This window comes from Collinsella sp. LCP19S3_B7 (assembly GCF_052121795.1).
Taxonomy (GTDB): domain Bacteria; phylum Actinomycetota; class Coriobacteriia; order Coriobacteriales; family Coriobacteriaceae; genus Collinsella.
The window spans coordinates 1-57671 of sequence record NZ_JBQKDO010000011.1 but is presented as its reverse complement, the minus strand read 5'-3'; the positions used below and the strand labels follow the sequence as shown (position 1 = coordinate 57671).

Sequence of the window (57671 nt, the reverse complement as noted above, 5' to 3'; positions counted from 1 at the left end):
CCCAGGAAGAGGCCCGGCGCGAGCGTGAGGAGCTGGCCGCCCTGCGTGCCGAGCATGCGAAGGCCGAGGAGGCCGCTGCCAAGGCCGCATCCGAGCCTGCGCCCGCCGAGCCCAAGCCTCAGCCTAAAAAAGCCGCTCGTCCCAAGCCCGTCGATTCCAAGCCGAGCCGTGACGAGATGACGTTTGCCCAGCGCATGGTCACTTCCAAGGAGCCCACGGCCGAGGGCGAGATCCCCGGTATGGCTCCGGCTCAAAAGATCATCATCGCGCTCGCCTTGGTCGCGTTTGTCGTCTTTATGGGCTACACGATCATGACCAGCATGGGCCTGCTCTAACCGATTTGCATCGGGCGTCATGTCCGCATGCTCTGCTCTCGTCCAACCCTCAACCTCTGCACAACGCATCCGAAAGGTCGCCCCATGGCTTTGACCGACATCTCGCATCCCACCGACATCGCAATGCTCACCGATCTGTACGAGCTCACTATGGCCCAGGGCCTGTGGGAGAGCGGCAAGGCCAATGAGCAGGGCTGTTTTACGGCGTTTTACCGTGACCATCCGTTTGGCAGCGCCTATGCCGTCATGTGCGGCACCGCCGAGCTGCCCGAGCTGGTCGAGAACCTGCGCTTTACGCCCGAGGACATCGACTACCTCGCATCGCTCCAGGCCCCGGCCGGCGGCGCGATGTTCAAGCCCGAATTCCTCGACTACCTGCGCGATTTTCGTGCGCATGTAAACATCGACGCCGTCCCCGAGGGCGAGCTCGTCTTTCCGCGCGAGCCCATGGTGCGCGTCACCGGCCCCGCGCTTGAGTGCCAGCTGCTCGAGACGGCGCTGCTCAACATCGTCGGCTTCCAGACGCTTGTCGCCACCAAGACGGCGCGCGTGGTGTTGGCGGCGGACGGCCGTCCCGTGGCCGAGTTTGGCCTGCGCCGCGCCCAGGGTCCCGATGGCGGTCTGGCCGTCGCGCGCGCGAGCTACGTTGCCGGCTGCTCCTCTACGTCCAATGTGCTCGCCGGTCGCCGCTACGGTATTCCCGTCTTTGGCACGCATGCCCACAGCTGGGTGATGAGCTTCGATTCCGAGCTCGAGGCTTTCCGTGCCTTTGCCAAGTCGAGCCCCAAGAACTGCACGCTGCTCATTGACACTTACGATGTGCGCGAGGGCTGCGAGCATGCCATTACGGTTGCCAAGGAGATGGAGGCGGTGGGCGAGCGTCTGTCGGCCATTCGCATCGATTCCGGCGACCTCGCCAAGCTGTCCAAGTATGTCCGCGGCCGTTTTGATGCCGAGGGCCTGCCCTATGTGGGGATCTCGGTTTCCAACGATCTGGATGAATACACGATTCAGTCGCTGCTTGACCAGGGTGCGCCCATCGATAGCTTTGGCGTGGGCACCAAGCTCGCGACCTGCTACGACCAACCGGCGCTGGGCGGCGTGTACAAGCTTTCCGCCCGCCGTGCGAGCGAGGCGGACCCGTGGACGCCGGTGGTCAAGCTCTCCGAGCAGCCCTACAAGCGCACGATTCCGGGCGTGCAGCGCGTGCGCCGCTATTACGACGGCTTTGGCGGCCCGGTCTGCGACATGATCTATGACGAGGACCATCTGGCGGGGGAGGGCGCCGCGCGCGGCAATACCCTCGTGGCCGTGAACGATGCCGCCCTGGTGACCGACGTGTCCGAGCTTGAGTATCGCGAGCTGCTGGCGCCGATCGTGCGCGATGGCAGTGCTGTTGCCCCGCGCGAGAGCATCGAGGCCGCACGCGAGCGTTGCGCTTGGGCGCTGGACCATCTGGATCCGGTCTACAAGCGCTTCCTGTACCCGCAGACCTATGTGGTGGGCATGGAGCAGGGCCTGGCGCAGGTGCGTGACGAGCTCGTGCGCAAGAACATGGCCGCGGCTTCTGCCTTCCCCTGGGCTCGCTAATTTTCTTGGGTGTAGGGCGGAATTACGTTCCCTCGGCCGTCAGCTCGCCCGAACCCTCAACAGTTGATTGGTTTGACGTATGACGACTTCTTATAAAACGATGGTGGTAAAGATCGGTTCGTCCACGGTGGTGGGCGCCGATGGCAAGGTCAACCGCGCCTTTATCGGCGGGCTCGCCGATCAGGCTGCTGCCCTGCGCAAGCTCGGCTGGCGTCTGGTCGTGGTGAGTTCGGGCGCCATTGCCTGTGGCTATCCCGTGCTGGGCTTTGACCGCAAACCGGTCGGTGACCTGCCGAGCCTGCAGGCCTGCGCCTCGGCCGGTCAGTGCATCATCTCGTCGGCCTACGACGAGGAGTTCCATGCGCGCGACCTGCTTACCTCGCTCGTGCTGCTCACGCGTCACGACACGGCCCGTCGCACGTCCTATCTGCACGCGCGCGACGCGCTGCTGCGCCTGGTGGAACTGGGCGTGGTGCCGGTCGTCAACGAGAACGACACCGTTACCGTCGACGAAATCAAGTTTGGCGACAACGACACGCTGGCGGCGCTTGTGGGCTGCCTGGTTTCTGCCGACCTGTGCGTGACGCTCTCGGACATCGATGGCCTCTATACCGCCAATCCGCACGAGGACCCCACGGCCGAGTTCGTTCCGGTCGTGCATAAGATCGATGCCAAGATTATCGCCTCGGCGGGCGATTCTTCCACATCGGTTGGCACAGGCGGCATGATTACCAAGATCCGCGCGAGCCGCATCCTGATGACGGCGGGCATTCAGAGCGTGATTTGCTCGGGCGAGGAGCCCGATGCGCTCGTGCGCCTTGCCCGCGGCGAGAGCGTGGGTACGCTGTTCGATCCGCCGGCGGAGCGCCTGGACATTGCGCCTCGCAAGCTGTGGATTGCACTGGGCGACAAGGCGCATGGCTCGGTGACGGTCGATGACGGCGCCGCGAAGGCGCTGGTCAGCCGCGGTTCTTCCCTGCTTGCGGTGGGTATTCGCAAGGTCGATGGCACGTTTGCCGAGGGCGATGTGCTCGACGTGTGCGACCTGAGCGGCATGGTCGTCGCCCGCGGTATCGCCGAGGCCGATTCGGACGTGCTGGAGCTTGCAGCCGGACGCCGCCAGGACCAGATTGCCGGCAACCGCTTGCTGGCAGACCTGGCCGAGAAGCCCGCGATCCACCGAGACAACTTGATCGTCTTTGCATAAAGAAAGACAGCGCTGCGGATCGTTTCCCGCAGCGCTGTCTTTCTCGTGCCGGCACTTGGGGACGTTTCTTATGTGCCGGCAGGTGGGGACACTCCTTTGCTAGAAGATTCGACGCAGGTCTCCGCGGTTGAGGGCCTCGTCGAAGAGGTGCTTGAACACTATGCTGCCGTGCAGGCCGTCGTGCTCGAACTCGTTCGTCACCCAGGCATGTGAGTTGCCCACGCGGCTGAGCGTGTCGAGCTGCAGGCCCGAATCCACGTACATGTCGTCGAAATATACCGCGGCTTGGAGCGGCACCTCGTTGCAGGCCAGGCGCTGCGGGTCGTAGATCTTGTCCCAGCTGGTGTCTTCCATCAGCAGGTCCATGGCGGGCTTGAAGGGCTTGAGCTCGGGCATCTGCTCAAACATCCACGGGAACATGGCCTCGCCGGTAAACATGAGTGGGCGCGCGAGGGTGTCGAACTCGGCACGATGAGCCTTTTCCTCGGCGGCTGCCCAGCCAATGGGCATCGTGTCGCCATCGGCGTAGATGAACTCCTGTAGCGTCCAGTACAGCGGATTCGTGCGCGTGTTGGTGCGCTCGAAGGCGCGCATCAAAAAGCTGTCGGATACCGAGGAGCCGCAGCTCAACGTGCCGTCGCCATGAACAAACGCGTGGTCGATAATCCAGTGCATACGCTCAAAGCTCGGCTTCATGCCAAAGTCGCTGCCCATGAGCTGCAGGCGCTCGACCGTCATCGGCGAGCCGTCGGGCAGTACGGGCTTTTGCTCCTCGAGGGCATCTGCCAGGGCCGCCACGCGCTCGACGTCGGCGGGGTAGCGGTCGTAATACTGCTGAGTCTTGGCCGCCATACGCGGGAAGGTGTGCGCGTAGACCTCGCTGGCACTCGCCGGCACGTGCGGAATGCCGCCGCAGGTAAAGCTCGCCGCCACGCCCTCGGGGAAGAGCGACAGATAGCTCAACGTCAAAAAGCCGCCGTAGCTCTGGCCGAGTGTGACCCAGGGCTTGCCGCCAAAGCCCACCAGGCGCAGGTACTCAAAGTCGCGCACGATGGAGCTGGCGAGGTGGCGCTTGAGGAAGTCCGCCTGCGAGCGGGCCGCATCGGAGCCTGCCGCCTCGGCGCGCTCGCCCAGTGCGGCAATCGTGCGCCCGTCTACACAGCTGCTGCGCCCGGTACCGCGCTGGTCGGGCAGGACGACGCGGAAGTGCTTGACGGCCTCCTCAATCCAGCCGTCGCTTGTGGGCGACAGCGGACGCGGGCTCTCGCCGCCAGGGCCGCCCTGCAAAAAGAGGAGGAGTGGCAGGTCGTCGTTGATACGGTCGGGAGCGCAAACCACGCGGTAGAAAAGCTTGATGCTCTCGGGTGCGCCGGCGATGGGCGCCGGCATGGCGCCGCGGCGCATGGTGCTGCCGAAGGCCAAAAGCATCGGCTCCAGGCCGCGCCAATCCAAGGGGACGTCGATGCTGTGGTCCTCGACATAGAGGCCGGGGACGTGGTACGAAGTGATGAGGGCCATGCGGTACTTCCGTTCGTTGCGGTGTTTCGGGTTGACCAATTCTACCGCCATGCGCGAGGGCATGCACAAATCGGCTACCATGGTTGGCAAACTACTAAGAGAAAGGGCCGTCCATGTCGGTCGATATAGCCACGTATGTCCACGATCTTGCCGTTGCCGCCAAGGCAGCGTCGGCCTCGCTTGCCACGGCGAGCGACGAGCAACGCCAGGAGGCCGTGCGCGCCATGGCCGCGGCGCTGCGCGATGGCGTCGATTCCATCGTCGCCGCCAACGAGCTCGATATGTCCGCTGCGCGCGATGCGGGGACCTCGGCGGGGCTCCTCGACCGTCTGCTGCTGACGCCCGAGCGCGTCGAGGGCATGGCCGCCGGCCTGGAGAAGCTCGCTGAGCTGCCCGATCCTGTCGGCCGCGTGCTCGACCACCGTGTACTTGCAAGTGGTGTGGACCTCACCCGCGTGAGCGTGCCGCTGGGCCTGGTCGCCATGGTCTATGAGGCGCGTCCCAACGTGACGGCCGATGCCGCGGGCATCTGCATCCGCACCGGCAACGCCTGCATTCTGCGCGGCGGTTCGCTGGCCTATCACTCGTGCGCCATGATTGCCGAACTGCTGGCCGATGCGCTCGAGGCCAAGGGTTTCCCGCGCGAGGCTATCTCGATGATCGAGTCCACCGATCGCGAGGCCACCGGCGAGCTCATGAAGCTTCGCGGCATCGTCGACGTGCTTATTCCGCGTGGCGGTGCGGGCCTGATCCAGCGCTGCGTGCGCGAGTCGCTTGTGCCGGTGATCGAGACGGGCACGGGAAACTGCCACATCTACGTGCATGAGTCGGCAGACTTTGATAAAGCGCTCAACATTATCGTTAATGCTAAGACCCAGCGCGTGGGTGTGTGCAACGCCGCCGAGTCGCTGCTTGTGGACCGCGCCGTGGCAGATTCGTTTTTGCCGGCGGTCGTGGCCGTGCTGCACGACCACGGCGTGCTGATTCACGGCGACGGGGCCGCGTGTGCCGCATGCGCCGCCGCCGGTCTTGCCGAGGGCGACGACTACGTGGCCGCGACCGAGGAGGACTGGGGCCGCGAGTACCTGGCGCTCGAGATGAGCGTAAAGGTCGTGGCGAACGAGGACGAGGCCATCGCGCACATCAACCGCTATGGCACTATGCATTCCGAGGCCATCATCGCCGAGGACGCGGACGCCTGCGAGCGCTTTTTGGATGAGATCGATGCCTCGGCCGTGTATGCCAACGCCAGCACGCGCTTTACCGACGGCGGCGAGTTTGGCCTGGGCGCCGAGATCGGCATTTCGACCCAAAAGCTCCACGCCCGCGGCCCCTTTGCCGCCGAGGCCCTCACCACCTACAAATACAAGCTCCGCGGCACCGGCCAGGTCCGCCCCTAAACCTACCAAAAAGGGACAGGTTTATTTTGGCAGGTTTTATCTGCGGTTTTGCCGGGCGACGCGTTCGCCCGGCTTTTTTCTCCGCATGCCTTTTCTGCCTTTCGGCTTGAGCCGCGGCGATATACGATAGTGACACCGTGTCCTAGCACCGACTCACCTGGAGGTATTACCATGTCCCAGACGCTTTCCGCCGGAATCACCCGCGACCGTGCGTTCGAATTGCTCAACGAGCACAACAAGGATCCGTTCCACATCACCCATGGTGAGACGGTCGAGGGCACCATGCGCTACTTTGCGCGCGAGTTCGACCCCGAGAACGAGGAGTTTTGGGGCATCGTCGGACTGCTGCACGACCTGGATTGGGAGGAGCATGAGGACGACCCCGTGAACCACACCATCTATGCGGCCGAGATTCTGGAGGGCGAGGGTGCATCGCCCGAGCTCATCCGCGCCATCCAGACGCATACCTCGGACTTCAACACCTCGCTGCCCAAGCCCGAGCTGCAGATGGAAAAGATCCTGTTTGCCTGCGACGAACTTACCGGCCTGATTGGGGCTGCCGTGATCATGCGTCCGAGCAAGAGCGTCATGGACTTTACGACCAAGTCGCTCAAGAAGAAGTTCAAGGACAAGCGCTTTGCCGCCGGCTGCTCGCGCGACGTGATTACGCAGGGCGCCGAGATGCTGGGCTGGGAGCTCCCCGAGCTTTTCGACCGCACCATCGCGGCCATGCAGTCCTTCGCGCCCGACCGCGACACCTTCCAGGCCTAACCTGCCAAAAAGGGACAGGTTTATTTTGGTAGGTTTTATCTGGGAAGACGCTTCCGTTGGACGTTATTCAGCGGAAGCGTTTTCTGTTTAACATGGTGGCGCTTGCGAATGGCGGCGCCTCGCGGCAGGCAGCTGCGCTTCGCCGTATCCGTAACTCGGTAAACGCGATGCTAGGACGCGTTCTTGATAATCCATGTTCCGAGTCCGGTCAACAGCTGAACCTGCTTAACGGTTAGCCCTTGTTTTCGAAGCGCGAGAATCGCCTCATTGCGAAGTGGCTTGGAGACGGATTTGAGTTCCGTCGGAGCACATCCTGCGACACTCTGCACGATTGCCGTGCCAAATGAATATGGTTTCCCATAAGGCACCAAGCGATAAGCTCGATATTGTGTTTGGGGAGGATTGCATCGAGGATCTGAAGTATGGCGATTCGGTGCTCGGCATCGTCAAACAGCAATTGCCCTCCGTTTCCACGCAACGTGACGTGGAAATAACCGGTTGGTGACTTTGAACGAGGTTTTCTCGGCATGGCCCCTCCTTTAGCTTGGATGGGCTGAAGATACCTCATTCGGAGGCTTCGGTTGTCGAGATTCAGTTTACCGACTATAGCTGCTACCTGCCGAAATGTTATTGCGTTTTCAAATTGATGCTTTTTAATGGTAATTGAGCAAGACGGGCGCGCTTGCTGTGGATGCGGGCGTTGGTTGCGTCGATCTGGACGGCCCTCGCGTGATGTCATCACAAATGGGCTTCACGCATTTTCGCGGCGATAGAAAAATGGCCGGGGCTTACAAACAAAACGGAGCACCCGACCATTTACCAATTGTTTGCTGACGTTTCCCCAGATAAAACCTGCCAAAATAAACCTGTCCCTTTTTGGCAGGTTAGTTGAGGGCGGCTTGGGCTAGGCGGGCTTCGGCGTCTTCCTCGGTGACGCCCAAGGCCACGGCAATCTCCTCGATGGAGCGGCGCTTGGCTTCCTTGAGTACGCGCATGTAGTAGGAGCTGGGCTTTTTATCTGCTTCCTCGGCCTGGCGAATACGGTGCATCATTGTTTTTGCCACGCGGACCGTCTCGGGCGCACCCAGCTTGAGCTGCTGCTTAAAGTGCGTCTCCTCGAGCGAGCTGTTGCGCTCGGTAAAGGTGTCGCACTCCAGCTCGTCGTAATGGCTCAGTAGGTGCTCGGCATCTTGCTGGGAGATGGCGGCATGTAGACGGTCGGCCTGCGCCACGGGGTACATGAGGATCGTCTGCGCATGTCCCTGCTTGGTCTCGAGCAACAGCATGGGCTGCGGTGTGTCTTCCCTAAAACCGACGACGGTGCAGACTCCCTGACCCGGATGAATGACGTGTTGACCGATTGAGAACATGCTACCTCCAACTTATACGAATTAACGTATGTCTAGAATACCACGCTGACGTGCGCAAACCCTTACTTTATGCAGGAAAAGCACACAAATCCGATAGGTAAGAGTATTCGATACTCTGTCTGGCTCATGCACATGTTTATGCATTTTCGGCGGGTGCACAATCAGCAGGCAGACCGCCATCTTTGAATGGCCTTGCGACAACTGTAGTCAATTTTGTGCATATGCAATATCGATTGACTTTACCCTGCGACAGTAGTTACCGCTTGTGATAGAGTGCTGCAAACTCTGGCTTTTGCCCTACGAGTGACCAAGAGCTCGGGGGCTTTAACACAAGGAGGATCTATGCCCGAGAAGATTGAAGAGCTGGTACGCGCTGCGCTTGCTGCGGCCCAGGAGGCCGGCGACCTTTCCGCATTTGAACTTGACGATTGCGCTATCGAGCGACCGGCTGACACTTCTCATGGCGAGTGGACCTCCACCATGGCCCTGAAGTCCGCCAAGCTGGCTCACTGCGCCCCGCGCAAGATCGCCGAGGCCGTCGTTGCCCATATGCCCGAAGATCCCGCGATCGAGAAGGTCGAGATCGCCGGCCCTGGCTTCATCAACTTCTACCTCTCCGTCGCCGTCAAGAACGCTATCTTCGGTGAGGCCCGCGAGAAGGGCATGGACTTCGCTAAGTCCAACGTCGGCGGCGGCCTGAAGACCCAGGTCGAGTTTGTCTCCGCCAACCCCGTCGGCCCCATGCATATTGGCCATGGCCGTTGGGCCGCTCTGGGCGACTCCCTCTGCCGTGTTATGGACCATGCCGGTTACGATATCCAGCGTGAGTTCTATATCAACGATCACGGCTCTCAGATGAACACCTTCGGCAACTCCATCAGCACGCGCTATATGCAGCTTGCCGACATCATCGCCAAGCAGGGCGTGGATATCGACGAGGCTCACAAGCTGCTGATTGCCGACCGCGATGCCTTTGTTGCCGACGAGAACGACGAGCATCCCGAGACCCATCCGTATCAGGACAACTTTGCCGAGACTCTGGGCAAGGACTCCTACGGCGGCGACTACATCATCGACGAGGCCGCCGAGTTCTGGCGCACCGACGGTGATAAGTGGGTCGACGCCGATCCGCAGGAGCGTATGGAGAGCTTCCGCGAGCGCGGCTACGTAAAGATGGTCGACAACATGCGCGACCTTTGCCACGCCGTCAACTGCGACTTCGATCGTTGGTTCTCCGAGCGCTCGCTGTACGTGAAGGACACCGAGGGCGAGACCGCCGGCACCTCCGCTGTCGACCGCGCTTTCGAGAAGCTCGACAAGATGGGCTACCTCTACACCAAGGACGGCGCTCTGTGGTTCCGCTCCACCGACCTGGGCGACGACAAGGACCGCGTTCTGATCAAGTCCGACGGCGAGTACACCTACTTCGCCTCCGACGTCGCCTATCACTGGGATAAGTTCCAGCGCGTCGACCACGTCATCGACATCTGGGGCGCCGACCACCATGGCTACATCGACCGCGTCCGCTGTGTCTGCGACGCTCTTGGCTATCCCGGCAAGTTCGAGGTTCTGCTGGGCCAGCTCGTCAACCTGCTGCGCAACGGCAAGCCCGTCCGTATGTCCAAGCGCAAGGGCACCATGGTGACCCTGCAGGAGCTCGTCGACGAGGTCGGTTCCGACGCCGCCCGTTACACGCTCATCTCCAAGAGCTCCAACCAGATGGTCGACTTCGACATCGAGGCCGTTAAGAAGCGCGATAACTCCAACCCGGTCTACTACGTGCAGTACGCTCACGCTCGTGTGTGCTCCATTCTGCGCCGTGCCGCTGACGTTACGCCCGAGCAGGCTGACGAGATGGGCATGAAGGCCGTCGCCGCCAAGGCCATCGGCGAGAACGTCGATTACTCGCTGCTGACCGACCCCACCGAGCTTGCCCTTTCGCGTAAGCTCAACGAGCTCACCGACCTCATCGTCAGCTGCGCTCGCGACCGCGCCCCGTTCCGTCTGACGCACTTTGCCGAGGAGCTCGCCGGCGACTTCCACAGCTTCTACGCTGCCTGCCAGGTGCTTCCGAGCGAGGGCCGTCCCGTCGACCCCGAGCTTTCGCGCGCCCGTCTGGCCGCTTGCGACGCCGTCCGCGTGACGCTCGCCCTGGTGCTCACTCTGGTTGGCGTTTCTGCACCCGAGCAGATGTAATCTACGGGTCGTTTGACCGTGTAGGTTTGGCTTTGCTGAGCCCTATAAGCCCGATCTCCCATGCGGAGGTCGGGCTTTTTGCGTTTGGCGGGGCTTTTTGGCGTGTTGGAAAATGCTACAAAAACGCAACTATACCGGTTTACGGGGCTGAATCGCTGCCTGGCGACCATAGCAACAGCAGCGAAAATAAAATCGCAGGTAGACGGCTTGCCGAATATTAAAAATGCAGGGTATGGTTGGCTTACGCCGTTCTTGCACCGTAATCCGCGATCGTTTTGAAAACGACCCCTTGGGGACGGAGGAAAACGGATCATTTTTGTCCGGTGGGAGAGAGGTGCGAAACCGTCCGCCACGAATCGGGCTTATCTACTACGTTTAGTCGCATACCCCGAACCATGCCGAAAAGTACGATATTAAAACCGCAGGTAGCGGGCTTGCGATTTTAGGAAGATCGAGGGGATGGTCAGGGGTCGCGGGTCAAACGTAGTAGATAGGCGCGTTTCGTGGCGCGGCTATTCCGGATGCCACGGCTTCACTCCTCTGGTGCGACAGAGGAAGCGCTTTTGAGGGAGAGTGTCCCTTTTGACCAGTTGTATAAGAACGTCTAATGACTAAGTTGCAGGTGGTGGCGGTTGTGTTACACTAACGCTGCGTATTTGACGCAATCATCTCGATACAGATCAATGATGCCCGTTGTGTTTTGAACGGAGCTAGACTGTTTAGCCGCCCTGAAGGTTTATGCAGGGAGCATGTGATCACAGGGCTTTAAAAGAAAGTTGAGCAAACACTGTGTCTGATCAACAGCAAGAAAATGAAATAAGCACGGCACAAACCACTCCCACTGCACCGGTTGCGTTGGACCAGATCGCGAAACCCGCACCGTCGCAGGCGTCGGTCCCCGAGACACACCAGAACGCTGCCTCGGCTTTGAGTGAGAAGCCTGTTCCCGTCGCACCTGCTACCGGGGAGGAGGCTACGCCCGTGAAGCCCAAGCGCACGCGTCGTGTGGCCAAGCCCGCTGCGGATGGCGATGAGGCTGCAAAGCCCAAACGCCGCACCACGCGCACGACGCGTGCCAAGCGTCCGGTTTCCGCCGAGGTTTCGGCGCCGCTTTCAGATGAGGTTGCGCAGGCCCGCGCGCTTGCGCAGATCAGCGAAGCCCAGGTTGTTCGTGCTCGCCGTCGTGCCGCCGAGCGCGATGCCGCGGCTCTGACCGAACTCGCGGCTCCGTCCGCCCCCGAGGCGCCTTCGGCTCCGGCTCCCGAGCAGGTAGCAGAAAAGCCGGCTCCGCGCACGCGCCGTCGCACGGCGGCCAAGGTCCAGCAGGCTTCGTCCGATGCCGCCGAGACCCCGGTTCGCTCTGCGGCGGTGGAGGACGCTTCCTCTGCTGAGTCTGTCGTGCCTGCCGAGGCCGGCGGTGCATTTGTCGTCGATCCTGCTTTGCGCCCGCATCGCCGCGGCCGCAAGCCCAAGGCATTTGTCGAGGCGGAGAAGGCGGCCGCTGCCGCGGCTTCTGTCCAAGATGCCCCGGCGTTCGTCGAGCCTACAGCGGCTGCCGTGGTTTCGGCCGTGGGTGCTGATGTTCCTGAGGTCGCTGTTTCTGCCGCTGCCGAGTCTGCCGACGTTCGTCCCGGGCGCAGCCGTCACACCGCAGCCAAACGCCCAGCTAGGGCAGAGGCGAAGTCCGGCGCCGAATCTGCGGCAGCTGAGTCTACCGAGGCGAGTGTCGACACGACTCCCGAGACGGAGGGCGCCGATCGGTCGGCAGGCGAGAAGCCCAAGCGCACGCGCAAGAAGTCTTCCAAGACCAAGTCTGCCGAACAGCAGGGGGATGCTGAGCAACAGCCCGAGTCCGATGCTAAGTCGGACGGCGAGACCCCGGTGACCGCCGATGCGCCCACGACGCCTGCCGTCGAGAGCGCTGAGGCCGAAGAGGGTTCCCGCCCCAACCGCCGTCAGCACAAGCGCAACGATGAGCGCAGCGAGCGCAAGGATGATCGTAACAACGACCGCCGCAGCCGTCAGCGCGACCGCAAACAGCGCAACAAGGAGCGCAACGCAGCTCCGACCGAGCCAACGCTTTCGCGCGAGGAGCTCGCGGCCATGAAGGTCGCCGAGCTGCGCGAGAAGGCCAAGGAGTTCGAGATTGAGACGACCGGCAAGAAGAAGGCTGAGCTCGTCGAAGAGATCTACACGACCGCCGCGAAGGCCGAGGGCTTCCGCGATATTAAGGGCATCCTGCAGATTCGCCCAGACAGCTCCGGCATCATCCATGCCCACGGCTACATGAAGTCCAATGACGACGCCTTCGTGCCCGCCTACCTCATCCGCTCCGCGCGTCTGCGCACGGGCGACGTGATCGAGGGTTCGCTTCGTCCCTCGCGCGGCGGCGACAAGCGTGCCGGTCTCGCCAAAATTACGACCGTCAACGGTCTTGATCCTGAGCAGGCCCGTAACCGCCCCAAGTTCGGCGATCTCACGCCGGTCTACCCCAATGAGCCGCTGCGCATGGAGCATGGCAAGGATTCCATTACCGGTCGCGCCATCGATATCGTGTCGCCGATCGGCAAGGGCCAGCGTGGCCTGATCGTGTCACCGCCCAAGGCCGGTAAGACCACGATTCTCAAGAAGATCTGCCAGTCTATCTCGATCAACAACCCCGAGGTGCACCTCATCTGCCTGCTCGTCGACGAGCGCCCCGAAGAGGTCACCGATATGCAGCGCTCCATTGAGGGCGAGGTCGTGGCCTCCACCTTCGATATGCCCGCCGACAACCATACCCGCGTGGCCGAGCTCGTCATCGAGCGCGCCAAGCGCATCGTGGAGCTGGGCGGCGACGTCGTGGTGGTTCTCGACTCCATCACGCGTCTTGCCCGTGCGTACAACCTGGCGGCGCCCGCCTCGGGCCGCATCCTTTCGGGCGGCGTCGATTCGGCGGCCCTGTATCCGCCTAAACGCTTCCTGGGTGCTGCTCGCAATATCGAAAACGGCGGCTCACTCACCATCCTTGCTTCCGCCCTTATCGATACCGGCTCCAAGATGGACGAGGTCATCTTTGAGGAGTTCAAGGGCACCGGCAACATGGAGCTCAAGCTCGACCGTGACCTGGCCGACCGCCGCATCTTCCCGGCCATCGACCCCGTTGCCTCGGGCACGCGCAACGAGGACCTGCTGGTCGACGAGCAAATGCGTCCGTTTGTCTTTGGCCTGCGCCGCATCCTCGCCGGCATGAACAATACCGAGCGCGCGGCCGCGTCGTTTATCAAGGGCCTCAAGGGCACCAATACCAACCAGGAGTTCCTGGTGCGTTCGGCCAAAAAGCACAGCGATTACGAGCAGATGTTCTAGTCCGTCCGCTGCACGCGACGGCAACCATAGACATGCCAGAAGGGCCGGGGTTTAGATCCTGGCCCTTTTCGTATAGCCGCTCGCCAACGATTATTGACCTCACGACCGGCAAGCAGCGATTTTCCCGTTTCAATTCCGCTTCGTCGCTTGCAATCCCCAAGGGGGTTTCGCATAATAGCAGTTAAGCTTCGCGACGGAAAACGCAGATGAAACGAACCTTATACCGTTGCTTTGGGGCATAGCCCCGCTTCATCTTCTCTCGCGCAGCCAACTGAATGATGCGATTTGGGTGCTGGAAGATGGGGAGAGCTCATGGCTTCTTCTGATGCAACACAACGAGCAGTCCTTGCCGGACTTTCCTGCGGGATCGGCCTTGCCGCACCCGTGGTCGTGTATGCCGCTACACTGCCGTTTTCGTCAATCAACGAGACGGTCGTCGCGGGTGCTGTTCCCTTTGCCGTGGGCGCAGTGGCCGGCGTGGGTATCTATGCCGCCTCGCTGGGTATCTCTGAGTATCATGCGGAGCACGATGGCCGCCTGTTTGAGCCCGATGCCGTGGGCGGCGCCGCTCAGTTTAGTCGGACCTACAACGAGTTCAAGACCGCCTCTATTCCCGCTCAGCACGAGGAAGCCGCTCCCCGGGCTGCTGCTCCTGTCACTTTGGACGAGCAGGGACAATCCTCTTCGCTTCTCTCCGGTCTGACCGGCGCGTTTCAGCGCCGTCACGCCGATGATGGCGTTCCGACCATCGCCCGTGCCGCCAATGCCATGGACGAGGCCGATGCCTGGGCTATGATCGATAGCATGCTCGACGACGATTCGCCGGTTAGCTGCGATCCCGCTCGCTCGCGCGATGTCTACCAGGTCGCAATTGACGAGCTCACAAACGGTGAAAAGACTGGCTCCTATAACCGCGATGACATCGCTGCTGCCGCACGTGCCGTCTCGGGCTCTCATGCCGCCCCTGCGGGCAGCACTGCAGCTTTCGTGGCGCTTGTGGCCAACGCTGCCAACAATGCCGCCTATAACGGTGCTTCGTCGGCTGCGTACGCCTCTGCCGCGACGGCCGCTTCGACCGGCCAGCAGGGCGCAGCTCAGCCGGCTCCTGTCGCCGACCCCTTTGCCGATGAGCCCCTGGTTGTCGACGAGGAGACCATCGCCGCTCGTCGTGCTGCCGAAAGCTCGCTTTGGGGCGCTTCGGCCCAAATGCAGGCCGCGGAGGCGGTGCCGTACAACGCCAAGCTCGCCAGCATGCCCATCATTTCCGATGCCAAGGGTGTGGATCTCACCGATTTGGACGAGCCCGCCGCCATCACTGCCTCTATCGATGCCCAGAATCGCGTGGATACCGACAGTCTCCCCGATGCCTCCCTCGAGGAAGATATCCCCATGGCCGATTATTCGGGCCACGAGAACATGTGGGCCGCCGCTATGGCGATCATGGCCGAGGTCGCCGAGCCCGCTCCCGCGCCGATACCCACGCCTGCGGCCTCACCTGTCTCGGTTGCTCCCGTCTATGTCGGCCGCCACAGCTCCGTGTTTCCCGAGGATACCGCGCGTATCTCGCGCGAGGGTATCGAGCGCGCCGAGGCTATCGCCGCCGGCGTTATGGAAAACCGTCGCCACGAGCGCGTCAATCAGATCCTCGAGGAAGAGATCGAGCGCCTGCAGTCCTCTACCGCCAAGCGTACGGGCCGTGCCTATTTGAGTGTTATCGAGGGCGGTACCGCCAGTTTTACGCCGCTTCGTGCCGAGGCCTAGTTCTGCATGATTAAGATCGATCGTAAGTGGGCGGTTGCAGCCTGCGCCATGGTGTTGCTGATCTGGGGCAATTCACTGGTTCCCGGCACGGGGTCCGGCTCACTGAGCTTGGCGATCATGGAGGACGTCCGCGGGTTTTTGCATAGCTTGAGCCTGCCGTATGAATGGGTAACCAACTTTGTCGTCCGCAAGTGCGCACACTTTACCGAGTATATGGTGCTCGGTGTTTTGGTGACACATGCCTTTGATATCGAGGGTCGACGCACTTTTGACAGACTGCTTCCCACGGTGGTTTTACTGCTGCTGGTCCCCTCAATCGACGAGACGATTCAGTTATTTGTGCCGGGGCGCGCCGGTATGATTACCGACGTGATGATTGACTGCTGCGGAGCGGCTACCGGCGTCGTGCTCCGATATCTCCTCCGATCGCTTGTATGCACCAAAAAGGCCGCCTAGGACGTTTTGCTTGGTCCTAGACGGCCTTGTGCGTTTGGGGGCCCTGCAGGACGCGATAGCGTTGTCTGCGCGTTATACGAGCCCGGTAATACCGTGTGTCGTTGGTGCACCCTTTACCGGAGCGCCTGTGCGCCAAGGGCCAGACAGCCCATGCCGTGCACGAGCTGGCCGCCCGAGAGCACGCCGGCGCCCACACCGGTGCCGATGGTCAGATACACCACGTCGGTAAGGCCCTGCGCGCAACCAAAGCTGACCTCGCCCAGGCAGGCGACGTTGACGTCGGTATCGTAGCCACAGGGAATATTGAGCTCGTTTTGGATGGTGCCCAGCAGGTCAAAGTAGCGCCATGCCGTCTTGGGCGTCTCCAAGATCTTGCCGTATTGGGGCGAGGCAGGGTTGACTGCGGTGGGGCCAAAGGCGCCGATGCCCAGCGCGGCGATGCCCTTGTTTGCAAACCATGCGTTGACGGCCTCAACGGTCTCCTGCGGGGCCGTAGTTGCGATCTGCTCACGCTCCAGAACCGTACCGTCTGCATAGCCCGTGGCACAGACCATCTTGGTGCCGCCGGCCTCGAGCGCTCCGATAAGCTGCTGCTCTGCCATAGTATTCCTCCCCCTGGGACGAGTTGTTCCGTGGCTAAAGTATAGCGCTTTAAACAAATTAAGAAAGCGCTATAAAAAGAAGCCCCACAACGCGCGTGCGGTGCGGGACTTCTTTGGGTGCTTCAGTTGCCGGGCCGTCCTTACCCGCGCGGTTTGATTTTATCGCGTAGCGACTTGAGGTTCTCCAGCGCCGCGTTAATCGTCTCGTCTCGCTTGGCAAAGTGGAGGCGAATCAGATGGTTGACGGGCTCACGGAAGAAGCTCGAGCCGGGCACGGCGCCCACGCCCACCTTAGACGCGAGGTCCTCGCAGAAGTCGAGGTCGCTGTCATAGCCAAACTCAGAGATGTCCATCATGACGTAGTAGGCGCCCTGCGGCACGTTATGCTCAAGACCAATGCTATCGAGCCCCTGGCAGAACAGATCGCGCTTGGCTGTGTAGAGATCGAGGACCTCCTGGTAATAGCTGTCGTCGAAGTTGAGGGCGGTAACGACGGCTTCCTGCAAGGGAGCGGCGGCACCTACAGTGAGGAAGTCGTGGACCTTCTTGATGCGCTCGGTAATCTGGGCCGGGGCGATGGTGTAGCCCAGACGCCAGCCGGTGATGGAGTACGTCTTGGACAGCGAACTGCAGCTGATGGTGCGCTCGAACATGCCGGGCAGCGTGGCCATATAGACGTGCTCGTGGGGCGCGTAGACGATGTGCTCGTACACCTCGTCGGTGATGCAGTAGGCGTCGTACTTTTTGCAGAGATCGGCGATAAAGGTGAGCTCTTCGCGCGTAAAGACCTTGCCGCAGGGATTGGAAGGGTTGCACAGGACGATGGCCTTGGGGTCGTTGTCGCGGAAGGCCGCCTCGAGTGTCTCGCGGTCAAAGTCGAATGTGGGCGGGTTGAGCGGCACGTAGATGGGCTCGGCACCCGAAAGGATTGTGTCGGCGCCGTAGTTCTCGTAGAACGGCGAGAAGATGACGACCTTGTCGCCGGGGTTGGTGACCGTCATCATGGCAGCCATCATGGCCTCGGTGGAGCCGCAAGTGACCACGATGTTCTGGTTGGGGTCGATCGGCATGCCCATAAAGTGCTCCTGTTTGGCGGCAAGCGCCTCGCGCATGGCCTGGGAGCCCCAGGTGATGGAGTACTGGTGGTAGAGCGGTTTGGGATCGGTGGCGATGGTGCTCAGGCTCTTGAGCAGCTGCGCTGGGGGATCAAAGTCGGGGAAGCCCTGCGAGAGGTTGACGGCGCCGTACATATCGGAGATGCGCGTCATGCGGCGGATGACCGAATCGGTAAACGTTGCCGTGCGATTGGAGAGTTCTTTCATGCTTGTCCTTTCGAACATCGGGGTGGGGCAAGTTTACTCCTGTGGAACCGGTGGGATTTGCTCGAAATGGATCCGAAAAACTCTTTTCAAAATTCTTGAAAATTGGGGCTTGCGTCGCGTGGCGTTCCTTGCAATAATAGTCGAGCGCGAAGCGCACAGGACACGGTGGGTGTAGCTCAGTTGGCTAGAGCGACGGGTTGTGGTCCCGTAGGTCGAGGGTTCGAGTCCCTTTACCCACCCCAGTTTTTGCTTCGTGTTGATATCGGGTCGTTAGCTCAGTTGGTAGAGCAGGGGACTCTTAATCCCAAGGTCCAGGGTTCGACCCCCTGACGGCCCACCACACGATATCTCCTCTAAAGTCCGCTACTACGGACTTTAGCTTTGGGTCGTTAGCTCAGTTGGTAGAGCAGGGGACTCTTAATCCCAAGGTCCAGGGTTCGACCCCCTGACGGCCCACCAAAGCATGTTAAAGCGACTGGCTTAGGCTGGTCGCTTTTTTGTTGACCTCGCATGGGGTCGAACCCGAAAGGGCGCGGAGCTGAGGAAATGCGTGAGCATTTACCAGCGCAGCGCGCAAGGCGCGAAGCGCCGCAGCGGCCGCCTGCGCAGCAGGCTGACCCCCTGACGGCCACCAAAGCACGTTAAGACGGTCAGCGAAAGTTGGCCGTCTTTTTTGTTGACCTCGCATGGGGTCGAACCCGAAAGGGCACAGACGCTTTACAAGTCGAGCCTGCCCTGGGGGTCGGTGAATCCGTCTGTGCCCCCCTTGAGTTTTTTCTCGTCTGCTTTCACGCGACGTTCGAGCTTCTTTGTATCCTCGGCAGGCGGTAGATTCTCGGGGACAATTCCACGGTCGATGAGGCTGCCACGTACGCTTGTGTTATTCTCGACGTGCTCTTGCTTGATCTGGTCCAGACCGTACAGGTTGTGTTCCTCGGCGTTGAAGGCCATCATCGAGTTCGTAAGGTCCTTTGCTTTGATGAGGACATCGGCTAATCTGTCCGCCAATGCCGCGCTCTTGGGTACACCGAGCTGCTGCTTCATTTCCGCCGTGCTTCTGCCGCCGAATAACGCTTCATCGCCCTTCGACTTGATGATCGCGAATCCTTTGGAGTCCACGCCGCGTTTGAACGCAATACCCGAGAGCTGTTTCTCTGAATCGGATAGCGAGTGGCGCGCCTGCAAGTGCTGAATCTCTGCGAAGCGCTGTTCTATGAGCTCTTGGCGGCGCGTCTGCACGGCAAAGTATGCCTGGGCGAGCGCGATCTCTGGCTTGTTTGAATCTCCGTTCTGGGCGATTAAATAGCATGCATAGCGAGTAAGTTTGTAGTCTTTAACCGCGCGAGCGGCGACACCGGCTGTTACCATTTTCGTGGTATCACGAAAATGGGAATCAACTGGAGTTTTGTTTGTTTCGCACGAGACTTTTGCCCTCTTAACAACTTCGGCGAAGTTCTCCTATCGAGTGTACCCCATGGGTTCCATTAAATCGCGTGCGAGCCAATACTCAACGCCGTCTTCCACATTGGCGTAGCTATCAAGTTTGACACGCCACTTCTCGATATCACGACTGTCCATATCTCCTCCCCGCTGGTCTATTGTCTGTGCGGGCTTTGCCTGCTCTGTATTCAGAATAAGGATACGCTGCCGTGCGGACACGAATGGGCCCCGTGCCACCTCGAGCTCACGGGGCCCATAGATATCGATTGGTTGTGTTCTGCTTTAGATGAGTGTCCAGTTTAGTCCGCTCGATAGTGCGATCCGAGGCTTTCGGTTCGCTTGCGCATGGCTTTGACCATTTCCTGTGCTAGTTGAATCTGCGATTGCAGGCGGGCGAGGGCTGCGATTTCGCTGTCCTGAGCTTTCTGTGTGCTCAAGGTCGTTGCCTTCGTCTTCAAGCCCTCAAGCTCGTGTAGTGCCTTGGATAGGCCCCCTTCGGTGCGGTTGATCATGCAATAGGTACTCATCGTGTGCTTAAGGCCGCGGGTCAGGCGCTCGGCGTCTGTTGTGGCAATGCCATGCTGGGGGAGGGCGACATCCGCCTTTGGGGCCATCTCAGGTGCATTCTGTGCTGCTTGGGCTGCCGAGGCGCCCGCGATGCGCCCAAACACGATGCCGTTGGCGCTTGACAGGCCACCAATGCGATCGGCCCCGTGCATGCCGCCTGTCGCCTCGCCGCAGGCGTAGAGGCTCTCAACGCCCGTGTACGCGGTCTTGTCGATTTTGATGCCGCCATTGGCGGCGTGGGCATACATCGCCACACGCATCTCGTCGGTCGGCGCGATGCCGTGCTCGTCTTGTAGCCAGGTGGCAAAGGTCTGCACAAACTCGGGGACGTCCTCGCGGGGGAAATCGTAGTGGAGCGCCAGACCTTCGGCACCCGCTTGATCGATGACAAGATCGATGGCGCGGGAGGTCAAGCGCGAGGTGAAGGGACCATATCCGGAGCGTTGCTCAAGTAGATCGTCCAGCTTGTCGTCGGCGATATCGACCGGCTGGTCTACATGTACGTAGCGCCAGGTCTTCTCGTTAAAGACAAGGTTGCGCTTGGGCTCGATGAAGCCCGGCATCATCTGCATGAACTCTATATTAGTGAGCGTTGCGCCGTGTGCCAGCGCGATGGCCTGCGAGGAGCTGAGCACGTCGGCGGAAGTGAGGCTTCGCTCGAACAGGCCACCCGTGCCGCCCGCAGCGATGATGGTGGCCTTGGCTGCCATAGGTACGAGATGCTTGTTTGTGCGGTCGTAGAGTACGGCGCCGATAATCTTTCCGGTCGTGTCCTCAACAAGGTCTATGAGCTCGTGGCGGGGGAGCAGGCGAATGCCGAGAGACTCGATCTGGGCCGTACACGCGTCCTCAAGGGGCTTGCGGGTGAGGCCGCGCCAATTGCGTGCCTTATGGTCGAAGCAGGGGATAAATTGCTTTTGCTGGGCGCTCTCAGCGCTTTGCGGACGCTGGAGCTCAACACCTAGATCCTGCTCGAGCCATTGGATGGCCTGGGGAATACCGTGGACGAACGTCTGGACGAGCGTAGGGTCGGCGACGCCGCCGCCGACGGCTTGGATGGTGTCGATGAGGTCCTGTTCGTCGTCTTCGTCGATGGGGCCAATAAGGCCAAGGCCCCAGGTGCCCGGGAAGAAGCTCGATCCGCTCATGGTCTTGCCGGCGCTTGCGACGGCAACGGTCGCGCCCGTGCGCGCCGCTTCTATGGCGGCACAAAGGCCCGCAATGCCAGATCCTATTACCAGTACATCAGTCGATTCCATCGGATTCCTTTCTCGTCCGGCGCATTTTCGCATGGGTGATCGGCAATGAGGCCGAAAAGACTCGGCAAATCGGTAAAGGGCAAATATGGCAGATGGGCGTTATGGACGCTCTGACGCTCCATCTCATCACATCTCGTATTTCGTCCCAACTGATATATCGGCATTAGCAACCCTGCGGCAGTGCAAACAAAAAGAGCCGCTACCCGGGTGGATAGCGGCTCCGAAGCTCAACTATATGAGCATCGCGCGGGCGCGATTAGGCCTTGAGGGCCTCCTCGACGGCGACAGCGCAGGCGACGGTGGCACCGACCATGGGGTTGTTGCCCATGCCGATGAGACCCATCATGTCGACGTGCGCAGGCACGGAGGAAGAACCGGCGAACTGGGCGTCGGAGTGCATACGGCCCATGGTGTCGGTCATGCCGTAAGAGGCAGGGCCGGCGCCCATGTTGTCCGGGTGCAGGGTACGGCCAGTGCCGCCACCAGAGGCGACGGAGAAGTACTTCTTGCCAGCCTCGATGCGCTCCTTCTTGTAGGTGCCAGCGACGGGGTGCTGGAAGCGCGTGGGGTTGGTGGAGTTACCGGTGATCGAGATGTCGACGTTCTCGTGCCACATGATGGCAACGCCCTCGCGGACGTCGTCGGAGCCGTAGCAGTTAACGGCAGCACGGGGGCCATCGGAGTAGGGGATGGTCTCGACAACCTTGAGCTCGCCCGTGTAGTAGTCGAACTGGGTCTTCACGTAGGTGAAGCCGTTGATGCGGGCGATGATCTGGGCGGCGTCCTTGCCCAGGCCGTTGAGGATAACGCGCAGCGGCTTCTTACGAGCCTTGTTGGCGTTCAGAGCCAGGCCGATAGCGCCCTCAGCGGCAGCGAAGGACTCGTGGCCGGCCAGGAAGGCGAAGCACTCGGTGTCGTCGGAGAGCAGCATAGCGCCCAGGTTGCCGTGGCCCAGACCGACCTTGCGGTCCTCGGCGACGGAGCCGGGAACGGTGAAGGCCTGGATGCCCTCGCCGATGATGGCGGCAGCCTCAGAAGCGTTCTTGGCGCCACGCTTGACAGCGAGAGCGCAGCCGAGGGTGTAGGCCCACTCGGCGTTCTGGAAGGCGATGGACTGGGTGTTGTTGACGATCTCACGCGGGTTGAAGCCCTTGTCGGTGCAGATCTGCAGAGCTTCCTCGAGGGAGGCGATGCCGTTGTCGGCGAGGCACTTGTTGATCTTGTCAGCGCGGCGCTCGTAACCTTCGAACGTAACAGTCATAGTTATTTCCCTCCCTTTCTACTCGTGAACCGGGAACACGCTGGCGACGGAGTGAGTCTCCTCGTCGGTGCGCGGGTCGATGTACTTGGCGGCGTTCTCCCACTGACCATAGTGGCCCATGGCGCCAGCGATGGCCTCCTCGGGGGTCTTGCCGGCCTTGACGGCGTCGGTGAACTTGCCGAGGTTCAGGAACTCGAACGCGATGATCTCGTTCTTGTCGTTGAGAGCCATGCGGGTGACGTAGCCCTGAGCGAGCTCGAGGTAACGAGCGCCCTTGGCCTTGGTGCCGAACATGGTGCCGACCTGAGAGCGAAGGCCCTTGCCGAGGTCGTCGAGGGAGGCGCCCACGGGCAGGCCGCCCTCGGAGAACGCGGTCTGGCTGCGGCCGTAAACGATCTGCAGGAAGATCTCGCGCATAGCAACGTTGATGGCGTCGCAGACGAGGTCGGTGTTGAGGGCCTCGAGGATGGTCTTGCCGGGAAGGATCTCGGAAGCCATGGCAGCAGAGTGGGTCATGCCCGAGCAGCCGATGGTCTCAACGAGGGCCTCCTCGATGATGCCGTCCTTGACGTTCAGCGTGAGCTTGCAGGCGCCCTGCTGAGGTGCGCACCAACCCACACCGTGCGTAAGACCGGAGATGTCGGAAATCTCCTTAGCCTGGACCCACTTGCCCTCCTCGGGGATGGGTGCGGGGCCGTGGTATGCACCCTTGGCAACGGGGCACATGTTCTCCACTTCCTGTGAGTACTGCATGCCTCTCCTCTCTATCGTATTGGCGTCCCGTCTGGAGGTCGTGGCTGGTGATTGCCGGGCGACCCTTCGAAAGGGACATGACATGCAACCCCTATAATACCGCGAAATGCACGGAATATTCGGCGAACGGCGCAGTTTTCGTAACGAGAAGCGCGGAACTTTCAATTGAAACGATTTAACAAGCTTGGTTGCGGTTATGCGATACGTTTTAGGGGGTCAGTTCTGGTCAAGTTATTGGTTAGTTCTTGCCCCTGTTGCGGTGTCTAGCCTGTGGTTATGATGCCATTCGCCGTTGGTTTGCCGCCTTTTACCGTCGACGGGTGCCATTTTGCGTGAATGTTTTGATGGCACGTTTCAATCGTGATGTATTGGACGGTAAGCAGATCCCGGCGAAGGGAGCGCCATGCAGCGTGTTTGGAAAACGATCACCGGTTTTTACCATGTCTGTGCCCGCGGTATGGGCAGTCAGCGGATCTTTGAGAGCGACGAGGACCGGTGGGAGTTTTTGGAGCTGATGCGCGACTGCTGCCGCGATGCCCAGGTAACGATTGTGGCGTGGTGCCTCATGGGCGACCATGTTGATCTGGTACTTTTGGATTATGAGGACAACATGAGTGCAGCCATGCAACGCCTGCTGTTGACGTATGCTCGTCGGTTCAATAAGCGTACCGGGCGTTCGGGCTGCCTGTTTCGGGAACGTTTTGAGCGCTGTTCGCTCGATACCGACCGGCAGGTGATGGAGGCTGTTCGCTCCGTTCACGCCGATCCGCAGGATGCGGGCATCAACCTAATTGAGCGTTATCCCTGGAGCAGCTTTGCGGAGCATCTGCGCGTTTACGACGGTGACGAGGCAGATGCTACGAGGGTATTTTCCGATCCTTCTTGCGTGCTTGAGCTTTTTGGTTCGGCTAAGGCCTTTATTGCCTATTCGCTTTCGACGTCCGACGGCGGCGATCCGGCGATGCGCGATTTGGTAGAGATGGAGTTGGAGCGGCGCATCTTTGCCGACGAGTTGGCGAAGGGATTCGGGGTTGCGCTCCAGAGGGTTAAAGCGGCGCCGCCGGCGCAGCGCAATATCGTTATTCTTGGCTTGCACGATGCTGGTTTTACGGTGCGCCAGATTGAGCGGTATACGGGGATAAGCAAAAGTACCGCTTCTCGTATTGTGCGTGCCCGTGCTCGAACGGCGGTGCTGACTGATGACGGCCTGGGATAGGGCTGTCTGCCCACTGGGACCATCATTCTAAATGCTTGGACGTTAGCTACACTTCTAAAAATGCATAGAATGATTGTCGTCTTGCATAAAACAATAGCTCAGTCCGGTTTTGCCTGTGCCTACCCCCGTCCACGCCGTGCAAAAAGCGGAGTTTTCAGCATCGTAGTGCTGTCGGAACTGCTATAACCTTGCAACTTGCGGGCCCCGAGACAATTATTTGTCTGCCAATACGCCCCGAAGCACGCGTTTGCGTCCCCGTAGACCGTAATGCCTGTTCTAAAACGCAATATATACGCGCCCGAAGGCGCTAATTGATGCTCGTGATTTGTATGCACATAGCTTGGCGTGCTGAAAACTCGCAAAAATGCACGCCGCACCCTATGGGACCCGTCTGCGGCAGGCAGGAGGCGAGCCGGAGCCTAGTAGGACGGTGCCTGGCGCTTTGCTCGGCGTGCCCCGTGGCCCTGTGGCAAGCCTTTGGTACTGTGAAAAACGCTTGTGTTTGCGGTTGGCCGTGCGATAAATGACAGATTGGGTGCCGGAAGCGTGGCTGCGCGTGCGCTCGTTATGAAAAAGCCGAGCCGCCCGTATCGGGCGGCTCGGCAATCAAAAACCTTGGATTCGGGGCATCCGTTACTGGTTAGCCTGACCCTCGAGCATGCCGTCGAGAGTTCGCCATGCGAGCTCAGCGCATTTGACGCGGGCGGGCATGTGCGAGATGTCCTGGAGCTGAGCGGCCTCGTCTAAGTCTTCCAAGTCTTCCTCGGAGAGCTCCTCGCCACGGATCATGGCGAGGAAAAGCCCTGCCAGACGACGAGCCTCCTCGACCGTTTCGCCCGTGATGAGGTCGGCCATGATGTCGGCGCTGGCCTGGCTGATGGCGCAGCCGTGCCCGGTAAAGGAAGCCTCCTCGATTACATCGTTCTCGACACGCAGCTGCAGGGTGAGCTCATCGCCGCAGCTGGGGTTGATGCCGTCGTGTTCGTGCGTGGGGGCATCCATCTCGTACTTGTAGTCGGGGTGCGAGTTGTGCTCCATAAACGTGGTGGAGGTGTACAGATTACCCATTGAACGTGCTCCAAACGTGATACAGGCCGGCGATGAACTTATCGATATCGGCCTTGTCGTTGTAGAAGGCCACGCTGGCGCGGCAGCAGGCAAGGTTCTCGACGCCCAGCCAGGTGAGTAGCGGCTGCGCACAGTGGTGACCGGCACGGATGCAGACGCCGTCCATGTCCATGATGCTCGCGACGTCGTGAGGGTGGACGCCCTTGACGTTAAAGCTCACGACCCCGTGGTGGTTGTCCCAATAGATGGATCCGATGATCTGGACAAAGTCGAGCTGCATGAGCTCGCCCATCAGGTAGTGGACGAGTGCCTGCTCTCGTGCCTGGATGTTTTCGTAGCCCACCGTATTGACCAGGTAATCAAGCGCCGCGCCCGTGGCGAAGATGCCGGCGGCGTCCTGCGTGCCGGCCTCGAACTTCTCGGGGACGGGCGCCCAGACGGCGTCCTGCTCGGTGACCGAATCGATCATCTCGCCACCGGTAAGCATGGGCGGCATGGCGTTGAGCAGATCCATCTTGCCCCACAGCACGCCGATGCCCATGGGGCCCATGGCCTTGTGCGCGCTAAAGGCAAAGAAGTCGGCGCCCAGATCGGCCACGTTGACCGGCATGTGCGGCAGCGACTGCGCGCCGTCGACGACCAGATAGCCGCCGTACTTGTGCACGAGCTTACCGAGATTCTTAACCGGGTTCTCGACGCCCAGCACGTTAGAGACCTGACCCACGGCCAAGATTTTGGTCTTGGGGCCCACCTTGGATAGAACCTCCTCGGTCGTGAGCTGACCGGTCTTGGTGGGGTAGAGATAGACGAGCTTGGCGCCGGTCTCGCGGCAGACCTGCTGCCACGGAATCAGGTTGGAGTGGTGCTCCATGATGGTGATGACGACCTCGTCACCGGGTTCGAGCACCGTGGGCGCAAAGCTCTTGGCGACCAGGTTGAGCGACTCGCTCGTGTTGCGGGTGAAGACGATCTCGTTGGCCTGGGAGGCGCCGATGAGATCGGCGATCTGCTGGCGCACCTTCGCGATGGCATCGGTGGCCTCGACGGACAGCGAGTACAGGCCGCGCAGGGGGTTGGCGTTCATACGCTGGTAGAAGTCACGCTCGGCGTCGAGCACGCAGGCGGGGCGCTGCGCGGTGGCGGCGCTATCGAGGAAGGCGATCTCGGGGTGCTGTTGGAACAGCGGGAACTGCGCCTTGTAGGGGTTGGTCTCGATGTCGACGGTAGGCCAGCCGCGCGATGCCTCGTCGCTGGCGTCGAACTCCATGGGCTCGGGGGCAGTACAGGTATCGCATTTAACGTGCTCGGTGTCGATCATGCGAGCTCCTCCTCAAAGTTATCGATCAGGTTGTTGCCCAGGCGGACGACGGCGGCGCGGGTGCGCTCGTCGGTCGCGGAAAGTGCGGCGTCCTCCAGCTTGGCACGGATGAACAGGTCCTCGGCGGCATTTTGGTCAAGGCCGCGGCAGGCGAGGTAGAACAGCTGCTCGTCGCGGACGTGGCCGATGGTGGCGCCGTGGTTGCCGGCGACGTCGTCCTCGTCGCAGAGGATGACGGGAACGGTCTTGTTGTCGACGCCCTTGTTGGCCAAGAGCACCGTCTCGCGCTCGGTGCCGACGGCACCCTTGCAGCCGTGCACGAGGTCGATGGTGCCGCGGTAGACCTTCTTGGACGTGCCGGTCAGTACACCGTTGGCGTCGATCTCGCACTCGGTCTTGCGACCGCGGTGGCGCAGCTCGTAGTTAAAGTCGCGCACTTGTTTGCGAGCACCCAGGTAATCGGTGTCAATCGTCACCTTGGCGGTGTCGCCCAGCAGGTCGCCGGCAAGGCCGGTGGCGCTGGCGCCAGCACCCAGTACGGTGTGCTGCACGTTGACGCGCGTGCCCTCGTCCAGGAACAGGCCGGTGTCGTCGAGCGCGATCCAGCTGTCGTCGAGCGTCTGCGTACAGGCAACGTTGACGGTGGCGTACTCGTGGGCACACACACGCAGCACGGAGCTCACGACGCCCTCGCCGGTAACGGGGGAGTCCAGGGCGATCTGCAGGTCGAGCGTTGCCTGCGGGCGGGCGACGACATCGATGGCGGCAATCGCAGCCGCGGCGTCGACGCCGCTCACGCGCACGGTAACCGTGGCGTGCTGGTATGCGGGCACGTCGATGACGATACGCTTGGTGGCGTGGCCGGCCAGGTAGGCGTAGGCAGCCTCGCCCATGCCGGTCTCGAAGGCCTCGGCGGGGGAGAACTCCTCCTCGAGCTTGATGGCACCGGCCTGGTAGACAGAGGTGGCGGGCACGTCGAGCTCGGTCTCGGGCGTGATGCGGGCGCGGTCGGCGGCGTCGCCGGGGGCTGAGGCGCGGCGCTCGGGGAAGCGCTCGGCCATGGCCTCCATGGCGGCGTCGAAGGCGTCGGCCGCACCATGGATCTGCTCGTCCAGGCCTTCGACCTCAACGGCCTCGGCGGGAGCGGCGGCAAGTTCGTCCGAAAGCTCGAGCTTGGTCTGGTTCATCTTGAGCCAACCCCATGTGGCGGCCGGCATCGCATTGACGCCCCCGATCTCCTGCAGCACGCCGTCTCGGGGCTCCGACCCTCCTCGCGTACCTTTAGTACGCGTCGTCGGGCTCGTCGCTCCCGATACGTCGCACTGCAGAAGCTCGGATGACGTAAATGCGTTCGGCGTGTTGGTGGTCTGTTTCATTATCCGATCGCTCCTTCCATCTCGAGCTTGATCAGGTTGTTCATCTCGACGGCGTACTCCAGCGGCAGCTCCTTGGAGACCGGGTTGGCAAAGCCGTTGACGATCATGGTGCGGGCCTCTTCCTCCGAGATGCCGCGGCTCATCAGATAGAACACCTTGTCGTCGCCAATGCGGCCGATGGTGGCCTCGTGGCCGATGTCGACGTTCTTGGCGCGGATGTCCATGGCGGGGATGGTATCGGAGCGGCTCTGGTCGTCGAGCATCAGCGACTGGCAGCTCACGGTTGCCTTGGAGCCCTCGGCCTTGGGCGTGGCCACGATGGAGCTGCGGAAGGTCTGGATGCCGCCGCTCTTGGAGATGCCCTTGGTCTCGACGGTCGCCGAGGTCTCGGGCGCGTTGAGCACGACTTTGCAGCCGGTATCGAGGTTCTGGCCGGCGCCGGCAAAGGTGATGCCGGTAAAGCTCGAGCGGGCGCGGCGGCCGTTGAGCACGCTCATGGGGTAGAGGTAGCCCACGTGGCTGCCGAAGGAGCCGCTGATCCACTCGATGTCGCCGTCCTCATCCACGCGCGCACGCTTGGTGTTGAGGTTGTACATGTTCTTGGACCAGTTCTCGATGGTCGAGTAGCGCAGGTGTGCGCGCTTGCCCACAAAGAGCTCCACAGCACCGGCGTGGAGGTTGGCCACGTTGTACTTGGGTGCGGAGCAACCTTCAATGAAGTGCAGGTCGGCATCGTCCTCGACGATGATGAGCGTGTGCTCAAACTGGCCGGCGCCCTTGGCGTTGAGGCGGAAGTAGCTCTGCAGCGGAAAATCGAGCTTGGTGCCCTTGGGCACGTAGACAAACGAGCCGCCCGACCACACGGCGCCGTGCAGGGCCGCAAACTTGTGGTCGGTGGGCGGGATGAGCGTCATAAACTTCTCGTGGATGAGCGGCTCCCACTGCGGGTCGTGCAGGGCCTCCTCGATGCCGGAGTAGACGATGCCCATCTTGGACGCGGTGTCCTGCATGTTGTGGTAGACGAGCTCGGAGTCGTACTGCGCGCCGACGCCCGCCAGGTAGCTGCGCTCGGCCTCGGGGATGCCCAGGCGCTCAAAGGTGTTCTTGATGTCGTCGGGCACCGACTCCCAGTCGTGCTTTTGGTCGGTGTTGGGCTTGACGTAGGTGACGATGTTGTCCATGTCCAGACCCTCGATGGAGGGGCCCCACGTCGGGTCGGGAAAACGGTTGAAGATCTCGAGGGACTTGAGGCGCAGGTCGAGCATCCACTGCGGCTCGTCCTTTTTGGCGCTGATCTCGCGCACGATGTCGGGCGTGATGCCGGCGTCGAGGCGCTCGAATCCCTCCTCGCCATAGGTGAAGTCGTAGAGGCTGCGGTCGATGTCCGCGACCTCGGTGCGGTTCTTGGTCATTGCGTCGCCCCTTTACGCCTGCTGCTCGGCAGCGACGGCCTCGGCCTGGGCGCGCTGCTCGGCGGCCTCGCGCTCGAAGGCCTCAAAGCCGTTCTTGTCGATCCAGGGGATCAGCGAGGCGTCGTCCTCGCGCACGATGTGGCCCTTGACCATAACGTGGACGCGGTCGACATCCAGGTGCTCCAGGATGCGCGTGTTGTGCGTGATGATGAGCATGGAACCGTCGCAGCTCTTGCGGTAGGCGTCCATGCCGTGGCTGACGGTGGACAGGGCGTCGACGTCCAGGCCGGAGTCGGTCTCGTCCAGGATGGCGAGTTTGGGCTGCAGCAGCAGGAGCTGGAGCATCTCGACCTTCTTTTTCTCGCCGCCCGAGAAGCCTACGCCCAGCTCGCGGTTGAGGTAAGCGGTATCCATGTTGAGCTCGGCCGCGAGCTCCTTGACGCGACGGCGGAATTCCTTGCCCTTCATCTCCAGGCCTGGGCGGCCGGCGATGCTGGCGCGCAAAAAGCTCGACAGCGGCACCCCCGGGATCTCGACCGGGGCCTGGAAGCTCAGGAACAGGCCGGCGTGCGAACGCTTGTCGGTGGTGAGCTCGGTGATGTCCTGGCCGTCAAAGACGATGCGGCCGTTCTGCACGGTATAGACGGGGTCGCCCATGACCAGGTGGCCGAGGGTGGACTTGCCGGCGCCGTTGGGCCCCATCAGCACATGGGTCTCGCCGGCGGCGACGTTGAGGTTGACGTTGTGGAGGATGGTCTTCTCGTCCACGGAGGCGGTCAGACCTTCGATGGAAAGCAGCGGATTTGCGCTCATGCTGTCCCTCTCTGTTTATGGTGTACTCATAGGTGTACTAAACCCTAGGAATCTTCTCGGAATAAAGTTACTATGGGTTCGGCGTTAGTCAAGGGAAAACCCGACTAATCCACTCGACTTTTCAGATGTGGGACATAATAGTCGGGATTGTCTGTCCCACACGCTTGGCATCTGGGGCAAACTCTGCTGATGATTTTTTCTCAAGCGCACCGGGAGGGTAGGTATGCTCATTTCTTCTAAGGGCCGCTATGCCCTCCGTTTGATGATTTATATCGCGGCGCTCGGTGACGCCGAGGGCAAAATCGCCCTGCGCGAGATTGCCGACCGCGAGCATATTTCGCAAAAGTATTTGGAGCAGCTGGTCCGTCCGCTTATGAAGGCGGGCCTGCTCAAGAGTGTGCGCGGCAAGGGCGGCGGCTACATGATGGCCGTGGACCCGGCCGAGGTGCGAGCCGGCGATATACTGCGCGCCGTCGAGGGCAGCACGGCGCCCGTCGCATGCGATGGCATCGATAACAACTGCACTCGCAGCGATCTGTGCTCTACTGTGAAGTTCTGGCGCGGTCTGGACGACGTGATTGAAAAGTACGTCGACGGCGTGACATTGGCCGACTTGGCGGCCGTGCCCGAGATTAACTTCGATATCAAGCTGTAACTCGAGCGCAATTCCTCAAGATTTCGCGGAGGGCGTTACCGTCTGTCGAGTTGTTATTGTACGACATCGGTCTTGCTGCGATACTTAAATCTATCTTTGCAAACTGCACTTTAACTACACCAATGCAAGGAGGATCTTATGCAGCCCAAGCATTCTGCGATTGTTGCCGGATTGACGCTGGCTCTTTCGTTTGGCGCCGTTGCCGCGCCCGCGCCCGCTGCTGCGGATGAGCCCACGCCGGGCGTTGCCTCGGATGCCACCGATATCGATAAGGGCCTTTATACCCAGCAGTCTTTCTCGGGCGTGCTGAGGTCGGTCCAAGGCGTCTCGTTTGTCAATGTGACCAGCGAGATGAAGTACTTTACCAAGTATGAGAGCCACGGCAACTATAACCAGGGCTTTTCGTACGGCGATGGTTACAACGCTCTCGGTTACTACCAGTTTGACCGACGCTGGTCGCTCGTCCCGTTTATGAAGCAGGTCTATAACTACAATCCTGCCAAGTACGGCATGCTTAAGTCTGCAATTGACCGCGGAGGCGATATCTCCAACGCAAGCAACCCCATGCATTCGAACGGTCAGCTGACGGATCTGGGCCGCATTGCACAGGAGGCCTTCCAGGGCGCCTATAACGCCGATCCGGCTGAGTTCTCGGCGCTGCAAGATTCATATGCATACAACTCCTATTACGCGGTGACCGAGGCCTGGCTCAAGAGCGCGCTTGGTATTGATATCTCTGGCCGCGCCGATTGCGTCAAGGGTATGGTGTGGAGCATCACCAACATGTGCGGCACCTATGGCTGCCAGGACTTTTTCCGCTGGGCAAATCTTACAAACGATATGACCGACCGTGAATTTGTGACGGCGCTTTCCAGCAGCGTGGTCAATAACGTTGCCCGTAAGTACTCGAGCCAGCCGCAATATCACGAGGGCTGGAAGAACCGTTACAAGAACGAGCTTAAGGATTGTCTGGTCTATATTATCGAGGACGAGGCCGCGGCGACGCCGCCGGTCGAGCCTGAGCCTGAGCCTGAGCCCGAGCCCGTGACTCAGGCGCCCGCCGCTCCCGTTGCTCCCTCTGGGTCTAGTGCCGATACCAATGGTGCTGACAAGGATACCGTCGATGCTCCTTCGAACGATGCCGGAGCAAGCGATGGAAATGGCGATGTCGGTTCGGCCGGCAGCGCGGGGTCTGCCTCGCCTTCGAATTCCGCAGATGCTGCGGCAGGGTCTGGTTCTCCCGCCGGCGGATCGACTGCCGGCTCGAGCGACTCGTCGACGAATGACAAACCCTCTGCGAGCGAACAGCTTGGCTCCATGTTTGGCTCCTCGCTGATGTCTGGCATCAACAACGGCTCGTCTTCCAAGAAGGATGGCTCCGACCAGGGCGCTACGGAAAAGACCGAGGAAGCTAAGGACGATTCGAAGGACGAGGGTTCTAAGGAGTCCGATTCCGACCAAGGCGCGGAATCAGACGGTGCGGAATCGAAGGATCCCCGCCTTGGTAAGGATGGCAAGCACGCGGACGACAATGGGTCCAAGGGCCTGGCTGATGATGGCGCCGACCAGAACCAGGGTAAGACCAAGGTTGTGACTGCCTCAGCCACGACGACTGAGTCCTCTAAGGGCAGCATGCCCAAGACGGGTGACTTGATTTTGATGGCGAGCCTTGCCAGCGCGAGCTTGGCCACATTGGGCGCTACGTCTATTGTGAGCGGTAAGCATAAACTTGATCAGCAAAACAAAGACGCTGCGGAGAAAGACGCCCAAAAGTAGGCTCTCAGCGAGCGTTTTGCCTTAGCGATTCAAATAGGGGCCCGATGCGATAGCACTGGGCCCCTATTTGTTGCGAATCGTTTTGTTATGCCCCCCTTATGGAGTCATTTCTACCGTTACCCGAATCATTTGTTGAACAATAAAATTGTTACCAAGATGGTCGCTAAAATGGCATCGTTATTCTAAAAGGGGAGATAAAACGGTGTCTGAACAGGCAATGTATGATATTGATAACACCTTTGACGTAAAGTTGCTCAATCCCGGCGGAAATGCTGTTCTGCCGATTGATATTCATGATTTTGCCGACGCCGCCGATCATTGTGTTTTAGTTGATAAGACCATGTTTATTGCCGATATCTTAGATTGCGAATCGACTGTGGCGCTCTGTTGTCGGCCTCATGGTTTTGGCAAGAGTATGAACCTCTCCATGCTCAAATGTTATCTGGAGCGTCCTGTGCCCGGCTCGTCGAGCGTGAATCTGTTCATCGGTAGCCAAATATGGGACGCAGAAGATGGCGTCTATCGTGATGAGTATGCACGCTATCCGGTCATTGCTTTGGATTTTTCCACTTCCTCCTATCGAGGCGCCGATTTCGAGGCCGCCTTGCGCGATGCCGTCGCTCGTGAGTGCGCTCGTCTGTTGCCGCTGCTGGACGTTCCCGATTTAGCGCGCGGCGACGTGCGCCATATCGAGCGCGTAGCGCGCGGTGTTGCCGGTTCTGATGAAATCGATTCGGCTCTTGGCGTGTTAATCGAGCTCCTCCGTATGGCATGTGATGAACAGGTTGTGCTGCTGGTTGATGGGTATGACGCGGCGTTTTCGAATCGTATGCAGGTGCAGGCCGCCTATGGCTCGTGCTTTGTCGAGTTGCTTGACCGCCTGCTCTTTGACGTCATTGTCTCCTCGATCGATTCTTTGCGGCTGGTTTGCTTGATGGGGGAGCGACCCAGCCCCGCACAGGCGGCATTTGCGCATCGCAACTGCCCGTATTGTTTGGCTTCGCCCTTGTCGAGCTGGTGCGATTGCTGGTTTGGTTTTTCGGATGCCGAAAACAGGGCGCTGCTAGATTGCGCTGGTCAGAGCGACAGACTGGCTTGCGCGCGCGAATGGTTCGAAGGCTACCGGTTTGGCGGGTTCTATTGTTCGAACCCGGCTCGTGTGGTTGAGTTCTTGGCTCGGGGCTGCCTGCCGCCAACGCGCTTTGATGTATGTTGCTATGCCGATTGTCTGAACGAGACTGTGGGCGCCTGGGATTTGAGATGGCTTGCGGCAATGTTTGATTTGCTTGATCCGTATGGCTGTGTTGAGGCGCCGCTGTGCATAGACGCCGTGAAGCCTGATGCCGGGACAGCGGAAGGCATTTGGACCGATTTGTATCTGAGTGGACTCCTGACGACAGATGCGACCGATCACCAGACGGACGGCAGTCTGCCCCGCGCCCTGCGCCTTCCCAATAACGAGCTCCGGCATGCGCTGCGTCTTGTGATTATCGAATGGTTCGAGTGCGCTGCCGAGAGTGCCGAGGCTATCGATGATTTCCAAGAGGGTCTTTGCCGCGGAGACGAGCATGCAGTTAGGCGAGCTTTGGGCGTAATTATTAATGATTTGGGCGTCGATGGAGACGAGTCGGATTTGCTGCTGGCTTTTCGTTTGGCACTGCAGGGTCTTTGTTTTGGGTTGCCTGGGTATGCCGACCCCGTTACAAAACGAGCGCACGGTTCGGAGTTTGGGGGTTTCCAAGTATTTCCAACCGCCAATACCTTTGATGCGGTAAATACACTTGGCATATTGGATAGCCGCCCGCTTATCTCGGTCAGCATGCTGTACGACCCCGATGTCGATGCGTTGGGCCTAGAGCTTCTGTCGGTACAGGCATTGCTCGATATCGAGCGGAGCGGTCTCGACGACATTCGCGTGCCACGTCCTGCTGTGGGCCGCATGCGCTGGGGGTTTGGCTTTGATGGGCAACGAGTTGCCGTCGCATGTCAGAGGTTATAGGAGGGCCGGCTTTACTCGGCTTCCTTCATGGGCGGCATGGGCTTCCAGTTGGGGTCGCGTACGATCTTGCGGGCATCCTTCATGCCACGGCGCAGTGCCGGAATGCCGGTCTTAAAGCACTTGTCGACAGCGGCAAGGCGGATAAACTCCTTGCAGAAGGTCGCCACATTGCCCAAACGGAACAAAATGGGGTGGTAATCACCGTAGATCTGCATGTAGCGGGCCAAGTAGCCGCGGTTACGCATGATGTAGTAGCGATTGGTGTCACTGGTGGAATTGAGCTGACGCTTACCGGCGATATCCCAGTTGGAGACGGCGCGGGCGCGCTTAAGCACCACATCGGCGACTACGACGGCAGGGAAGTGTTGGCTGGCGACATAGCCATAGCAGGCATCGTCGCCATAGATAAAGAAACGAGCGTCGGGCAGGCCGATCTTGTCGACAACACGGCGTGAGAACAGGCCGCCCTCAAAGCACAACTGGTTCATGGCGCGATAGCCCTCGGGGCCCAGGTCCCACTTAGCGATGGGGTTGGGGATGCCAAGCGAAAGGATGAGCTGGTACTGCCAAAAGAAGGCGCCGCCGTCAAAGTCCAGGCGCGAACCCTGGATGACGTCGTAGCGGTCGGTCCACTTGGCCAGGCGTTCGATGCCCTCCGGGATGACGAGCACGTCGTCGTCCATCACCCAAAACCATTGGGCGCCCAGATCGTAGGCGCACTTGGTGCCGGCGGAAAATCCGCCCGCACCGCCGCCGTTTTTGAGCTGCGGCGCGTAGATGACACGGTCGGTGCCACCCTGCGCGTCGGGCTGATCGGTGTCGACGCCCCACAGGTTGGCCAGGCGCTCGTTGAACGCCGCGCACATGGCCTTGGTCTCGCGCGAATTCTCGTTGTCGACGATTACGATACGCCACGGCGCGGCCGTGAGCTCGGTCATGGAGTCGAACAGGTTGGCCAGAAGTTCCTGGCGCTTGTACGTGACGACGACGATGGCGAGCTTGTCGATGGGGGCGGGGAGGGTAGAAGTCATGGGGAATATATCCTTTCACGCGCGGCGGGCGAGCGCTGCGCGGAAGCTATCGAATGCGTCCGCTGGACGGCACCTATTGTAAAGGGTCGCTGCGCCATGTTGGCAAGGTTTGAATAAAACGCAGGAACCTGCCATGGGCGTGGCGGCTTTAGCGTCTGACGGCAGCGTGTCTATTGCCGCTTGAGCCGGCGAGCGATAAGGCTTCTAGCTGCATCGATGATGAGAATCGTCAGCGCAAAGACGATGCTAATGACAGTACCCGTGACGATACATATAGCTGCCGGGCTGTTTTGGCTGACCAGTATGTTTGCGAGCAACGTATTGAAGATTGGACGCCACAGGCTACTGGTGAGCGACTGCATCACATAGAAACCGAGCGTGGCGGTCGATAGGGTGACGATGACATTCGCGGCGCGAGGATTACTCGATTTATTGTCGCGGGTTGCCGCAAAGAGCAAGGAGGCGGCAGCGAGGGCAAACGAGACGACCGAGGTCGACTTATAGGAAAGCATTGCCATTGCCGACAGATTACCGGTTGCGGAGAGTGCGGCTTCCAGGGCGATCGTGATGATCAAAACTGCTGCAAGCAATCGTTTGGCGACGGTGCGCGCTTTGCGCGGAGTTGTCGTCCCGGTATAGTCGCGGAGCAGCCCTCCCATCAAAAAGGCGACGACGTAGGTGACGGCGCTCATGATCTTCTGCAGCCAAGAAAACTCAGCGCTGCTTGCCGAGTATTGCGTCGCCAGATGGCCATTGACAATAAAAACGAGGACGCCGACGGCGACAACTGCTGCTGTGTGGCTTTTCTTGCCGAGTTGGTTTTTAGCCAGCGCAAACAACGGCGCCATGCAGACCGTGGCGGCATAGACCCAGATAAACTCAAGCCCCAGCGTGTACCAATAGTGCGTGTGAAAGGAGACATCGGGAATGGGGGAGACGGCTGTGGACCATGCGAGTGCCGCGAGGCAATAAAACGCGGTGGGCAAGATGACTTTGCCAAGGCGCTGCGTCGTCCGCTGAAGTTGCGACGTCCATGTGGCCCCGTCGCTCCAGGCGCGAGCAGCCGAAGTAATAAGGAAGTAGCCCGAGATCATAAAGAAGACCTCGTTGGCCCAGCAGCCAAGCAGGTTGATGAACCCCAAGATGCCTGAATAAGGTAAGACCGTGAGTGGCGCGTATTCCGGCAAGCCGACGCAGATGGCTTGAAAGGTCCACTGAAAGGTATGGAATATCGCGATGCCAGCAACCGCGATTAAGCGCAGCGCTTCGATGGAGGTATTTCTGCTTGCTTTGCTGCCCATCAGATTATTTTCCAGCGCGTGCGTTGTATGAGCTAAAGTGCGATGTGATCATTTTTAGAGTTTGCTTGGGCCCCTTGTTCCATACGTTATACAAGCCCTCGCCCACGAGGTCCTTGGCGTATGCGCAGTAGCTGATTTTAGGGTTGGCGATGCCCATATACTCGGAATAGAGCTTTTTGGCCGCGGGCGTAACGCGAGGATTGGCAAATACCAGCTCTTGTGGCATGCGTTCGAACATCTTGTGGATCGCCCGCTCGATTTCGGGGTGCCCCTCAATTCCGGTGTGCTCGATCATGATGCCCATATAAGTGAAGCCGCGTGTGATTTGCGGTGTCCAGACGGCGGAGTCGGCGATGCCGAGCCGCTCAAGAATATCGACCATATCGTTCCAGCGATTAAACGGCATCAAGGGGTCACGCTTGGCCAGAGCGGCCGCCTTTTCGGGTGTTTCCTCGCGGTAGCAGTAATACGACTTGGGCCAGTAAGCGATCGCCTTTGCCTGGCATAGCGTTTCGACAAGGAATGGATTATCGGCCCAGCCCGCACCGGGGATTTCCTTAAACCAGATATTGTTTTGCAACAGGAAGTCGCGACGATAGATTGCCGACCAAATGGACGGATGATGGGCCAGCAGGTGTGGAGCGTCGTGAATGGTGAACGGTTGCCGAGGCGGTTTAATGCGACCGCGATATGCGCAATGTAGTTTGACCTCTTGGGGGGTATCGGGGTTGCGAATGATCCAATACGGGGTCTCAATAATATCGAGCTTGTTCGGATCGCCAAATTCGCGCTTGGCAAAGGCAAGCATGTCGGAGTACATTCCGGGCTCGATCCAGTCATCGGGCTCGAGGATGGCAATCCAGTCACCCTTTGCCTCGCGAATGCCCAGATTGCAGGTTGCGCCGTAACCCTGGTTTGCCTTATCGATTACTCGAACGCGCGAGTCGCGCGCAGCGAAATCTTGCATAATGGCGAGCGAGTTGTCGGTGGATCCGTCGTTGATTGCGAGGATTTCCAGCTCAATTTTCTTTTCGTTTAATAGGCTGCCTATAGCCTGAGAAAGATACGGCTCGGCATTGTAAGTAGGCACGATTACGGTCAGCATTCAAACACTTTCTCTAGGCGATTTGGAAGAATTATACCTAATTGCGTTTGCAACGGTTTTAGTTGCGTTTGGGTGAAGGCAACGGTAAGGGTTGCTTCACTCTCTTCAAGCAGATTATGGGAAAATGGTACAAGCCAGAGCTAAATGGGGGGCGATGCGCATGGGGCGAAAATACGGCAATATCTTGGTTACGGGCGGCTGTGGTTTTTGCGGTTCGGCGTTTGTCCGCTATGTCGTGAATAATGTTCCGAATGTACGCGTCACCGTCTTGGATAAGCTGACCTATGCTGCTAATCCTGACAGCATTGCTGGGCTTCCGGAGGACAGGATTAAGCTCGTTGTTGGCGACATTTGCGATTCGGATCTGCTTGATCGAGTGGTTCCCGGGCACGATGCAATTATTCACTATGCCGCGGAGTCCCATAATGACAATTCGATTGTCGATCCTGGCCCGTTTATAAAAACGAATGTCGAGGGCACATATCAACTCTTGGAAGCTGCTCGTAGACACCATGTCAGGTTTCATCACATTTCGACTGATGAAGTGTTTGGAGACCTGGCGCTTGATGATCCGCGTAGGTTTACCGAGGAGTCTCCTTGTCGACCGAGTAGCCCCTATTCAAGCTCCAAGGCGGCATCTGACATGCTTGTGAGAGCTTGGATTCGTACCTATGGTCTGCAGGCAACAATTTCTAATTGCTGTAATAACTATGGTCCATATCAGCACACCGAGAAGTTCATTCCGCATTCGATTGCATGCGTCCGGCGCGGGGAGTGTCCTAAATTGTACGGGGACGGTCTAAACGTACGCGATTGGATTCATGTCGATGACCACGCTCGTGCTGTTTGGCTCATTTTGACCAAAGGGAGGATCGGGGAGACCTATCTTGTCGGAGCCAATTGCGAGCGCAGCAATCTCGAAGTCCTCAAGACCATTCTTAAAGCAATGGGCAAAGACGAAGACTTTATCGATTGGGTTAAGGACCGTCCCGGCCATGATCGACGGTACGCCATAGACGCTAGCAAGCTCCGCCGCGAGCTTGGTTGGGCGCCGATCCATGGTGACTTTGCAGCAGAGATTTCGCGATTGTGCTATTGCAACATGCTTTTAACCTGATTGGCCTTTCGGGGTTAAGCTGCTGCTGCTCACGAATCTCTCGACGATGGGGCGCGCTTCTTGGCATAGAGTGTAAGCAACCGTATGAAAGGGGACAGACATGGGCAATCGAAAAGCTACGTTTGTTTCGGTGTTTATCGTGCTTCTGTTGGGAATTTGTCTCGTTCCCGCATTTGCTGAAGACAACGTGGCTACCGGCCAAGATACAAATGCCTCCCTGGCTGCAGACCAGTTGAACGAGTCCGAGCTCGTTACCAGCGTAGTTATGTCCGTGGACAGTACGTCCGACTCGAATGCATCGGATTCGACTGATGCTCTGAAACCGGAAAAGCCCAAGTCTGTCTATGATCTCGCTTCCGAGCACGTTGATGACCTTACGGATGGGTTGTACTCTTTTGGCTCTTCGGTTAACAGCAATTTTGTACTTGATGTTCCTGGTGGCACGGCGTCTGCTGGCAGAAAGCTGCAGCTGTACAGTGAGAACAAGACGAATGCTCAGGTCTGGCGAGTGTCTCATGATCAGAATGGCTTTGTTGTCATTGCTTCTGTCAAGGGTTGCACGCTTGATGTCCCCGGCGGCAGCGCGAGCAATAGAAATCCCGTTCAGCTTTGGTCCGATAACGGCACCCTTGCGCAGCGCTGGATCGCAATTAAAGAAATCGATGGCAGCTACACCTTTATTTCGGCGCTCAACCAGTCGTTTGCCATTGACGTGGCGGGTGGAGTTGCCGCAAATGGCTCTGCCGTGCAGTTGTATCAGGCAAATGGTACGGCAGCTCAGCGATGGGTACTAACGCCTGCCAAAACCGAGCAGCAGCAGCTCGATGATCGGGCGGCGGCGCATCTCGCTGACCTTCCTGATGGGACATATGCTATGTTGGCCTCGAATGATTCGTTTGCGCTGATCATAGACGGCGGGTCGCTGTCCTTTGACAAGTTCGGATATTCAGGCGTTCAAACGTTCGATGTCTCAACTACGTCGGACGGGTATCGCACCATTGCGATTCATGGTGCCGGGGCGGTTCTGGATGCGGCGGGCGGCAATGACGCCAACGGCACGAAGCTGCAGACCTATGCCGCCAATGGAACCAAGGCCCAAAAGTGGATCATCGAGAAAGACGGCGAGCGCTATCGGATTGTGTCGGGCTTGAACGGACAAAAGGTCGCCGACGTCCCCGGTGGCTCTATTGTGCCCGGCGCAGGACTTCAGCTATACAGTGCAAATGGAACAGCAGCCCAATCCTTCTATTTTGTGGATCCGACGGCCGTACGTTCCGAGCTCGATAAGCTCGCTTCCGTTAACCGGGAAGTCGTCAAAGACGGAGACTATGCGATCGTTGCTGGTCCGGACTTGTCTCGAATGGTTCTCGATGTTGTCGGCGGCTCTGCTTCTAGCGGTGCAAACGTGCAGATCTATCAATCGAATACGACTGCCGCACAGCGTTGGCGTGTTTCGCATGACGATGACGGCTACCTCACAATAGCGAACGTAAAGTCTGGCAAAGTCCTTGATGTTTCCGCGGGTTCAACTTCCCTGGGAACGAACGTCCAGCAGCACGCGGCTTGTGGCGATGCGAACTATGCACAAAAGTGGATTGCGGTACCGAATGGTGATGGAAGCGTTCGACTTCTTTCTGCTGTTTGGCAACAGCGCGCACTTGACGTTGCCGGCGGCTCGCTGAACTCTCAGACAAACGTGCAGTTGTATGCTTCGAATGGAACTGCCGCGCAGCGCTTTACCTTTATTGCCGCGAACCCTGCGTCAGTTGGTCCGTGCGATGACATTTTGAAAGACAAGGGCTGGTTCGTTATTTCACCCTCTTCAAATGGCGCTGTTGCCTTTGACGTTGCCGGTGGCTCATTAAAGAACGGGGGCAACGTTCAGACATATTCCTGCAATGGCACGCTGTCCCAGCTATTTAAGGCTGAGTATCGAGACGGTTACTATGTTCTACGTAATGCTGGTTCCGGTAAGGTGCTCGATGTTGCGGCTGGTGACGTTGTCCCCGGGACGAATGTCCAGCAGTGGGATGAAAGTCCCAACGACAACCAGCTTTTCAGTGTCATTGCCAATGAGGACGGAAGCTATTCGTTCATCAATAAGGGCACAGGGCTCATGCTCGCTGTGTCCGGTTCAAATCTGGTTGTTGCCACGGCGGGAGATTCTGTCCAGACGTCGTTTGTCTTTGCCGAGCAAGAAGACCTGCTGAGCGAAGGCCTTTATGAGGTCTATCCGTCTGCAAATTCCTCCTATGCACTTGATGTCGCGGGTGCATCCGCTGACTCCGGTGCTAACGTTCAGCTCTATACCGGTAATGGTTCCTTCGCCCAAAAATGGCTGCTTAAAAAGGTGGATGGAGCGAAGAATACCTATACGTTTGAATCTGTTTGCTCAACTAACAGACTTGCTGTTTCCGGTACCAATGTTTGCACGATGGCACCGGCAGATGTGAAGGTGCAGCAATGGGTGGCGCGAATCGATAGCAATGGTATTGAGTTTGTGTCGGCGGATGACCAAGACCTTTCGCTTGATGTGAAGGGCGGTAATTTTGCGTCGACTTCCAATATTCAAGTCCACTCCTCCAATGGCTCCGCTGCGCAGAGATTCCGCCTGCGCGCTACTTCGGCAACCATCGACAATGGTACGTATTTCATCCGAATGGCTTCTCACGCGGGATCGGTTTTAGATGTTTCTGGCGGATCGCACTCGGACGGTGCAAACGTTCAGATTTGGCAGAACAACGATTCGGGTGCTCAAAAATGGAACTTCTCTCGTAACGGTGATGGCTCTTACAACATCGTAAATGCCGCCAGTGGCAAGGCTCTTGACGTAAAAGATGGGGCTGCATCTTCTGGAACCAATATCCAACAATGGTCTAGGAATGGCAGTGCTGCCCAGCGTTGGTTTATCGATTATGTACCCGGTGGATTTAAGCTGTCTTCCGCTCTGAATGGAGCGTTCGCAATCGATGTTTCTGGAGGCAACAGCGCAAACGGAACGAACGTCACTCTGCACGCAAGTAACGATTCAAGGGCGCAGCGGTTTACCTTCAGAGCTACTACGTACGTGCAGCCGCTGCCTGCCGATCAGCAGGCAATGTATAACCGTGCGCAGTGGTATAACAGCAACACGGAATGGCTAATTTTGACCGATACCGTTGGATGCCGTACAGGTATTTTTAGGGGCTCTCGTGGTAATTGGAGGCTCTGGTCCTTCTGGCAGTGTGCTCCAGGCAAAAATGGGTCGCCAACGGTGCTGGGCGAGTTCTCTGTTTACGGAAAGGGCATTTCGTTTGGACACGGATATACCTGCTGGTACTACACGCAGTTTTATGGAGACTATTTATTCCATTCGCAGCCTTGTTATACGGGAACGTTCAATGTGATGGATCACACGATGGGCCATCGCGCGTCGGCTGGGTGCATTAGGCTTACAACCGATCACGCTAAATGGATCTATGACAACATCCCCTATGGAACGAAGGTAGTTAACTATTAAAACTACTAAGGTAGAAGGCGGCTCGCGTTTGGCGAGCCGCCTTCTTTTGACGCAAAGAGTTGCATATTGCGCTAAACCGCGATTAAATGAAGCAAAAGTTTAGGCATTTTTTCCACATGTTGGATTGCATGATGCGATGCTTAAGCAATACGAGCTCGTGGGGGATGCACTATGTCGTAGGTGTTGGCGAGACCTTCTGGGGGATGTCATGCGTCATATAAAACGAGCTTGCACATTATTGCAAGTGGGATGTTTGCTGGGGCTGCTTCTGGCGCTGCCCATCGGGCTCAATTCGGGTTCAACGGCATTTGCCGAGACTTCTTCGACTGGGCTTTCCGCCGAAGATACTGAGCAAACCGAGGATGCCGCCGGCTCTGTTTCAGATTCACTTTCAAGCGATATTGCCCAGGAGGGTGAGTCGAGCGACGAGAACCTCGACAGTGCATCCGAGGACTCCACTGAGGGCGTTGATCTGACAAAATATGCGACCCTTTACGCGGGTACCTATTTTCTTACCTCGACTTTGTCGGGGCATCGAGTGCTCGATGTTCCGGGCGGTTCGGTGAGTGCCGGCGCTGCGATACAGTTATATGGGAGAAATGAGACGGCTGCACAGCAGTTTGTCCTTGTTGATCTTGGCAGCCGTCAATACGCTTTTAAAAACATTAAGTCGGGGTTGTACCTTTGCTACCCAAACGATGCCTCTCGTTTCTCGGACCATCCGCGTCTTACGCAGAATCCTGACGATGATGGCGCTTGGGGCTTTGCATGGCATGCTCGACAGGTTGGCGGCGGATATGTCTTTTCGCCTGTCATCGATGATGATTTTGCCATCGACATCGCTGGCGCCAGCGATTCCAACGGAACAGAAATCCGTCTCTATCAATCCAATGAATCCGTTGCTCAGACGTTTACGCTCGAGAAGCCCAAGGCTACTATCCTCGCCGAGCTTGCTGCCGCCCACGCCTCCGACCTCGCTGACGATACCTACTATATTCGCTCGGCAAAAAGTTCCTGGCAGACGCTTGATGTTGCGGGCGGATCTAGGTCATCGGGTGCGAATGTCCAAATATATGCTCTCAACGCCACAGGTGCACAAACGTGGATCGTTTCTCATGATCAAAATGGCTTTGTCACATTAACCAACAGTGGTTCCGGTCTTGTTCTTGATGTTTCTGGCGGAAGCGCTCAATCTGGAACGAACGTCCAGCAATATGCGTCGAATGGTTCTGCGGCGCAAAAATGGATTGCCGTTAAGGATGGGGTCTCCATCAAGCTGGTGTCCGCGCTTGATCCGTCGATCTGCCTTGATATCGCCAACGGTAATACAAGTAGCGGCACGAACGTGCGAACTTGGTCGGATAACGGCACGATTGCTCAACGTTGGACATTTTTCAATTTAGACGCTCAGCGCGAACAACTGGATGCGCTTGCCCAGCAAAATGCTGGCAATATTGCTGATGGGCGCTATGTCTTGGCACTCGGCGTTGAAGGAGCTAAGGTTCTGGACGTGAACGGTGGCTCTAAAGCCAACGGCGGCAATGTTCAGTCGTATGTGTCGAATATGACAGCGGCTCAACAGTGGGACATTTCACATGATGAACTTGGCTATTTGATTATCAAAAATGTTTCCTCTGGCAAGGTGCTTGATATTGCGGGCGGTTCTTGTACGTTGGGGACCAATATTCAACAGTATTCATCCAATGGATCGCGTGCCCAGCGCTGGATCGCCGTTCCCTCGGTGCCTGGTGGCTCGTTCCGGTTGCAGTCCGCGGTCCTGCCCGAACTAGTTCTAGATGTTGCAGGCGGATCTTCCTCGAATGGTGCCAATATTCAAACATATGCGAGCAACGGTACCGCCGCCCAAAACGTTCGTTTTGTATCGGCCGTTCCCGATGTAGCCCCGTCCGACGATCTTGGTTTGGACGGCTGGTTCACTATTTCTCTGGCATCGGATTCATCTCGTGTGTTTGATATCTCCGGAGGGTCCTCTTCTAACGGGGCAAACGTCCAGACTTATGCTGCTAATGGCACGTTTGCTCAGGTCTTTAAATTTGTATATGAGAATGGCTACTATCGAATCGTGAACGCCCAGTCTGGTAAGGCTCTCGATGTCGATGGTGGCAATGTGTGCCCTGGAACAAATGTCCACCAATGGAGCGGTGACGGCAATAACGCAAATCAGCTGTTTTCCATTGTTCGTAACGATGACGGTTCCTATACGGCAACGAATAAAGCAACCGGATTGGTCTTAAGCGTTGCCAACTCTAATGTGTACGGAGACATCCCGTCTGATTCCGCATCGCAGCGTCTTGCCTTTACAAAGCTGACTTCGCTTTTGCCCGAGGGTTTCTTTATCATTTCGAGCTCTGCTTCCTCCTCTGCGGTTTTGGACGTTGCAGGCGGCTCGGCCAGTGATGGCGCTAACGTTCAGCTCTATGGAAGCAACAAGTCGATTGCTCAGAAATGGAAAGTTGCCAAGGTTGCCGACCAAGATAATACTTATACCGTTGAAAGCCTGGTGTCTGGCAAGGTCTTAACGGCAGATGAAGATGACAACGTCTGCGTCCGATCTTTTGATTATGCCGACGCTCAGCTTTGGACCGCCCAGATTGACAAGGGCGGTGTCAACTTCGTTAACGTTGCAACCGGCAAGGTCCTAGGTGCTGCAGGTGGCTCAACAAGCAACGGAACTAATATTAGGACGTATGATTCTAACGGCACCTTGGCACAGTCTTTCAAGTTATCTGCCTGCTCGTTAGTTGATTCGGGTACCTATGTTATTGCCACTGCTTATAACCGTTCTAAGGTGCTAGACGTGGCGAGCGGCTCTCGTTCCAACGGTGCTAACGTGCAGCTTTGGTCTTCCAATGATTCTGGCGCTCAAAAATGGATCGTCAACGTTAACTCGGATGGAACCATTTCGATTCAAAACTGCCGAAGCAAAAAATATCTCGATGTCCTGAATGCTCAGGGTGCTTCGGGCGCTAACGTTCAGCAGTGGCAGGGGAATGGAAGCTCCGCTCAGCGCTGGCGTGTTGATTACGTGAGCGGCGGCTCCTTTGTCATTCGTTCTGCACTTAACGACTCACTCGTTTTGGATGTGAACGGGGGTGCGCTTAATGATGGAGCCAATATCCAGATTTACGCTGCTAATGGCACCGACGCGCAAGGATTTTACTTTGCCCAGACGAGCTATACGCCCGAGGCGGTAGATCTGGCTGTCCCAGTTTACAATCAGTACTCCGTTGGTCTTCCCAACGGCTGTGAATCGGCGGCTCTGACCAACGTCCTTAACTATTACGGTTTTGGTGTTGGTCCTTGCGAAATGGCCGATCGATGGATCCCCCGTAGCTCCTGGGACTTTGTCTGGTGCTTCTGGGGAGACCCCCACAGCTATAACAATGGTAACGAGATCTGCGCTCCTGGACTCAATAGGGCTGCCAATAATTTCCTAGCAAGTAGGGGGAGCAGCCTGCGTTCGTACGACGTGTCAGGAACCTCTCTGTATGACCTTTGCAATTACCTTGATGATGGACATCCGGTCATTATTTGGACTACCGTACATCAGGGTAATGTTGGAAATATCTATGCCCGACAGGGTGGATATTTTGCTTGCGTTAACTCGCATACGGTTGTCCTGAAGGGTTATAACCCTCAAACAAACAAGGTCATGATCTCCGATACCATCGATGGCTATATCACCTATGATCGAGATTGGATTGCTTGGGTCTACCAGCAAAGAGGTGCGCAAGCAGTCGTTATTAAGTAACCAATTGCAACAATATCGCGGCTCGTATCAACTATTATAGATTCGGTGTTAATTTGAGTCGGGGGTCTGATATGAGTTGCAGCCGATATACCCGTGGCCTAGCTGCTATTTCGGTAGTGGCTTTGGCTGCGGGTCTTTTTGTTTCCTACGTTGGAGTATCTCCGTTATTTGCCGAAGAAGTGTCCACGAACGGACCCGACGCTAATCGAGTAATCGAATTGGGTGCAGCCGATGACGGTGACGGTAGCTTAGCTCCGAATAGCTCGACTGTGCTATCTGGCGAGGGGCGATCTGAAGACTCGTCGACATCTGCCGTCGAATCGGCCGATGGTACGACGCCTCAAGATGCTGAGAGCGTTGAGGACTTGGCTGCTAAAAACAAGGGGACGCTTTCTGGCGGTACGACCTATGTTTTTGCTTGCAGCAATGCCTCGCGTAAGGTGTGGGACGTTGCGGGCGGATCTTCCTCAAATGGCGCTAATGTTCAGATGTACTACTCGAATATGACTAAAGCTCAGCGCTGGTTAGTGCATGAGGACGTGAACGGCTTTTTAACGTTCGAAAACACCGGTTCCGGCTTGGTGCTTGATGTTTCTGGTGGTATAGCCGAGTCTGGTCGTAACGTTCAGCAGCATGTGGCTAACGGTACGCGCGCGCAAAAGTGGATTGCCGTTAAGGACGCCGATGGGGGCTTGACGATACATTCCGCCCTTAACTTTGATTACGTGCTCGATATCGCGGGTGGTAGCTCTTCTGATGGAGCTAATGTCCAGCTATATAAGGCCAATCAGACCGCCGCGCAGCTGTTTTTTGCAATCGACTCTAATCCGGTCATTGACTCTTTAGGACAGAACGTCGCCGACGGTGTTTATTGTTTTGAATCTGCCGGTTTGGCGCTCGATGTGAAAGGCGCTTCTGCTGAGTCCGGTGCGGCTCTTCAGTCGTATGCAAACAACGGTACTGTCGCGCAGGCGTTCCGTCTTACGTATGACAGCGCATCCGGTTATTACACAATTGCTTCGCTTGTTTCAGGCAAACTGATTGACGCCGATTACGGTAGCGTCGTACCCCGCGGCGCCGCCCACCTCTACGGATCTCTTGATGACGCCGGTTCATATACAAAGAATCGTTTTTGGATCCTTGAGCCTTCTGGAGAGGGTTTTGCCATTAAAAACGCCGCGAATGGGCTGTATCTTTCGTTTGAAAGCGGCGTCGCCGTCACCTCGACTGATGCCGTCACCTGGACTTTGACGCAGACGAAGGGCTTTACCTGGACGCAGGCTGATGTCGATGCCTTCGCTGCTGCACAGGGTTTGCAGATCCCCGATGGAACTTACGCCCTCGGCATGGACTCATCACCGCGAAGTGTTGTCGATGTTTCTGGTGGCTCTGCTTCGAATGGCGCTAACATCCAAATCTATGCCTCCAACAACACCGCAGCTCAACGCTGGGTCATTAAGAATACGCTCGACTCAAATGGCCAGCCTACCGGCTATGTGACGATTGCTCATGCAGGAACCTCTTCGGCCCTCGATGTCACGGGTGGAGGCAAAAAGTCCGGCACCAACGTTCAGCAATATGCCGTGAATGGCACTGCCGCGCAGCGATGGATTCCTGTTAAGCAGACAAATGGGTCATTCGTATTTTATTCCGGCCTTGGACGAAATCTTGTTTTAGACGTAAGCGGCGGAAGCGTCTCTAATGGCGCAAATGTTCAAATTTGGACAGCAAATGGCTCTGCAGCGCAGCGTTTTATTGCCATCGATGCTAATCCTCATGTCACGGCGGGCACCCAGTCGGTTGCGGATGGTATGTATCAGATCAATTCCGTTTCCGATTCTTCCAAATGCCTTGACGTGACGGGAGGTTCTGTCTCCAACGGTGCCCGAATTCAAACGTATGCCATAAATGGCACAATGGCTCAGTGTTTTAAGCTTTCGTACGATTCCGCCACGGGTTTCTACTCGATTCGTTCCGCGAAGTCTACCAAGGGACTTGATCTTGATAGTGGCGATATTTTCCCGGGCGCAAAAGTTCAACAGTGGGATTTCCCCGGCCTTGGCTTAAATCAGCATTGGCGAATTGAGCCCGATGGAGATAGTTTTGTAATCCGTTCCGTTGCGAGCAATCTGGTGCTGGAACGTAAATCCGATGGCTTCGTGACGACTGCTATCGAATCCGGCAGTGCTGCACAACATTGGACTTTCGAAGTCTTTACCGTTTCGCTCGATGAAGGCTGCTACTCCATCTGTTCGGATTCTACGGGTAAATATCTCGACGTTACCGGTGGTTCCTATGCAGACGAAGCTCCACTGCAGGTTTATATGGGAAACGGTACCCTGGCTCAGAAATTCTGGGCTCGTAAGGATGATCGGGGCTATTACTCGTTCCAATGCGCCAATTCTGCCAGGTATCTTTCGGCTCGAGAGTCCGACGGTGCCATTCTCCAAATCTCGGACAAAGAAGCCGACGAGGCCAAATGGTCGATTGAAATCTGCTTTGGGAAGGGGATTGAGCTTAAGAATAAAAAGACCGGTAAGGTGCTGTCCATTTCTGGTTCTGGCGGATCTGTTGTCTGCGTTGACGAGAACGGGGCCACGTCGCAAGGGTGGAGCATCACGTCCGTCCCCCTTATTTCTGACGGTTTCTATGAGTTCGCTCCCATGCATGCAACTGGACAACGACTTGATGTGACTGGTGGCTCTCGCTCGAATGGCGCAAACGTTCAAATATATGTTTCTAACGGTACGCTAAGCCAGCGTGTTTGGGTCCGTAGCGTCGGTGGCGGCTGGTACTCACTTACGGCTTGTTGTTCTGCTTACCCACTTGATGTTCTCAACTGTTCTGATGCGGATGGCACGAACGTTCAGCAGTGGCAGTGGAATGGTTCGAATGCGCAAAAGTGGCGTTTCGAAATGGGGGAGAGCGGAATCAAGATTGTTTCGGCTTGCGGCAATAAGGTCCTGGAGGTAAGCGACGGGGCTACCGCGAATGGAGCCAATGTCCAGCTTTGGTCTTATACGGGCTCCGCTGCTCAGTCTTGGCGCGCTCTCTCTGCTGAGCGTCCTGCGAAGATCGGTTATCAGAATCCTTCGAACTATCCGCAGGTAAGCAGCTTGACGGCGAAGCTTCCGAGCTATTGCACGGGCGAGTTCACCTATGTTACGCCGTCTCGTATTGCGATCGATGCCACGCGAGACGACTGCGTCAATGCCTTTATCCAGCGCGCCTATGAGTATGTTGGCACGAAGTACATCGAGCCCTACTCTACCGCGCCTGGTGGTGCCGTTGATTGCTCTGGCTTTGTGCTGCAGTGCCTCTATGCCACGGGCATGGATATGGGTATCTACAACCCCTATAACCATCGTTGGCTTTCTTGGCAGACGTACAACTCTATGAATTGGTACAATAACGGTACCTTTATGCCGGTAAGCGTCAACAGTATGCAGCGCGGCGACGTTATCTATTACCGCGGGCATATCGCCATCTATTTGGGGGATGGGCGCATGATTGACTCCTGGCCCCGTCAGGGTGTCGGTGTCCATGGTGTCTACGAGCGCGGCAATCCCATTGGTGCTGCACGCCCGTTCGTATAATCCAATTTTGTTTATCGAGGTCCATTAGAGATGAAAAAATCAGTTCTGTTCATGCCTTTGATTCCTGCATGCTTCGCGGTTGCTGCCTTGTGCTCTCCCATTCAGGCGTACTCAATTGAATTGGCTGCCCCAAATGATGAGGTCTTAATTTCTTCGGTAGTGTCGACTGATGATGATTCGATCGAAGCCGATGGTGCTTTTGAAAAGGATTCCGAGGGGTCCACGGAAGATGCCGGTGATATCACTCCTGGCGATGTACAGACTCCTGCAATGGGTGATGACGGGGCTGACACCTCTTCTCCTGCCCTGGCTGCTCCTGTTGAGCCTTCTGCCCTGCCTTCGAATCCGCAGATTTCCGACTTTCCTGAAGCGAACATCGATGAGGGCGTCTATGAGATCTCTAACGCCGGCTCAAATAGGGTCCTCGATGTCTCGGGCGGCTCATGCGATAACGGAGCTAACGTCCAGCAGTATGGTCAAAACGGCACGCCCGCTCAGCGCTGGAGAATCGAGAAGTTTAATGGGCATTATTTGCTCGTAAATGTCGCGAGCGGCAAGGCACTCGATGTGTCTGGCGGTAACGGTGCAAACGGCACGAATGTTCAGCAATATGTTATCAATCACACGAATGCGCAGCTTTGGGACTTTGTTGCCCGTCAAGATGGCGGCTATTATATTAAGTCCTGCCTTGGCGACTATGTGCTCGATATTTCTGGCGGTAGCGTTGCCAATGGGGGAAATGCACAGGTTTATAGCTGGAATGCTACGAATGCGCAGGTCTGGAATCTCATTAAGATCGCTCAGACTATCGATGATGGACTGTATCGACTTGGCTCCATGCTTAACGGTGGTCAGGTTGTCGATGTTACAGGTGGCTCTTTGAGCGATTCGGCGCAAACTCAGCTTTATGGTTCCAATGATACGCTTGCTCAGTATTGGACGTTTACGTATAGCAAGTCGACGGGATACTATACGGTCCGCTCTGCGGTGTCGGGTAAGGTTCTTGATTGTCGCGGTGGTGGCGTTTCTAATGGAACCGCGGTGCAGCAGTATACCGAAAACGGTACAACTGCTCAATGGTGGCGCGTCGTTATGAATGCCGACGGCAGCGTTTCTCTCGTTTCCGCCAAAAGCAGTTTAGCCCTTGATGTTACAGGGGCTAATGCTGCCAACGGAACTAAGCTGCAGCTTTATTCACAAAATGGAACGCTCGCGCAAAAATGGACGCTTTCGGTTCCGACGGTATTTGTGCGTGACGGATTGTACGAGATCTACTCTCGCGTAGACGGTAACCGTCTCATCGATGTCTCTGGTGGATCGAAAGCCGACGACGCTAAATTGCAGATATGGAATCGTAACGGCACTTTGGCACAGAAATGGTCGGTTAGTGTTTGCGACGATGGGTCGGTTCTTATCAAAGGCGCAAATTCGGGTAAGTACCTTTCGCAAAGCAGCGGCAAGCTGATGAGTGTTAAAGAAGCGGAGGAAGGTTCCCACTGGATTCCGCTCGTGTCTCCAATGGGTGGCCTTGTTCTTGTGAATGCGGTCTCGGGCGCTGTGATTGACTTGACCGGCGCCAATACCGCTACAGGCACCGTGATTCAGATGTACGCCAATAACTTTACGGCAGCTCAGGCATGGCGTTTTGTTTCGGCTTCGCTTATTGACGATGGCTGCTACGTTGTGGTGAACCAATCGAGCGGTGATCGTGTTTTGGATGTCGCCGGCGGATCCAGCAGCGCCGGAGCTCGAGTACAGCTATATACCGCTAATGGAACGAATGCGCAAAAGTGGTATGTCCGTTCTTTGGGAAACGGTGCCTACAGTCTGACTGCCTTTGTATCTGGGAAGTCGCTCGACGTGCCGAGCGCTAACGCATCTAATGGCGCTTCTGTTCAGCAATGGGACTGGAATGGTTCTGGTGCACAAAAGTGGCTGCTTCGCCTTGCCGATTGTGGCGGTATCGCAATTTATTCGATGCTTGCTGACGGTTCTTTTGCGTTGATGGACAGCGACAACGGTCTTATTCTTGGTAACGGTGGCGGTGACTCATGGCGCTTTGATACTACGAATGTTTCTGAGCAGCCTTACGCTGATGCTAACGGTGCGCAAAGGCGACTCGTCGACATTGCTTATTCCACTCCTACCCCTGGTGCCAATCTTTGCTCCGAGTGGATTTCGAGGGTGTTTAATGCAGCCGGCTATGGCTATGCATACGGCGATGCCTGCGACATGTTTTGGTCTTATTGCCACGACAGCAACCGTGCTAATTTGAAAGTTGGTATGATTGTCGCTGTTCCGTCCCATTCCCACAATTGGGCGGGCTCTAGGTGGGGCCATATTGCAATCTATATTGGTGATGGCAAAGTTATTGAGAATATTGGTCGAGTTAACGTTCGCGGACTTAATGACTGGGTCAATTATTATGGAACCACGTATACGCCGCTTTGGGGTTGGTATCGCAATATCGCCCTATGTTAGTTTGGATTTAGGTTGATGGTTATGAGCAAGAAAACTTTTCTCGCTTCGTCGCTATTGGTTGCTCTCGGTCTGCTTTGCAGTCTGGGGGCAACCCCTGTTTTTGCCGACGATGGTTCGCTTCCGGTCGATGCGTCTCTAGAGGAGCGTCTTGCCTATGGCGAGGCACATCCCGCGGATGATTCCAACGACTATACCGCCGGCAGCTCGATGGATGGTGAACCGCTTGCCGCAGCGCTCGACGGTCGCTCTGCAAGCGGGTCTCCCTATTGGGGCGGCACGAATGCTTCTAAAGTGTTCTATAACGGGTATGGCGAGGTTTTTGCGTCTCCAGCGTTAAAGGTCATTGATGTTTCTGAGTGGCAGGGGTCGATTGACTGGAATAAGGTTCAAAATTCTGGCGTTGATGCTGTAATTTTGCGCTTTGGTTATTCGACGACCCATTTTGACAAACAGTTCGAGCGCAATTTGCGTGAGGTTCGCCGCTTGGGAATTCCTTTTGGCGTGTATATCTTTAGTACGGCTCAGAATTCGAATGATGCTACGAGCGAAGCTTATTTTACGCAGCAGATCGTAAGTAAGTACAGTCTGTATGATCTATCGCTGCCGATTTTTTATGACCTTGAATCGTTCTATGACAGCAACGGTAATGCGATATCGCCTAATAGCGCCTCTGCGTACGAGGGCATCGTGAATGCGTATTTTAATACGCTCTCTGGTTTTGGCATTAACAACGTATCCATTTATTCTGGTCGTTGGTACGCGGATACGTATCTAAAAGCTGCAAGTGTGCGCCCCCGCGTGTCTTGGATTGCGGAATATGGCCCCAAGCTCAGAACTTCGTTTAGTTGCGCCGGACAGTACGGATGGCAGTACACTTCGTCGGAGCGACTTGACGGCATCACCGCCAACACTGTTGACATGAATGCTTTTTCCTCGGCCGATTTTGTTAACGTAGTTAATCTGCCCGATTATGCTCTAGCAGACGGAACTTACTATATCGATTCGATAGCGAAGGATTCCTCGAGCGTTACTGTTGGTGATGACGGGCAGCTTTCTTTGTTCCATGCTCAAGGGTCTTCAAATCAGCGCTTTCGTCTTGAGTCGGCTGGTTCCGGGGCCTATCGAATTAAGTGCGAATCTACTGGACAATATCTATCCGTTGCCGGCGACAATGCGCAAAGTGGTTCTTCGGTTATTCAAGCCGCTTATGCTCAAGACAATCGTCAGCTTTGGCATATTCGTGTTGCCGATAGCGGATTTTATATTCAGTCCGCTCTGGGTAACTGGGCGCTCGATCTTTGCAACGGTAGCACTTCGGATGGTACTTCGGTTAGGATTTGGGCTCCGAATAAATCGAATGCCCAGCGTTTTACCTTTGCCTCTTCCTCGACCGTAGAGACTGACAAAGCTTTTGTTATTAAGAGTGCGCTTAACCCGCAGCTGGTCATGGATATCAACGGCGGGTCTTCTGATGATCGTGCACGTCTTCAGATTTACACTGCCAACAATAGCCAAGCGCAGATGTTTACCTTTAAGCAGGTCGGTAACGGCCTGTATGAAATTGTAAACGTTAACTCTGGCAAGCCCTTTGAGGCTCAGGGGGGTTCCGTTTCCAATGGCGGCGCCATCTCTCAATACTCTTCTAACGGCACCAGTGCGCAGCATTGGTCTGTTATTGACTGCGGTAATGGCGTGTATTCATTCATAAACTCTAAGTCCGGCAAAGCTATTGACGTTCCTAGCGCCAATGGCGTGAGTGGGTCCGCGCTGCAAATTTATACCTATAACGGATCTGATGCTCAAAAATGGACGCTTGCTTCGGCGCGCACCGTTCGCCAAGAGCTTGATGATCTTGCTGCTTCCAGCAGAGGGCTTGTAAGGGAGGGCGTCGAATACGCTATTGGTTCCATATCTGAGCGGCAGGTCCTCGATATTTCCAGCGGATCTACGAAGTCCGGTGCAAATCTGCAGGTGTATGCATCTAACGCTACACCGGCTCAGCGCTGGACGTTCTCATATGACAAGAATGGCTATGTAACCATTACCAATGTTGGATCGGGCAAGGTTTTAGACGTCTCCAGCGGCAGCAAGAAAGCTGGCGCAAATGTTCAGCAGTACGCGTCTAACGGCTCTTGGGCTCAGAAGTGGATTCTCTTTGATTGCGGAAATGGTTCCGTTAAGATTTGCTCTGCCCTTAAGACTGGCTTTGTCTTGGATCTTGCCTCTGGGGCTACCTCGAATGGAGCAAATGTCCAGGCCTATGACGATAATGGTACCGATGCCCAGCGATTCCGCCTGTATACAGCCGGAGATGTTTCTAAGGGTCAAACAATTGATTCACAGTCTGCTATCGTAACGGCTTCTGATGGCCGCGTCTTTGATGTGACCAGCGGTAGCATGGATAGCGGTGCCGCTATCCAGCTATATAGTCCTAACGGGACTATTGCGCAGGGATTTGGCTTTGAATACGATGCCGGCAAGGGTCTTTACGCAATCAAGTCTGCAATATCTTATCGCTATCTATTCGCCCAGGACGGGGATATAGTTCCCGGCACTGCTGTTAAGCAGGGGAGTGCCTCACCCTCGTCGTCTAATTATTACTGGACTATCGAAGATGCTGGTAATGGCTCGTATCGCATTGTTAACGCCGCTTCTGGCTGTGCTCTAGGCGTAAACGCCTCCGGTAAGCTGGTTACGGTTTCCAGAGGCGATGGCCGTGAGCTTTCGGTCGCATTTGCACCTTCTGGCTTTAAGTGTTTACGCTCCGAGCAAGACGCTGAGGCCACGGCACATGTATCTGATTTGGCAGATGGCGAGTATCTCGTAAGCTCAAGCAAGAACTACTCGTTCGTCTTGGATGTAGCTGGTGCCTCGAAAGGCAATAGCGCCAATATCCAGCTGTACAGGTCGAACATGACCAATGCGCAGCGTTGGGTCGTTTCTCATGACGACAAGGGCTATGTTACGTTTACGAATGTTGGCTCTCATAAGGTGATTGATGTTGCCGGAGGAAACGCTTCCGCTGGAACAAACATTGCCCAGTACGCCTCCAACGGCACGAATGCTCAAAAGTGGATTGCCGCAAAGCAGTCTGATGGTACGTATCTCATTGAGAGCGCTTTGAGACCCGGATTATATCTTGGATCGAGGGGGTCCGGCGCATCAAATGGCGTAAACGTTGAGCTGAGCTCTAATGAGGGCGCCTCTCACTTTGCCCTGTTGAGCACGTCCCCGTCGGTCGCAAAATGCGATGATATCCTTCCGAAGGGTTATTTCACGCTAAGCCCCGCTTGTAGCTCCACCGGTAAGGTCATTGACGTTGCTGGCGGCTCAAGCTCCAATGGGGCAAATGTTCAGCTTTACAACAGCAACGGAACGTTTGCCCAGCTGTTTAGCTTTGAATATTTCGATGGCTACTATGTTATCCGTAATGCAAAGTCCCAAAAGGCGCTCGATGTTGATAGCGGCAATCTAGTTCCTGGCACCAATGTTCAGCAGTGGGCCTGCGATTCCGAAAATGCCAATAGACAATTTGCCGCAATCGATAATGGCGACGGGACGTTCTCATTTGTGAGCAAGTCGACTGGCTTGGCTTTGGATATTGTTGGAGCTTCTGATTCTGTTCAGGCTAATTTGGATGCATATCTTCCCAATGGAAGCTCTGCTCAAAAGTTCTCGCTTCATCGGGTTAGTGAGTTTTTGGATGAAGGCGTCTATTCTTTCGAGTCGTACACGAGCTCAAAAGTCTTGGATGTTTCCGGCGGATCTATGAAGGACGGCGCTGCGGTCCAGCTCTATGCATCAAATGGCACGCTCGCTCAAAAATGGTATGTGAGCAAGGTAGCTGGGCTGGACAACGAATACGAGATTAAGTGCATCGGCTCTGGAAAAGTGCTATCTCTGACCGATGGGGGAAAGCTGGTTCAGTTGACTCCTAACGGTGCGGACTCCCAGAGGTGGCACAGTACATTGTCTGGTGGCAAGATCGCTCTGCAAAACGTGGCCACAGGCCAGTATCTTTGTGCTTCCGGCTCCTCCGCATCTTTAGGAATGGTCGATTCACCTGAATTGCCTGGCGTTCGGTTTAAGGTGAGGAGTGTCGGGGGTTCTTTCTAGGGTCGCTGCTTTTGTGTAGAGGCTGTCGACCGTGCGGCGGCGGGGCGAACAACAGAAATATCTACCGAGAGAGGTCGCTAACCACTTGCGTGGGGGCGCCGGCGCTGTGCGCCCCGAGCTGCTCGGCGCCGGTTTCTTCCCGAACGAAGTGATCGACTGACCATATCTCTGTCCATGGTACCGTCAAGATTCTTTCGCAAATTGATTTAGCCGTCTCCGGCCCCGTCATCTTCTAGCCCTCCGCCTTTCCCCTCAGCTCGTCCATCTCCTCCAGCTTCGACATGTCCAAGTACCTCCTCTTGCCCCACTCGTGCTCCACTATGTACTTCAGCCTCGCCGTCACCAACATCAGAGCCGAATTGCCGTCTGGGAAGGTCCCGACGACCCTCGTCCTCCTCCTGATCTCGCGGTTGATGCGCTCGATCCCGTTGTTCGTCCTGATCCGGCGCCAGTGCTCCGGTGGGAATTCCGTGTAGGCAAGCGTCTCGGCGAACCCGTCGCGCACCGTCCTCGCGGCCGCCCCGAGCCTCATCGATTCCAGCTCCTCCGCCACCTCCTCGGCTTTTCTGGCGCATGCCTCGCGCGATTCCTGCGCGTGGATCGCCTTCAGCATGCGCGCCGCGGCCTTCCGCCTGGTCACGGGAACCCTTCCCAGCACGTTGCGGTAGAAATGCACCGTGCAGCGCTGGTAGCGGGCCCCGGGGAACACCGATCGCGTCGAAAATGTTGGTGTAAGGGTGACACCCTAGCGCTCGTTTAACGAAGAACGGCCTTCGTCCTAGAATCTGAAATCACCACAACAACAGGTTCTAGGAAAGGACGAAGACCGCTATGGAAATCTTATCAGACCCGACGCCGGACATG

Annotated in this window: 33 protein-coding genes, 3 tRNA genes and 3 pseudogenes (1 of these 39 running past the window's edge); 22 read left to right on the top strand and 17 right to left on the bottom strand. The window is 57.4% G+C overall.

Annotated features, from left to right (window positions below):
* The 3 genes from ACTQW0_RS06105 to proB form a co-directional block, all read left to right on the top strand.
* A protein-coding gene (locus tag ACTQW0_RS06105; protein ID WP_441567361.1) for a hypothetical protein crosses the window boundary here: on the top strand, nt 1-335 show its 3' portion. 85 nt of this gene lie to the left of the window's left edge; only the last 335 of its 420 coding nucleotides appear in the window; its start codon lies beyond the left edge, outside the window; its stop codon occupies nt 333-335.
* An 84-nt stretch (nt 336-419) separates the two neighbouring features.
* The gene (locus ACTQW0_RS06100; RefSeq protein ID WP_427794587.1) at nt 420-1925 is read left to right on the top strand and encodes a nicotinate phosphoribosyltransferase; all 1506 of its coding nucleotides are present in this window, start codon (nt 420-422) and stop codon (nt 1923-1925) included.
* Between the two features lie 79 nt (nt 1926-2004).
* Entirely contained in the window at nt 2005-3132 is a 1128-nt protein-coding gene (proB, locus tag ACTQW0_RS06095) for a glutamate 5-kinase (RefSeq protein ID WP_441567359.1), read from the top strand.
* Between the two features lie 99 nt (nt 3133-3231).
* Here the strand turns inward: proB and ACTQW0_RS06090 are convergent, their stop codons facing one another.
* Entirely contained in the window at nt 3232-4650 is a 1419-nt protein-coding gene (locus ACTQW0_RS06090) for an alpha/beta fold hydrolase (protein WP_441567357.1), read from the bottom strand.
* Between the two features lie 113 nt (nt 4651-4763).
* On the opposite strand from ACTQW0_RS06090, the gene ACTQW0_RS06085 reads away from it, so the two are divergent.
* Together ACTQW0_RS06085 and ACTQW0_RS06080 are read left to right on the top strand one after the other, a co-directional pair.
* A complete protein-coding gene (locus ACTQW0_RS06085; RefSeq protein ID WP_441567355.1) occupies nt 4764-6050 on the top strand; it encodes a glutamate-5-semialdehyde dehydrogenase in 1287 nt (428 codons plus the stop codon).
* A gap of 171 nt (nt 6051-6221) precedes the next feature.
* Nucleotides 6222-6821: an HD domain-containing protein gene (locus tag ACTQW0_RS06080; RefSeq protein WP_427747469.1), complete on the top strand. Its 600-nt coding sequence runs from the start codon at nt 6222-6224 to the stop codon at nt 6819-6821.
* An 884-nt stretch (nt 6822-7705) separates the two neighbouring features.
* Here the strand turns inward: ACTQW0_RS06080 and ACTQW0_RS06075 are convergent.
* Nucleotides 7706-8191, bottom strand: coding sequence for a CarD family transcriptional regulator (locus ACTQW0_RS06075; protein ID WP_154518254.1), 486 nt, complete (start codon nt 8189-8191; stop codon nt 7706-7708).
* Nucleotides 8192-8533: 342 nt separating this feature from the next.
* Here ACTQW0_RS06075 and argS point away from each other — a divergent pair, with 342 nt between their 5' ends.
* The 4 genes from argS (at nt 8534) to ACTQW0_RS06055 (ending at nt 15952) form a co-directional block, all read left to right on the top strand.
* Nucleotides 8534-10387, top strand: a complete 1854-nt coding sequence (gene argS, locus ACTQW0_RS06070) for an arginine--tRNA ligase (RefSeq protein ID WP_441033016.1) — start codon at nt 8534-8536, stop codon at nt 10385-10387.
* Between the two features lie 981 nt (nt 10388-11368).
* Entirely contained in the window at nt 11369-13735 is a 2367-nt protein-coding gene (gene rho, locus ACTQW0_RS06065; RefSeq protein ID WP_441567353.1) for a transcription termination factor Rho, read from the top strand.
* A 312-nt stretch (nt 13736-14047) separates the two neighbouring features.
* Nucleotides 14048-15496: a hypothetical protein gene (locus ACTQW0_RS06060; protein WP_441567351.1), complete on the top strand. Its 1449-nt coding sequence runs from the start codon at nt 14048-14050 to the stop codon at nt 15494-15496.
* Nucleotides 15497-15502: 6 nt separating this feature from the next.
* Nucleotides 15503-15952, top strand: coding sequence for a VanZ family protein (locus ACTQW0_RS06055; RefSeq protein WP_441567349.1), 450 nt, complete (start codon nt 15503-15505; stop codon nt 15950-15952).
* Between the two features lie 149 nt (nt 15953-16101).
* Here ACTQW0_RS06055 and ACTQW0_RS06050 read toward each other — a convergent pair.
* Nucleotides 16102-16554 (bottom strand): annotated as a pseudogene (locus ACTQW0_RS06050) (ROK family protein); the annotation flags it as partial.
* Between the two features lie 140 nt (nt 16555-16694).
* Nucleotides 16695-17876, bottom strand: a complete 1182-nt coding sequence (locus tag ACTQW0_RS06045) for a pyridoxal phosphate-dependent aminotransferase (protein WP_427727918.1) — start codon at nt 17874-17876, stop codon at nt 16695-16697.
* 165 nt (nt 17877-18041) lie between these two features.
* Between ACTQW0_RS06045 and ACTQW0_RS06040 the strand changes: the two genes are divergently transcribed.
* The 3 genes from ACTQW0_RS06040 to ACTQW0_RS06030 all read left to right on the top strand — a co-directional run bounded on the left by ACTQW0_RS06040 (nt 18042) and on the right by ACTQW0_RS06030 (nt 18335).
* Nucleotides 18042-18118: transfer RNA gene (locus tag ACTQW0_RS06040), tRNA-His, on the top strand.
* Nucleotides 18119-18140: 22 nt separating this feature from the next.
* Nucleotides 18141-18216 (top strand) — tRNA-Lys (locus tag ACTQW0_RS06035).
* Between the two features lie 43 nt (nt 18217-18259).
* Nucleotides 18260-18335: transfer RNA gene (locus ACTQW0_RS06030), tRNA-Lys, on the top strand.
* 258 nt (nt 18336-18593) lie between these two features.
* Here the strand turns inward: ACTQW0_RS06030 and dinD are convergent.
* The 4 genes and pseudogenes from dinD to ACTQW0_RS06010 form a co-directional block, all read right to left on the bottom strand.
* A pseudogene (gene dinD, locus ACTQW0_RS06025) lies at nt 18594-19322 on the bottom strand (DNA damage-inducible protein D); the annotation flags it as partial.
* A 293-nt stretch (nt 19323-19615) separates the two neighbouring features.
* Nucleotides 19616-21142: an FAD-dependent oxidoreductase gene (locus tag ACTQW0_RS06020; protein ID WP_441567346.1), complete on the bottom strand. Its 1527-nt coding sequence runs from the start codon at nt 21140-21142 to the stop codon at nt 19616-19618.
* A 256-nt stretch (nt 21143-21398) separates the two neighbouring features.
* On the bottom strand, nt 21399-22403 hold the full coding sequence (locus ACTQW0_RS06015) for a GGGtGRT protein (protein ID WP_154518278.1): 1005 nt from the start codon (nt 22401-22403) through the stop codon (nt 21399-21401).
* 18 nt (nt 22404-22421) lie between these two features.
* On the bottom strand, nt 22422-23156 hold the full coding sequence (locus tag ACTQW0_RS06010) for an iron-sulfur cluster assembly scaffold protein (protein WP_006235554.1): 735 nt from the start codon (nt 23154-23156) through the stop codon (nt 22422-22424).
* 403 nt (nt 23157-23559) lie between these two features.
* On the opposite strand from ACTQW0_RS06010, the gene ACTQW0_RS06005 reads away from it, so the two are divergent.
* Nucleotides 23560-24372 carry a transposase gene (locus ACTQW0_RS06005; RefSeq protein ID WP_441567344.1) on the top strand — a complete coding sequence of 271 codons (813 nt, stop codon included), beginning with the start codon at nt 23560-23562 and terminating at the stop codon, nt 24370-24372.
* A gap of 633 nt (nt 24373-25005) precedes the next feature.
* Here the strand turns inward: ACTQW0_RS06005 and sufU are convergent.
* The 5 genes from sufU to sufC are packed head-to-tail and all read right to left on the bottom strand — an operon-like array spanning nt 25006 to nt 30359.
* A complete protein-coding gene (sufU, locus tag ACTQW0_RS06000) occupies nt 25006-25440 on the bottom strand; it encodes a Fe-S cluster assembly sulfur transfer protein SufU (RefSeq protein WP_427718807.1) in 435 nt (144 codons plus the stop codon).
* The gene (locus ACTQW0_RS05995; RefSeq protein WP_441567342.1) at nt 25433-26758 is read right to left on the bottom strand and encodes an aminotransferase class V-fold PLP-dependent enzyme; all 1326 of its coding nucleotides are present in this window, start codon (nt 26756-26758) and stop codon (nt 25433-25435) included. The genes sufU and ACTQW0_RS05995 overlap by 8 nt, the downstream gene beginning before the upstream one ends.
* Nucleotides 26755-28134: a SufB/SufD family protein gene (locus ACTQW0_RS05990; RefSeq protein WP_441567340.1), complete on the bottom strand. Its 1380-nt coding sequence runs from the start codon at nt 28132-28134 to the stop codon at nt 26755-26757. Before ACTQW0_RS05990 ends, ACTQW0_RS05995 begins: the two co-directional genes overlap by 4 nt.
* Entirely contained in the window at nt 28134-29546 is a 1413-nt protein-coding gene (gene sufB, locus ACTQW0_RS05985) for a Fe-S cluster assembly protein SufB (RefSeq protein ID WP_022094821.1), read from the bottom strand. Before sufB ends, ACTQW0_RS05990 begins: the two co-directional genes overlap by 1 nt.
* Nucleotides 29547-29558: 12 nt before the next feature.
* Nucleotides 29559-30359, bottom strand: coding sequence for a Fe-S cluster assembly ATPase SufC (gene sufC, locus ACTQW0_RS05980; protein ID WP_441567338.1), 801 nt, complete (start codon nt 30357-30359; stop codon nt 29559-29561).
* A 223-nt stretch (nt 30360-30582) separates the two neighbouring features.
* On the opposite strand from sufC, the gene ACTQW0_RS05975 reads away from it, so the two are divergent.
* From ACTQW0_RS05975 to ACTQW0_RS05965, 3 genes are all read left to right on the top strand, one after another.
* Entirely contained in the window at nt 30583-31014 is a 432-nt protein-coding gene (locus ACTQW0_RS05975) for an RrF2 family transcriptional regulator (protein WP_154518293.1), read from the top strand.
* Nucleotides 31015-31152: 138 nt separating this feature from the next.
* Nucleotides 31153-32790, top strand: coding sequence for a hypothetical protein (locus ACTQW0_RS05970; RefSeq protein WP_441567336.1), 1638 nt, complete (start codon nt 31153-31155; stop codon nt 32788-32790).
* A gap of 202 nt (nt 32791-32992) precedes the next feature.
* Nucleotides 32993-34789, top strand: coding sequence for an AAA family ATPase (locus ACTQW0_RS05965; RefSeq protein ID WP_441567334.1), 1797 nt, complete (start codon nt 32993-32995; stop codon nt 34787-34789).
* Nucleotides 34790-34800: 11 nt separating this feature from the next.
* Here the strand turns inward: ACTQW0_RS05965 and ACTQW0_RS05960 are convergent, their stop codons facing one another.
* From ACTQW0_RS05960 to ACTQW0_RS05950, 3 genes are all read right to left on the bottom strand, one after another.
* Complete coding sequence (locus ACTQW0_RS05960) at nt 34801-35820, bottom strand: glycosyltransferase (protein WP_441567332.1); 1020 nt, start codon at nt 35818-35820, stop codon at nt 34801-34803.
* A gap of 170 nt (nt 35821-35990) precedes the next feature.
* Complete coding sequence (locus tag ACTQW0_RS05955; protein ID WP_441567330.1) at nt 35991-37121, bottom strand: acyltransferase family protein; 1131 nt, start codon at nt 37119-37121, stop codon at nt 35991-35993.
* A 4-nt stretch (nt 37122-37125) separates the two neighbouring features.
* Nucleotides 37126-38226 (bottom strand): glycosyltransferase family 2 protein, encoded by a 1101-nt coding sequence (locus ACTQW0_RS05950; RefSeq protein ID WP_441567328.1) that lies wholly within the window; start codon nt 38224-38226, stop codon nt 37126-37128.
* Between the two features lie 160 nt (nt 38227-38386).
* On the opposite strand from ACTQW0_RS05950, the gene rfbB reads away from it, so the two are divergent.
* From rfbB to ACTQW0_RS05920, 6 genes are all read left to right on the top strand, one after another.
* Nucleotides 38387-39343 carry a dTDP-glucose 4,6-dehydratase gene (gene rfbB / locus ACTQW0_RS05945; RefSeq protein ID WP_441567326.1) on the top strand — a complete coding sequence of 319 codons (957 nt, stop codon included), beginning with the start codon at nt 38387-38389 and terminating at the stop codon, nt 39341-39343.
* 100 nt (nt 39344-39443) lie between these two features.
* Nucleotides 39444-42842, top strand: coding sequence for an RICIN domain-containing protein (locus ACTQW0_RS05940; protein ID WP_441567324.1), 3399 nt, complete (start codon nt 39444-39446; stop codon nt 42840-42842).
* Nucleotides 42843-43050: 208 nt separating this feature from the next.
* On the top strand, nt 43051-46614 hold the full coding sequence (locus ACTQW0_RS05935; RefSeq protein ID WP_441567322.1) for an RICIN domain-containing protein: 3564 nt from the start codon (nt 43051-43053) through the stop codon (nt 46612-46614).
* Nucleotides 46615-46979: 365 nt separating this feature from the next.
* Nucleotides 46980-50210 (top strand): RICIN domain-containing protein, encoded by a 3231-nt coding sequence (locus ACTQW0_RS05930; protein WP_441567320.1) that lies wholly within the window; start codon nt 46980-46982, stop codon nt 50208-50210.
* A gap of 30 nt (nt 50211-50240) precedes the next feature.
* Nucleotides 50241-52691 carry an RICIN domain-containing protein gene (locus tag ACTQW0_RS05925; protein WP_441567318.1) on the top strand — a complete coding sequence of 817 codons (2451 nt, stop codon included), beginning with the start codon at nt 50241-50243 and terminating at the stop codon, nt 52689-52691.
* A gap of 21 nt (nt 52692-52712) precedes the next feature.
* Nucleotides 52713-56807: an RICIN domain-containing protein gene (locus ACTQW0_RS05920; RefSeq protein ID WP_441567316.1), complete on the top strand. Its 4095-nt coding sequence runs from the start codon at nt 52713-52715 to the stop codon at nt 56805-56807.
* A gap of 232 nt (nt 56808-57039) precedes the next feature.
* On the opposite strand, the pseudogene ACTQW0_RS05915 reads toward ACTQW0_RS05920, so the two are convergent.
* Nucleotides 57040-57519 (bottom strand): annotated as a pseudogene (locus ACTQW0_RS05915) (transposase); the annotation flags it as partial.
* Between the last annotated feature and the right edge of the window lie 152 nt (nt 57520-57671).

Excerpts from the sequence above, each read along its gene's own strand:
- sufU (WP_427718807.1), bottom strand. The coding sequence starts at position 25,440 with ATGGGTAATCTGTACACCTCCACCACGTTTATGGAGCACAACTCGCAC.
- ACTQW0_RS06080 (WP_427747469.1), top strand. The coding sequence starts at position 6,222 with ATGTCCCAGACGCTTTCCGCCGGAATCACCCGCGACCGTGCGTTCGAA.
- ACTQW0_RS06045 (WP_427727918.1), bottom strand. The coding sequence starts at position 17,876 with ATGAAAGAACTCTCCAATCGCACGGCAACGTTTACCGATTCGGTCATC.
- ACTQW0_RS06075 (WP_154518254.1), bottom strand. The coding sequence starts at position 8,191 with ATGTTCTCAATCGGTCAACACGTCATTCATCCGGGTCAGGGAGTCTGC.
- rfbB (WP_441567326.1), top strand. The coding sequence starts at position 38,387 with ATGGGGCGAAAATACGGCAATATCTTGGTTACGGGCGGCTGTGGTTTT.
- sufC (WP_441567338.1), bottom strand. The coding sequence starts at position 30,359 with ATGAGCGCAAATCCGCTGCTTTCCATCGAAGGTCTGACCGCCTCCGTG.
- ACTQW0_RS05955 (WP_441567330.1), bottom strand. The coding sequence starts at position 37,121 with ATGGGCAGCAAAGCAAGCAGAAATACCTCCATCGAAGCGCTGCGCTTA.
- ACTQW0_RS05925 (WP_441567318.1), top strand. The coding sequence starts at position 50,241 with ATGAAAAAATCAGTTCTGTTCATGCCTTTGATTCCTGCATGCTTCGCG.
- ACTQW0_RS06015 (WP_154518278.1), bottom strand. The coding sequence starts at position 22,403 with ATGACTGTTACGTTCGAAGGTTACGAGCGCCGCGCTGACAAGATCAAC.
- ACTQW0_RS06090 (WP_441567357.1), bottom strand. The coding sequence starts at position 4,650 with ATGGCCCTCATCACTTCGTACCACGTCCCCGGCCTCTATGTCGAGGAC.
- ACTQW0_RS05950 (WP_441567328.1), bottom strand. The coding sequence starts at position 38,226 with ATGCTGACCGTAATCGTGCCTACTTACAATGCCGAGCCGTATCTTTCT.
- ACTQW0_RS06005 (WP_441567344.1), top strand. The coding sequence starts at position 23,560 with ATGCAGCGTGTTTGGAAAACGATCACCGGTTTTTACCATGTCTGTGCC.
- ACTQW0_RS06020 (WP_441567346.1), bottom strand. The coding sequence starts at position 21,142 with ATGGAATCGACTGATGTACTGGTAATAGGATCTGGCATTGCGGGCCTT.
- sufB (WP_022094821.1), bottom strand. The coding sequence starts at position 29,546 with ATGACCAAGAACCGCACCGAGGTCGCGGACATCGACCGCAGCCTCTAC.
- ACTQW0_RS06100 (WP_427794587.1), top strand. The coding sequence starts at position 420 with ATGGCTTTGACCGACATCTCGCATCCCACCGACATCGCAATGCTCACC.
- ACTQW0_RS06010 (WP_006235554.1), bottom strand. The coding sequence starts at position 23,156 with ATGCAGTACTCACAGGAAGTGGAGAACATGTGCCCCGTTGCCAAGGGT.
- ACTQW0_RS05940 (WP_441567324.1), top strand. The coding sequence starts at position 39,444 with ATGGGCAATCGAAAAGCTACGTTTGTTTCGGTGTTTATCGTGCTTCTG.
- ACTQW0_RS05960 (WP_441567332.1), bottom strand. The coding sequence starts at position 35,820 with ATGACTTCTACCCTCCCCGCCCCCATCGACAAGCTCGCCATCGTCGTC.
- ACTQW0_RS06055 (WP_441567349.1), top strand. The coding sequence starts at position 15,503 with ATGATTAAGATCGATCGTAAGTGGGCGGTTGCAGCCTGCGCCATGGTG.
- argS (WP_441033016.1), top strand. The coding sequence starts at position 8,534 with ATGCCCGAGAAGATTGAAGAGCTGGTACGCGCTGCGCTTGCTGCGGCC.
- ACTQW0_RS05970 (WP_441567336.1), top strand. The coding sequence starts at position 31,153 with ATGCAGCCCAAGCATTCTGCGATTGTTGCCGGATTGACGCTGGCTCTT.
- ACTQW0_RS05935 (WP_441567322.1), top strand. The coding sequence starts at position 43,051 with ATGCGTCATATAAAACGAGCTTGCACATTATTGCAAGTGGGATGTTTG.
- ACTQW0_RS05995 (WP_441567342.1), bottom strand. The coding sequence starts at position 26,758 with ATGATCGACACCGAGCACGTTAAATGCGATACCTGTACTGCCCCCGAG.
- ACTQW0_RS06060 (WP_441567351.1), top strand. The coding sequence starts at position 14,048 with ATGGCTTCTTCTGATGCAACACAACGAGCAGTCCTTGCCGGACTTTCC.
- ACTQW0_RS05920 (WP_441567316.1), top strand. The coding sequence starts at position 52,713 with ATGAGCAAGAAAACTTTTCTCGCTTCGTCGCTATTGGTTGCTCTCGGT.
- ACTQW0_RS05990 (WP_441567340.1), bottom strand. The coding sequence starts at position 28,134 with ATGAAACAGACCACCAACACGCCGAACGCATTTACGTCATCCGAGCTT.
- ACTQW0_RS06085 (WP_441567355.1), top strand. The coding sequence starts at position 4,764 with ATGTCGGTCGATATAGCCACGTATGTCCACGATCTTGCCGTTGCCGCC.
- proB (WP_441567359.1), top strand. The coding sequence starts at position 2,005 with ATGACGACTTCTTATAAAACGATGGTGGTAAAGATCGGTTCGTCCACG.
- ACTQW0_RS05975 (WP_154518293.1), top strand. The coding sequence starts at position 30,583 with ATGCTCATTTCTTCTAAGGGCCGCTATGCCCTCCGTTTGATGATTTAT.